Here is a 57671-nt window from a genome sequence, read left to right on the forward strand (position 1 = left end):
TTCCGCCCTTACGTGCGAACTCCTTCTCATGCATCTCCTCATGCACCACACCCGAAGCCGCCGTCATCCACTGTACGTCTCCCGGATAGATCACCCCCGAATTCCCCGCCGAGTCGCGGTGCTCCACCGAGCCCTGATACGCAATCGTCACTGTCTCAAAACCGCGGTGCGGATGCTGCCCCACTCCCGGGGTCTTGCCTGACGGCTTGAACTCGTTCGGTCCTGCATAATCGAGCATCAGGAAGGGATTGACCTCCGCCTCCAGCCCATTCGAGGGAAACAGGTTTCTCACCGGAAAACCGTCGCCAACCCAGTGGTTCGATCCCGGTCCATATACTCCAAGCACTTTTTTCTGCTCTGCCATCACTTACTCCTTCCGGCGTCCTCTGACGCCACTTGCTGTTCACTTACCTGAAAACTTGTCCTCAGCCAGCCGCCCCAGCCGTCGCAACGACTCGATCAGCGCCGCTCTCTCCTCCACCGGAAATCCGGCGACCGCCTCCTCCATCGCCTCGCGGTGTTCGGCAAATACTCTTTCGATCAACTCTCTTCCGGCATCGGTCAGGTGAATAATCCGCGATCGCCGGTCCTCCGCATCGTCCTGCCGAGTCACCAAACCGCGTGCCTCCAGCCTGTCGACCGCCGCCGTCATGGAGCCGCTGGTCAACAACACCTTGGCTCCAATCTGCTTTACGCTCAACGGCCCGCGATGCAGCAGCGCCTCAAGAACTCCAAAGTCGCTCTGCCCCATTCCGAAGCCGCCAATGTTCCGTTCGGCGTGGGCCTCCAGAGAGCGCATCGCCTTCCAGAGAACCAGCCAAAGATGAACCCCGCTGGTATCCGTCTCTCGTCCGTCTTTTTTCAGGTCATTCATATGTTGATATAAAGATGCTTGGTATCAAGATAAAGATTCACAGAAAGATTTCGAAGACATAGCAGCCGTCAGATATCAGGTACTTAGCCGCCAACCGATGGGCCGGGCTACCGTCTCATCCATCCCTGGGTATTCGCATGTAAAGACTTTCTTGACAATACTTTACGTTGCTTAACCAATCTTTATCGCATGGCCTTCTTCCCGGTGATGGAATCAGGATGCGGCGGTCGATCGGCAAGCCAAATCGACCGCCCCAGCCATCAAGGAGGGCTTATGAAACACATCACTTCAGTCATTGCAAAGGCGCTTTTCACGACCCTGATCGGCGGAGGAATGCTCGCAGCAACCGCCCAGGCGCAGTTTATGAACGGCGCAGAAGCCACGATCCCCTTTGAATTCTCGACTCGGAACCAAAATATGGCCGCAGGTAACTATGAGATCGAGCTGCTGCCTGACCAGTTCCTGTTAGCTATTCACAAAGCAGGAACCGGCCGGAATCTCATCTTTACCGTGCGCCAGGAAGAGAGCCGGACTGCTCCGACGCACGGATACCTAACCTTTCACCGCAATGGCGACCATCTTTATCTGTCAGAGATTCACTTCGCGGGCACCCAAACTTACAGTGTTGTGCTCCAGAAACGTCAACTGTCTACTAATGATGTAAAAGTTGCCTTCTCCGCTCCGGCAGAGGCCGTACGAAGATAGTTTAGCGTTCAACTATTTAGCAGTTCAACTATCTAATGGCTCAACTATTTGACAACGGACTGGAAGAGCGGCGAGCTGAGCAGACCGGCAAACTCACTATCGGAAGAAGAGTAGTCCACAGTAAGCGTTCCGGAGTTGGAATCGACTGTAGTCCGGTTCAGCGCCGCCTTCTCCATCGGAGAACCTGACGCTTCCTTCATGAGAACCATGCCCTTCATCAGCGTGGCACAGGTTGCCGCTGTCATCGTGTCCGACATTACGACGGCCATGTCGAACTTCACCCCGTTGTCGAAGTCCATGGTGTACCGCGAGCTCTTCATCCGGTTGCGGACCGTGTCATAGTCGGTCAACTGCGCGGCGTCACCCAGCACGCTGCGCATCATCGTCTGCGTCCCTTTAGCGTCGAGCAGACTCCAGATTGCGCGCTGGTCTACTGAACCCATCTCGTTGACCATGTCGCCATTGGTCAGGAAGTTGGGAATAATGCCGTCCCGCGCATCAACTGCGTCCTTGACCGCGGACTTGTCGCCAAAGACCATAGTGGTCTGATCCAGGAAGACGACACTCATCCCAGCCGAACCCATGGGATAGATGGTGTTGTTGCGGATCACAGTGGTCTTGGCCTTGCTCTTGGCAAAACCCGCCAGAATAGACTGCGTCTGGAACTGGCCCTGGGCGATGCCGACGATCCTGGTTCCCTGCCCGCTGGAGTCGCGGAACGATGCAAATGCGAGCACATCCGCGTCCTTGTCCACATTGAGCTTGGCATTCTTCAGCGCCGACTCCAACCGCTTCAACTCTGGCGGCAACACCCGCTCCTTGAGCGCCATGGCGGCGTTCGAGTTCTGCATAGCGCGATAGTCCACCACGATGATCTGTTGGACGTCTTTAGGAATCGCCGATTTGGCATCGCTCGATAACTCGGCCGCCTGAGAAAAGGTGGCTGATAGAGCGAGAACGGCAATGGGGAGAAGGTGACGGTACAGAATGCGCAATGAAGTAACTCCTTGACCGCGGTCTTTTGCGGCCCAACCTTTCTATTCTTCCGTGAAACACAGCGAGAAGCAAGCAAAAGAGTCTCCCACTTTGGACGTACCGTTGGAAAGAAGGTTGCGTGAAGTATTCAAAACAGGCATCTTCGCAGTGCCGGAGCCGCAAAAACGACCCCGGCACCCATTTTTATCCGGCACCCATTTTTATTTAGGTAAGCTCGGCACGTATCTCAACCGCCGCCTGGCAGAGATTGGTAAGCGCCTCAATCGTCTCCGGCCACGCCCGCGTCTTGAGACCGCAGTCCGGATTAACCCAGAGCTGCTCCGGTCGAAGCACGTCGAGAGCTAGTTGCAGCAGTCCGACCATCTCCTCCTTCGCTGGAACGCGTGGCGAGTGGATGTCATAGATGCCCGGCCCGATCTCGTTGGGATAGCCATGCCGCTTGAACGCATGCAGCATCTCCATACGCGACCGCGCCGTCTCCATTGAGATGACATCCGCGTCCAACGCCGCAATCGAAGGCAGAATGTCCTCGAACTGGCAGTAGCACATGTGCGTATGGATCTGCGTGCCGTCTGTGACGCTCGACGTGGCCAGCCGAAACGCCTTGACCGACCAGTCAAGATAAGCAGGCCACTCCGACCGCCGCAGCGGAAGCCCCTCGCGCAACGCAGGCTCGTCCACTTGAATCACGCGAATGCCAGCCGCTTCGAGGTCCTGTACCTCTTCGCGCAAGGCGAGCCCGATCTGCCAGGCAACATCGCGTTCGGGAATGTCGTTGCGAACGAACGACCATTGCAGAATGGTGATTGGGCCGGTAAGCATTCCTTTCATCGGCTTTGTGGTGAGCGAGCTGGCATAACTACTCCACTCGACCGTGATCGGACGGACACGCGAGACGTCGCCGTAGATGATGGGCGGCTTCACACAGCGCGAGCCGTAGCTCTGCACCCAGCCGTTCGACGTGAAGGTGAAACCGGCGAGATGCTCACCGAAGTACTCCACCATGTCGTTGCGCTCGAACTCGCCATGAACGAGAACGTCTAGTCCGATCTGCTCTTGTTCGCGAATGCACTCTTCCGTCTTCTGCTTCAGAAAGTCGTTATACTCCGCATCCGAGATCGTGCCTTTCTTATGTGCAGCGCGTTGCTTGCGAACCTCTTGCGTCTGCGGAAAAGAGCCGATCGTGGTTGTCGGCAGCAGAGGAAGACCAAGCTCCTCCCGCTGCACGGTGACGCGCTGCTGGTATGGAGACTTGCGACGAAAAGCTCCTTCAGACAGAGTGGCAAGCTGCTCGCGAACGTCCTTGTTAGTGCTGCTATCCGCCGCAAGACGATCTTCGTGGCGACGGCGATTGTCGGCAAAGGCAGTTGCAGCGACTTCAGGCCCCTGTGCAAGCTGCACAAGCTCTTCCACCTTCTGCTTTGCGAAGCTAAGCCAGCTAAGGACGCGTGGATCGAGCTTGTCTTCATCAGCGGTGTCATAAGGGACATGCAGCAACGAACAGGACGGCGCAAGCTGCAACCGCTCCGCTCCGATCTTCGCAGTAACCGACGTAACAACGCTCTGCAATGCGTTAAGGTCTGCAAGCCAGATATTGCGGCCATCGACGCAACCGAGGCTGAGTGTCTGCGTAGGCTGCAATTGCTTGACTACTTCAGCAACCTGCTTCGGCGCTCGCACCGCATCAATATGCAATCCGGCTGTGCCGAGTGAGCATGCCAGTTCGAGATTGTCGCCAAGCTCACCGAAGTAAGTCGTGAGCATCAGCTTGAGCGGAATGTTGGCAAGCTCGACGTAGGCAGAGCGAAACGCCGCTGCGTAGCCTTCCGGAAGGTCGGTTACGAGAACAGCCTCATCGATTTGAACCCACTCCGCACCAGCCGCCGCAAGCTCGCCAAGCACTGTGCGATAAGCCTTAAGCAGTCGAGGCAAAAGATCCAACGGATTGGTGCCATCAACCGCTTTGCCAAGCAGCAATAAGGTGACTGGGCCAATCAGAACGGGCCTGGTCGCGATACCGAGACTCTTTGCCTCAGCAAACTCCGCCAGCAACTTCGTCGTGTCAGGCGTGAACGCGAGATCGTCGCTCCATTCTGGAACCAAATAGTGATAGTTCGTATCGAACCACTTGGTCATCTCCATAGCGGTCTGCTCGTTGCTGTTGCGGGCCATCTGAAAGTAGCGAGTGAGCGTGACTGGGCCAGCACCGAAGCGCGACGGCGTTGCGCCGACGAGCACCAGAGCATCGAGCACCTGATCGTAGAACGAGAAGTCGTTGCTCGGGATGACATCGAGACCGGCGTCCTTTTGCAGTTGCCAGTTTCGTTGCCGCAAGGTCTTTGCGGTTGCCAGCAGATCGGCCTCGCTCAGGCGTCCGCGCCAGAACTCTTCAAGCGCGAACTTCAGCTCGCGATGGCGTCCGATACGTGGATATCCCAGATTTGCGGTGACAAGATTTGTAGTGGATTGTGAAGGCGATGACATCTTTGGGTTCCTCTCCTGAAAACGGCGGAACCACCTTATGCGCAGGCATCGTCGCTTCCGCTATAGCGGAGTCAACGGAACATTGGCAACCGATCCAGACTCGAGACCGGCGTCCTCAGCGCAGCCGCAGTGGGAGACGCAAGCGTCTCTTCCGCGGTGGTGGCGGCAGGCCGGTCTTCGGACTTTGGGCTACCTACTAAACGCCGCTTCCCATTCTTTTTCAAGAACAGTGCGTGGCCTTGGCCGTGCGTTGTTCGTTCCCATCACCGCTGCGAGTCAGCGCCGGAATCTCACCGGCTTCCCGTTTAACAAGACCGAGGTCTTGCACCTACACATCTTTCACTTTACATCAGACGGTGGGCCAGGCGAGCGGCTGCTCCAGACGTCGCTCCAGAATCTTCAGCGCCGGATCGAAGCCCGTGATCTGCTTGACCCAATCAGCACCTTCTTCATAAGCGTCTTCAGGAATAAGGCCGATAAGCTCCGCGTCGTCGATGAGAACACCATGACGCTGCGCGAGATGCTTGATGGTCGAGTGAATGTGCCGCATGGGAGTGATTTGAAATTCGGTGATATTCATGCTCACCTGCGCGCGGCCATTGGCGACGACACCGATGGCCTTCACACCATGCAAGCCACCGTTCGAGGCACGAATGTCGCGGGCGATGGCGCGGGCAGCAGAGATATCGGGTTGGTGCAGATGCACGTTGTAGGCGATCAGAAAATTACGCGCTCCAACGGCCGAGGCGCCTGCGGTCTCGTGAAGGCTCGGCCCTCCGATATCGGGGCAACGGGACGAATCGCGGCGCGTCGCTTCGCGGAGTCCTTCGAATTGTCCTTTGCGCACATCTTCCAACTGAACGCGATCCGGACGCGCGGCGGCAGCTCCGTAGAAGTAAACAGGGACACCATAGGTACGCCAGATCAACAAACCTGCCTGTCGCGCCAGCACAGCGCACTCTGCCATGGAGATGCCGCTGACGGGGATAAACGGAACGACGTCGGCAGCGCCGATACGAGGATGAACGCCCTTCTGTCTGGTAAGGTCGATGAGTTCCGCCGCCTTGCCGACTGACTTGACCGCTGCGGCGATCACAGCCGCCGGTGGCCCGGCGATGGTGACGACCGAACGATTGTGCGCCGTATCGAGCGACCAATCGAGCAGGCTCACGCTCTCAGTCTGCATGGCTGCAACAATCTTGCCTACAACTACAGGGTCCGTGCCTTCAGAGAAATTGGGGACACACTCGATGATTGCATCAGGGTTCATAGGGCCGTCTTACTTCCACCAGGTATAGCCGATTGTGAATTGGAGGCTTGCGTTCACTCCGGGGTTCTTGTCTCCGAGTGAAGCGGATGAGATATGCACTGCATTGGCGCTGAAATCGATAGACCGGCGCGGCCGGAAGAAGTAGTGAAAGCCAACGCCTCCCTGCGGCGTGAAGTTCCATACGCTGGCGTCGGTGTTGGGGCCGTCGTTGAAGAGGCTCAAAGGCTGCCCGCCGAATGCCGGATATTTGTGATTCGTCCAAAGAACTCCCCCCGCACCCTGTATCCAGGGTGAGATGCGCCGCGTGCCGGTAAAGTTCCAGCGCAGGATGATGGGGGTGATGGAGACGCCGCTGTAAGTTCCTCCGACTGTGTAAAGAGGCGAGCAGGAAAGGGTAGACGAGGTAGAGGCAGCACTACAGTTGGCGCGCTGGAACTTCGGCGTGTAGGACTGCCAGAAGGGGAAGACCTCGACGGCGTACTCGAAGTTGCCGCGCAGCGGACCGTGCAGATAATCGTCGGTGAGAACTTTTCCAGCGTGAACGCCGGCCATGAGGAACTTGAAGCTATTGCGGTTCTCTGTCAGGCCGACACCGCTTTGGACGAGCACGCCGAACTCTAAGGGGAGCTTGCCGGAGTTGGCGTGAAACGGGTTTGCATCGCCGGTCGCCGCAGCCTGCGCGAGCGCAGAGTGAACGGGAAGGATAGAAAGTGCAAGGGCCAGCGCCCCGATCAGTGGTCTTGCGATGCCGAGAAATCCCTTGGTCACTATGTCGCTCCGTCTGTTGCCTGTTGCAGAAGAAAGGCCGCCGATAAGCGGCGGCCTGGGGTGAATCGTTGACCGCTAGAGTTAAGCTACTGCTGCTTCGTCCATGTCGAAGTTGGAGTAGACATTTTGCGTGTCGTCCAGGTCTTCGAGCGTCTCCAGAAGGCGAATCATGGCATTTGCCTGAGAGCCTTCGAGCTTGGTGTAGGTCGAAGCAATCTTGGTGACCTCGGCGTGCTCGGGCGTAATCTTGGCAGCCTTGAGCGCGTCGGTAACCGCTTCAAAGTCCTTGGGATCACAGAGAATCTCCCAGCTTTCGCCTTCATCGTTCAGATCTTCAGCTCCGGCTTCGAGGACGATCTCGGTGAGCTTATCCTCGCCGGCTGCGTCCTTGGCGATGCTGATGACGCCTTTTTTCGTAAACATCCAGGCGACCGCACCCTCGGCACCGAGGTTGCCGCCGTTCTTCGAGAAGGCGTGGCGGATTTCGCTGACGGCGCGGTTCTTGTTGTCGGTGAGGACTTCGACGATCAGGGCCACACCGCCGGGGCCATAGCCCTCGTAGGTGATCTCCTCGTAGGAGACGCCTTCGAGCTCGCCGGTGCCGCGCTGGATGGCGCGCTTGATGTTGTCGGCGGGCATGTTCTCGGCCTTGGCCGCAGCGATGGCGGTGCGCAGGCGGGGATTGCCGTCCGGGTCGCCGCCGCCACCGGTTTTGGCGGCGATGGTGATTTCCTTGATGAGACGGGTGAAGATCTTGCCACGTTTGGCGTCAAGCGCGCCCTTTTTATGCTTGATTGTGGCCCATTTTGAATGGCCGGACATGTACTACCTCAATCATGGTTTTGTGTGGGGCTGCGAGGTTCCACGGGCTCTCACGACGTTCGATTTTAGCATGTTGAACGGTGCAAGTTCTGGCGGCCGGGAGATGGGAAGGGTGGACCTGATCGAAGTACCCCCCACTCCCCTACTTAAGTATCTAAAGTCTTCATTCCAGGGACTTTAAAATGTAAAGTCTTGATTTGATGATGGTTATCGGTAAATAACTGATTATAAAGGGGAAATAAACTTCTCCCTGCTTGAAGCCCTGTTTCCATTATAGCGAGTGGGCTATAACTGCTTTGCAACCACTATCTTGTTTATTTTCTGATTCTTACGCCTTCCAAGGACTTGACAGATATTTTGTCGGACGTTTTGAGAGCAGCTAGAGAATTTCAGGTGCCAGAAGGTCGCGCATGGTCTCGCGACGGCGGATGAGCGTGGTTTTGGCGTTGTCTATTAAGACTTCGGCTGGCCGGGGGCGGCTGTTGTAGTTGCTGGTGAGGCTCATGCCGTAGGCTCCGGCGTCGAGGATCAGGACCAGGTCGCCCGGCTTTACGGCGGCGAGGACACGGTCGCGGGCGAAGAAGTCTCCCGATTCGCAGACCGGACCTACGATGTCGGCGGTGAGCGATGGAGCTGCGGTGCGCGGCTGCTTGATGGGGAGTATCTCGTGGTGCGCGTGGTAGAGCGAGGGGCGGATGAGGTCGTTCATGCCGGCGTCGGTGATGACGAAGGTTTTGGAGCCGTTCTTTTTGACGAAGAGGACGCGGGTGAGCAGCGCTCCGGCCTGGGCCACGATGAAGCGGCCGGGCTCGATGATGAGGTGGGCTGATTCGGTGGCGAGGCCTTTGCGTAGGGCGGCGGCGTACTTCTGCACCTGTTGGGCTGGGTTGAAGGCGGTGGTGCCGTAGTCGATGCCGAGGCCGCCGCCAGCGTCGATGTAGCGGATATTGTGGCCGTCGCTTTTGAGGTCGGCGATGAGAGCGGTGACGCGAGCGGTGGCTGCGGCGAAGGGATCGACCTTGCGAATCTGAGAGCCGATGTGGACGCTGACTCCGGCGGCGCCGAGCCACTTCGATTTTGCCGCTTTGCGGTAGATCGCGCGGGCGGCCTTGATGTCGATGCCGAACTTGTGCTCACTGAGGCCGGTGGAGATGTACGGATGGGTGTCGGCGAAGACGTCGGGATTGACGCGGAGGGCGAAGCGGGCGCGGATGCGGAGGGCTTCGGCGCGGGCGGCGAGCAGGTGCAGCTCGGCTTCGGACTCGACGTTGAAGAGGAGGATGTTGGCCTTGAGGGCGGCGTCGATCTCCCATACCTGCTTGCCTACTCCGGAGAAGACGACCCGGGCCAGCGCGGGCTTGTGGGCCTTGCGGACGCGCTCGAGCTCGCCGCCGGAGACGATGTCGAAGCCTGCTCCCTGCTGCGCGAGCAGGCGCAGGATGGCCAGAGACGAGTTGGCTTTGACTGCGTAGCAGATGGTGTGCGGCTGGGCTTTGAAGGCTTCTTCAAAGAGCTGAAAGCGAGCGGAGATCTGCTGCGCCGAGTAGACGTAGAGCGGGGTGCCATGATCTTCGGCGAGGGTGGAGAGGTCGGCTCCATCGCAGTGCAAGGTGCGGTTGCGATAGGCGAAGGGGCGAGGGCTTGGCTGCGAGACGATTTTTCTGGGCAAACTAGGTGCTCTTTATCGGGAGTGCGTAGGGGGCTTCGGGGATGATGACCCAGGCGGCGATGTAGGCCAGGGCTCCGACGCCGGTGAGGATGATGAACAGCGCCGTAATGACGCGGACCAGGTTGAGGTCCCAGCCATAGTGCAGAGCAAAACCGGCACAGACACCGGCGATCATGCGGGAGTGGCGAGGACGGGTCAGCCGAGGCGTGGGCTGATAAGCGTTCTCCATAAAAGGAGCGGCGTTGACGGCGGCCCCACAGGACGTGCAGAAACGTGACGACGATTCGATTGGCTTTCCGCAATGACTACAGAACATGGGAGCCCTCCAAAGAACAACTAAATCGCAGCGAACTCTATTTTGTCATAATTACGCATCTTTAATGCATCTTGTTCCGTGGCATTTACTTGCCAGATTTCCCTGGGTTTTATTTACCGGCGTAAGGGGTCTTCAGGTACCTGCGCGCTGCGTCGGCCTGCGACTGGTCGCCGCCTCCGGCGCTGGCCTGCTCGTATTGTCTGATGGCTTCGGAACGGTTGTGGAGAAGATCGAACATCTCTCCTGCATTCAACTGGGCGCGACGACGAAGCCAGTCGCTGCAACTGGGCTGCGCGGCGGCCTCGAGGTAGTTCTTTGCAGCATCGGCGATGTCGTTCTGGCCGCGCTGCGTGTCGGCGAGGCCGAAGTAGGTCATGTGCAGCCGGGGATCGAAGAAGTATCCGGGGCTGGCGGCATCGACGAGGATCTTTTTATAGGCGGCGATGGCGGCAGGGCCATTGCCCTCGTCCTTGGTGATGTTGGCCACTTCTAACTGAAAGAGATAGTCGTGCGGATACTGCTCGGCGAGACCGCGCTCGACGACAAGTGCCTCGGGGTAACGGGCGTCGTGGCGGAGAAAGAGTGCAAGCGCGGTGCGCGACTCGACGGGCGTCACGACTCCCTGCGCTGCTGCTTCGCGCAACATCTGCAGGCCTTTTTCTTTATTGCCATTGACTCCGGCGATACCGACCATGATGCGCAGGAGGCGCGGCAGACTGGCCACGGCAAATTGCTGAATGCCTACTGCCATCTTGGCGTCGGCGTAGCCGGGATCGATCTTGAGTGCCTGCTCGCTGTCGTTGCGCGCGGCGAGTCCCTGGTGTGCCGCCGAGACGTAGCTGTGATCGACCAGCGTGATGAACGCAGCGTGCATTCCGCGAGCATAGCCGCGCGCGAAGTAGGCGTTCTTGTCGTTCGGATCTTCGTGAATGCGCTTGTCGCAGATATCGATGGCGCCATTGGTGAGGTCTTCGATGCGCTGGCGCGTGGACTCGGGGACGGGAACGTCGCGCTTGGAGCTGAGGAAGCTGTTGTGCGCGTAGTAGGTCGTGTCGAGCAGGTCTTGATGGTAGAGCTCGCGGAAGATGATCGTCGTGAGCACGTAGTCGATGGCCATGGGATTCTGCGGATTGGCCTTGAGTACGGTCTCGAAGCGAGCGAGCGCGCTGTCGTAGTCGAGGTTGTAGAAGTCGACGCGGGCCTCTTGAACGAGAGGGGTGAGATTGATGGGGTCGGTGTGGTCAGCCGGATTGTAAGGCTGCCCAACGGCCGATGCGGTCAGCGCAAGCAACAGCACAAGTGAACTTAGAATCGCTGGAGTAGGCGGCTTGAGTGTCATCGTTCCGGAACACCGATTCTGGGGTAAAGGTTGCGGAGGCGAGAGACGCCTCTGTGTATGTGTTGGACGGCTCTTCACCGTAAACTATACAGTTGGACGCCTGCACTAGAGACAGGTACCGTACGAGCTTCAGGATAAAACGGACTTTATGACACGGTTTCAACTGCTTCAACTATTGATTGGACAGGCCCGGGCCAATGGCTTCGAGTTTCGCAAGTGGTACACCAGCCATCTTGGGCTGCCGTGGCAGCACTCGCATCATGCGATCGAGATGCTGTCGGCCGAGAAACGCTACTACGTGCTGTTGTTCTCGCACGAGTTTGCGTCCTCGTTCTGGAAGGGCGGCGAGCTGATGACATTTCAGGTGCCATCGCAGACCTTTCAGCGGCGCATGGCCGACGGAACAGTTGGCACGGTGAAGCGCAAAGCGTACACGCGGCGCAATACGCGCGAAGACGCATGGCGCTACCATCTTCGCGAGATGGCCGTATCGGAGGAGCCGCTGCGCTACATGCGGCGATTTCTCCGAGTCGAGGATGAGCTCGAAGACGAGCCAAAGATTTCCGTCCCCAAACATGAGACCAAGGGCGCCGGGGACTAGTTTTGTACTCGACGCAGGGCTTGAGAAAATCCGGCCAACGAATGCGTTCGTCCCATCGCAAATCGGGAGGATTACAAAACTTGCGACATAACATTCCCTCGCGATAACCCGATGACCTAAACTAGAACTCAATGTCCATTCAAACGATCCGTCCCGCCCGCACCCTGCAAGGCTCTCTTACCTTGCCTGGAGACAAGTCGATCTCCCATCGCTATGCCATGCTCGCCGGTCTCGCCGAAGGCACCTCTATCCTCTCCAACTTCTCTACCGGTGCCGACCCTCACTCTTCGCTCGCCTGCATGGAGGCCCTTGGCGCCACCGTCGTCAAAAAGGACAAGACCATTGAGGTCACCGGCGTCGCCGGAGCGTTTCGCCAGCCGGAGCGCCCGCTCGACTGCGGCAACTCCGGCAGCACCATGCGCATGCTGGCTGGCCTGATTGCACCGCACCCACACACCTTTACCCTCATCGGCGACCACTCGCTGACCGTGCGCCCGATGGAGCGCATCCGCAAGCCGCTCTCGAAGATGGGCGCGGAGATTCACCTTACCGGAGGCGATGGGGCCGTGGGCGGACACGCTCCCATGACCATCGTCGGCGGCCCGCTTAACGCGATCGACTTTGACACGCCTATTCCGTCGGCCCAGGTCAAAACTGCCGTCCTCTTCGCCGGTCTTCAGGCCAACGGCACCACCAGCCTCAGCGAGTCTGTGCGCACGCGCGACCACTCCGAGCATGCACTCAAGGCGTTTGGTGCAGTTCTCAACCGCGAAGGCGACAAGCTGAGCATCCCCGGCGGCCAGAAGCTTAAGGCCATCGAAGCCACCGTTCCCGGCGATCTGTCGTCGGCGGCCTTCTTTCTTTGCGCGGCACTGCTCTTCCCTGACTCCAACCTTGTTCTCGATTCTCTGGGAATGAACCCCACTCGCGCTGCCCTGCTCGATGTCATCACTGAACTCGGCGGCAGGATCAAGGTGCTCCAGGTCGAGGAGCATCATGGCGAGCTGATCGGCACCATTCAGGTGAACACAACGCCGGGCGGACTCAAGGGCATTGCCATCTCTGGTGCGCTCTCTGCGCAGCTTATCGATGAACTGCCTGTCATTGCGGCTATTGCACCGTACACACGCGAAGGCATCACCATTCGCGATGCCAAGGAGCTGCGGGTGAAGGAGTCGGACCGCATTGCGCTGGTCGCCAAAAACCTCAAGGCCATGGGAGCGGAGTTCACCGAGCACGAAGATGGCCTCACCATCCCAGGTAACCAGCAGCTTCATGGCGCGCAGATCGACTCCGGCGACGACCACCGCATTGCAATGGCCTTCTCCATTGCTGCTCTCAGGGCCGTCGGCGATACGGAGATTCATGGAGCCGAGGCTGCGGCTATCTCTTTTCCGGAGTTCTTCTCCTACCTCGACATGCTGGCTCAGCGCTAAGAACGATGCGGCCCGCGGTTCTTTTACACAAAAGCCTCGCCAGAACGGCGAGGCTTTTTGTTGTACAGGTATAGCTGATTAGGAATTGCGTTTTGGATAGAGCGTCAGCAGATCCGCTAACGCCGATGTCACTTCGTCGACGCTGACTTCGTCGATGATGTAGTCAGCGGGCGGCGGCACGGGTATATCGGCGTTCTTGAAGATGCGGAACTTGTCGTTGCCCAATGGCAGCCATTCGATCGGCGGAGACCAGGCGGGGGCGATGATGACCATGGGAAGGCCGACGGCGCGGCCAAGATGCATTGGCCCCGTATCCAGCGTCAGGCCCACTGTGGCGAGGCTCATAAGAGCAGCCAGTTGGGGCAGTGTGGTTTTACCTGCCACGCTTGTTGAAGGAGCCGATAGAGTGCCGCGCAGTTCGTCGATGGCTGCGGACTCGGCGGTGGTGCCTACAAAAACGATATGAGCACCGTAGCGCGCTGTCAGAAATTCGGCGGCAGCTTTGAATCGCTCGGGACGCCAGCTCTTTCGTTGCGTAACGCTGGTCTGCGTGACAAAGACTGCGACAGGCTGGTCGCTTTGCACGCCTGCACGAGCGAGGGTCTCGCGAGCGAAGGCACGGTCTTCTTCACGATAGAAGATCTCCGGCTCGAAGTGGCTCGGAGTGTGCTCCAGCGCCTCCACGATGCGAAGGTTGTTGGCGATCTGGCTCAACGACCTGTTAAAGAACAGAGGGCGGCGATAGAGTTTTGGCACGACGGTAAAGCCGACACGAATCGACGCTCCACTGAGTAGCGCCTGCATCGCAATACGTGTTCTCTCATTGCCGGTGGAGGTCAGCGTCGCAAAGGCTGCTCCGTTAAACGGAAGCTCGCGGCGCAGCGTCTTTACAGAGCCGTTCAGATCTTTCAGGGGATTCGGGGTTTCGATCAACCGGTCGATGCCGGGGTTGTTGCGAAAGACGTCCAGAGCGAATCCGCTGGCTGCGACCACGATGCGGCATTGTGGAACGGCGTGACGCAAGGCCTGAATCAATGGGGTTGCGTGTATCGCTGTGCCGAGAGCAGAGGGATATTGCAACAGAAGAAAGTTGCTGATCTCTCGCAGGGGCCTGTTGCGCGGACCCCCTCCCGAGTTTGCAACACGTTCAACCGCGGCGACTCCGGCGAAGACTCCACCCTTCAGATTTTGGACAAGACTCAAGAGCGATCCTTATGAGAATAGTTGGAGGTTTAGAGAGAATGGCCAGCGATTTACATCTTGTAGCGGCCCATGTCGTCGTCGTTCAGATTTTCGAGCCACCGCCGCATCTCTTCGGCATTGATGGTCTGCGCTCCGCCGGCAGCCTGCTTTGAGTTTTCGAGCACCTGGCGATTGACATAGATTGGGCAGTCCCAGCGCAGGGCGAGTGCAATGGCATCCGATGGACGGGCATCCAAGGTTACCGTCTCGCCTGCGTGGTTCATCCAGATGACGGCGTAGAAGGTATCGTCGCGAAGCTCGGAGACGACCACTTTGTTGACCTGCGCGTTGAGGCCGCGAGCGAGATTTTGCAGCAGGTCGTGCGTCATGGGTCGCGGCGTTGCAGTCTTTTCGAGCTCGAGCGCGATGGCGTTGGCCTCGAAGATGCCCACCCAGATGGGCAGCACCATATCGCTGGCAACGTCTTTGAGCACCACGATCGGCATATTGGTAATGGGATCGGTCATGAGGCCGCGAATCTGCATCTCGACTTCGGATTCAGAGCCCGCGTCGGCAGGTTGGTGCACTTCGGCCTGATCGTGTGATTTCATCTCAGCTTGCCACCGCCTCGCCGAGGAGGCTGTTGGGGAAGGTCTGGGTAATGCGGACGGAAACGTAGCTTCCGGTCGCGGGGAGGATAGGCTGGTTAGTGGTGAAGTTGACGGTCTTGTTCTGGGTGCTGCGGCCTATAACCTGATTGCGCTGACGGTTGTGGCCTTCGACCATAAGCTCCATCACTTCACCAAGATGCCGCTCATAGTTAATGCGTTGGGTTTCGCGTTGGCGGTCGAGGAGGATTTGCAGGCGCTTCACTTTAACTTCTTCAGGGATAGAGTCAGCCATGGTGACGGCGGGGGTGTTAGGCCGGGGTGAATATTTGAAGGCAAAGATGGCGTCGTAACCGACTTCATCGAGCAGGGTTGCGGTCTGCTCGAGGTCTTCCTCGGTCTCGCCGGGGAAGCCGACGATGATGTCGGACGTGATGCTGATGTTGCGCTTCGCGGCCTTGATCCAGGAGATGCGCTCGAGGTACCAGTCGCGGGTGTACTCGCGGGCCATGGCGTGGAGGACGGCGGTGGAACCGCTCTGGACGGGGAGGTGCACGTGGTCGCAGAGGGTGGGCACGGCGTCGATGGCGTCCACGATGTCCTTGGTGAAGTCGCGCGGATGTGAGGTGGTAAAGCGAACGCGGCGGATGCCGGGGATGCTGCCGACGGCGGCGAGCAGCTCGGCGAAGGTCATCTTGGCCGAGGGGTCGTGGTAGGAGTTGACGTTCTGGCCAAGGAGCTGGATCTCGGTAAAGCCTGCGTCGGCCATGCGAATGGCTTCGTCGAGCACGGAGTTCGCGGTGCGGCTGCGCTCTTTGCCGCGCGTGTACGGGACGACGCAGTAGGCGCAGAACTTGTCGCAGCCTTCGATGATGGTGATGTAGCCACGATGAGGGTTGGTGCGGGCGACAAAGGGGGTCTCGAAGGTCTCGTCGGTCTGCCGGTCGTCGAGGCCGGTGATGCGCTGCTCCCCTGCCTCGAGGCGGGCGAGCATGTCGGGGAGATTGCGATAGGACGCGGAGCCGGAGACAAGCGAGACGTAGGGCGCCTTGTCAAAGATCTTTACGCCCTCCTGTTGGGCGACGCAGCCGAGGACGGCGAACTTTTTGCCCTCGCCTTGCAGCCGCTTGTACTCGTTGAGGCGGTGGAAGACTTTTTGCTCCGCTTTGTCGCGGATGGAACAGGTGTTGTAGAGGATCAGGCCGGCGTCGGCTTCGTCCTCGACGCGGGCATACCCCTGCTGCTCCAGAGTGCCGATGACTTTTTCGGAGTCATGGGCGTTCATCTGGCAGCCGAAGGTTTCGATATAGAAAGTCTTGCTCACTTAGACAGTATATCGCCCGTTGTTGAAGGTTAGATTTTGAGGGATTGGTAGCGCCAACGGGGATCGAACCCGTACTCTCAGCCTTGAAAGGGCCGCGTGTTAACCAGTTACACCATGGCGCCAAAAGCAGAACTTCACTGCTTCAACTATATGCTGTTCGCAGTTTCTACGCGAAAAACGATCAGAGGAAGGAAGCAGATTTGGTAGCGTTACCGGGGCTCGAACCCGGACTCTTCGCCTTGAGAGGGCGACGTGTTAACCAGTTACACCATAACGCCAGAACAGGAAAGTTCTTTGCTGCAATGTGTTGATTATATCAGATTTCGAGAGAGCCTTTGTGGAGAACGAACAACGACAAAAGCGAAATACGGGGGTCTCTCCACTCTGCTTCGCTCCGGTCGAGATGACGTGGATTTCGCGCGACAGGAAACGGACTACAGCCCGAGTTTTTTGACCTCGTCGTTGTAGTACTTGCGGTACAGGATGTCCCACTCCTGCGAGCCTTCCATGATGATCTTGCGCTGCGAGGCGATCTTCTGCCGGGCGGCTGCGTCGATCTTCATCTCTTCGAGGAGAAGTTTTTCAAGGGCCTTGCGGGCTTCCTGCCGGATGGTGTTGCGGTCTTCGAGAAAGTCGCACTCTGGAATCTCGGCGAGAGTGTCGGCAACGGTGTGGGCGAGCTTGTTGAGTTTGTCGCGGGAGATTCTCACAGCACCGCCTTATACTTGCGAGCCAATTCGTTCTTCACCTTTTTGAACATCTCAGGGTAGCTGGCTCCGGTCTTGAGCATATCGTCCTGAAAGGCTTCGAGGATGACGCGAACCTCATCGTTGATACGATCCTCAAGCGCAAGCTCTTCGACCATAGCTGCCGTGACCCGCTCCTCAAGTACGGCAGGCTTGGCGGTTTCGATCATCTTCTCGGCGACGAGGTGCTTGAGGGTCTGGCGCGCCAGATACCCGACGTAATCTTTAGAAAAAATCATTGACTTTCCCTCGAATATATCATGCGTGTCTATGACTTGCAGCCAGCTTCGGCCAGGCCGATGCCAGTTCCGGTTGAGGCGCTACTTATGCTTCGGAGCGGGTTTATGCGGGCAGTGCTCGGTATTGAGGCAGCTTTCGGGCAGTCGCAGACGTTCTACGGGACGGCCGTGGATGAGGTGCTCGGTGACGATCTCGTCCACGTCCTTGAGCTGGACAAAGCCATACCAGACGGCCTCGGGATAGACCACCACGACCGGGCCATGTTCACACTGATCAAGACATCCAGACTCGTTGGCACGGACAAGATGCTTCAGGCCCGCGTCTTTGATGGCATCTTTGAAGGCGGATTTGATCTTCTTCGTTCCGTGAGGAAGGCAGCTGGGACGAGGCGCGGATTCATCGCGCTCGTTGGTGCAAATAAAGAGATGGTGCTTGAATTCCGGCACGAAAGGGGGCTTCTTTCTTTGCCTCGTTTTGCAACGGCGGATCGTGCGGGCCGCGTGTCTTTCTGAGACAATATGAGATCGATGCAACCAGACAATCTTATCTCGCTTAAAGACGACATGATAGCGTTCATCGCCGGCCACGGTATGCGCCGACTGAATGCCTATGTCACGGAAGATGTTCCCTCTGTTCTGTTTGAAGAAGAAAATCCGGATGGATGGAAGGACTTTGTGGAACACGCGAAGGCGGCTGGCGCTCCCTTTGTGACGATGAGCGAGGTGGTGCTTGAAAAGTCCGACGTTGCGATGCTGCTTGATCAGATCCGCGAGCAGACCTTCCCCGACGATGAGGCCCAGGAGCTGGACGACGCCGAATATCTGGTGAACTACGTTGGAAAGATCGGCTATCTACAGCTTGGGTTTGCGCACCAGGGTGTGATGTTCGTCTTTGAAGTAGCCACGGACTGGTATGACCGTTTTCAGGACCTTCTGGAGACCGTGTCGGAGCTGGGCGGCATCGTGCTCGACGACCCAGAGAGCGACGAGTAGGCAAAATGATCTCCGCCCAGAGTGGGCTTCGACAGCAGTGGAACATCGTTTCGCCTGATGCCGACGCAGAGTCCGTGACGAGGCTTGCACGCGAGGTGGGATGTCCTGAAGCCATTGCCCTGCTGCTGATGTCGCGCGGCATTGTTGATGCGTCTACGGCAAAGACGTTTTTCAACCCCTCGCTCGACGACCTGATCGACCCGATGCTGATGCTCGGCATGCCGGAGGCTGTTGCGCGAATCCAGCAGGCGGTTCGCGGCGGAGAGCCTATCCTGATCTACGGCGACTATGACGTCGACGGCACGACTGCCACCGTATTGCTGAAGACGGCTATTGAACGTACGGCTGCGAAGGATCGTCCTGCGGTAGTGACCTATCATGTGCCGCATCGATTGCGCGAAGGATATGGGATGCAGACGGGCGTGCTGGGCACAGCGGCGGCGTCCGGGGTTCGGCTGGTGATCAGCGTCGATACCGGGATTCGAGCGTTTGCCGCAGCCGACGAGGCCAAAGCACTTGGGCTCGATCTGATCGTCACGGACCACCATCTCCCTGACGACGTGGTGGGAGTTCCGAACGCCATCGCGGTCATCAATCCAGCGCAGGAAGGGTGCGGCTATCCGTTCAAGTCGCTTTGCGGCGCAGGTGTCGCTTTTAAGCTGGCCCATGCAATTTTGTCTGCCGCCGCTGAGACTGAGGAAGAGCGCTCGAAGTTGCGCAACAGCCTGATTCCCTCTTTTTTAAAGCTGGTAGCCATTGCGACCATCGCGGATTCGGTGCCGCTGGAAGGTGAAAATCGGGTCATTGTAGCGCTTGGTCTGCGCGAGCTTCGCAATCCGGTGCAGCCCGGGCTGAGGGCTTTGATGCAGGTCGCCCAGATACCGGCGAATCGCCCTCCAACCGCGACCGAGGTCGGCTTTCGGCTGGCGCCGCGCATTAATGCCGCAGGCAGGATGGATATCGCGAGCGAGGTGGTTGAGCTATTTTTGACCAGGGATTCTGAGCGGGCTTCAACGCTGGCAGAAAAGCTGAATCGCTTGAACGATGACAGGAGAGCGACCGAAGCCAAAGCGCTTGAGGACATCGAGACGCGGCTGGTTTGCCTGCGAGGGGACGACGGTGTCTTTCCAGCCGAGTGCATCGTCTTCGATGACCCTGCCTGGCATCGCGGCGTATTAGGGATTCTGGCATCGCGAATTGTGGACCGAACCGGGCGACCGGCGCTGGTGTTGACCCATGAAGACGGCCATGCGCACGGTTCGGGCCGCTCCATCGACGGCTTTCACTTACTCGATGCGCTGACGGCCGTTCACACAGAGGGAGATGCTCTATTTACAAAGTTCGGCGGGCATGCCCATGCCGTCGGTTTTTCTTTGCCCTCGGGGAGCGTAGAGGCGCTCCAGACACGGATGCGTACCTACAGTTCTTCTTTGCTGAATGGTGCACTGCTTGCTCCACCGCTCGAGTGCGACGTCGAACTTTCGTTTCATGAGCTGACATCGGAGTTCTTCGATTGGCTGACGCGATGTGGGCCGTTTGGAGTCGGTAACCCCGAGCCTGTATTTGTAACCCGTAGAGTAACGTTGTCGGCGGACGTAAGACTGATCAAGGAAAGACATATCTGTTTGCAGCTATTCCGGGAGGACGAACCTGCACGGTTCAGCGCGCTGGGCTGGAGCCGTGCGACGGATTGGCCCTCGCGGTGTGCGGAGATGGGATTGCAAAGAGGCTCGGTGGTGGATATTGCCTATCGGCTGAAGTGCGCGACGAATCCTCAGTTCCCCGGCCTGGAACTTGAATTACTGGACATTAATCTGAGCTGAAGGCCCAATAGCTTTAAGTGAAAGATTTCGCACCCAACTGTGCACCTGTCCTGAAACACATTTTTTTCTGCTCCGTTTCGAGTGCAGGAGCGTCTTATATACTGAAAATTCGAGAGATGCCGACAACCGATACAAGACGCCTTAATCCCTTTGCGCTGTTGGGCATCCTGCTCGGAGTCATCCTTCTGGCTGTCGTGGTGTTTCGCTCCTTCACGCGCGACGTGGTCGAGGTTCGAGCAGCTGCAGTCACTTACCAGAATCTGGTCAAGTCCGTTCCTACCAATGGCAAGGTTGAGCCGATCAGCGACTTTCGTGCTCATGCGGAAGGGCCGGGCGTGATCTCGAAGATCTATGTCAAGGTTGGACAGAAGATAAAGTCCGGCGATCTGCTGATCCAGATCAACGACGCCGATGCCGTTGCCAAGCTGGCCACTGCGAAGGCGGCATTGAGCACGGCGCAGGCAAGCATGCACGACCTGCAGCAGGGCGGCTCTCAGGATGAGCGCATTGCTCTGCAGGGAGATCAGAGCCGAGCTAAGATTCAGCAGCAACAGGCAGAGAGTGATCTCGCCGCACTCAAGCAACTTCAGCAGAAGGGTGCAGCCTCGGCCAGCGAAGTGGCAGCGGCAGAGCAGCGGCTTCAGACTGCGAATAGCTCGCTGCAGAACGTAGAGATGCGCAGCACGCAGCGGTATAGCGTTCCTGATCGGAGACGCACTGAGGCGCAACTGAGCGATGCGCAGGCTGGTGTCATGGCCGCCGAGAAGGGCTATGCGAACGCAAACATCCGCTCGCCGTTATCGGGCACCGTCTACTCCATCCCAGTCTCGCAATACGATTTTGTGCAGGCCGGCGAAGATCTGGTAGACGTTGCCGACCTTAACAAAATTCAGATCCGCGCTTACTTCGACGAACCGGAGATCGGCAATCTGGCCGTAGGGCAACCTGTGACCATCGTCTGGGAGGGCAAGCAGGATCGAGTCTGGCATGGACACGTCACCCGGGTGCCGACGACTGTGATCGCCTACGGCACAAGAAGCGTCGGTGAGTGCATTATCGCTGTCGATGACGCGCAAGAAGACTTACTCCCCAATACCAATGTGACGGTCACCGTGACGACCCAGCAGCGGTTCAACGTCTTGAGCATTCCCCGTGAGGCGTTGCATACGGAACCGTCGGGACGCGACTTTGTCTACCGCATTGTCAATAACAAGCTTGTGGTTACCCAGGTCAAGGTTGGAGTTGTGAATCTCATGCGGGTCGAGATCACCAGCGGGCTGACCGATAAGGACACCGTTGCCTTGAGCGCAGCAAACAGCAACCGTGATCTCTCGAATGGGCTGCCCGTAAAAGTAGTCGACTAATCATGGTTTTCAAAACAAACCTGAACTACATCCGTATTGCATTTTTGCTGGTGCTCCTCTCCGGCGGCCGTCTGCTGGCCGATGATGCGCAGGCTAACGCGCTTCTGCAGCAGGGACGCGTTGATGAGGCACATACTCTTCTACAGACGATGCTCTCTGCCCAGCCCGGCAATGCCCTGGCCCATCAGTTGCTGTGCCGCGTCTATTATGCGCAGGAGATGGAAGATGCCGCGATTCAGGAGTGCGAGCTGGCGGCATCGCAAGACCCGAGCAATAGCAATACTCAGATGTGGCTTGGCCGCGCTTACGGGATGAAAGCCTCGCACGCCAATCCTCTGGTTGCCTTTGGGCTGGCACGTAAGGTCCGCTATGCCTTCGAGCGCGCGGTTCAGCTTGATCCGGAAAATGTTCAGGCAATGAATGACCTTGGTGAGTTCTACGTCGATGCACCGGCGATCGTTGGCGGAGGGCTCGATAAGGCTCGGGCACTGGCCAGCCGCATGCAGCCGCAGTTTTCATCGCAGTCGCATCGCCTGCTGGCCCTGATTGCCAGCGAGAACAAAGATATGACGACCGCGGAGGCGGAGTTTCAAAAAGCTGTTCTCGCCGGCAGGACTCCCTCGGCCTACATTGATCTCGGCCAGTTTTATCAAAGACAGAACCAGCCAGATAAAGCGCTCGAAGCGCTGAAGGCTGGCATCGACGCGGATCGAAGAAAAGACGCATCGCTGGTCGACGCGGCCAGCATTCTGACTGCAATGAACCGATCGCCGCAGACCGCCGAGAGCCTGCTGCGCGAATATCTCTCCTCGCCTGCCCGGTCGGATGACGCTCCGGCGTTCAAGGTCCACGTCCAGCTTGGCAACCTGCTGACGCATCAGGGCGACCCTGCTTCGGCGCACCGCGAGTATGCCGCCGCCGTTGCGCTGGCCTCAAACTATGCACCTGCCCGCAGATCGCTGCAGGGATCCTAACCGAAAGAGCGATACCATGGTATGCAGCCCATCTCGAAGGAATCTCTCAGGACGTATGACCCGTCTTCTTCGCCTCGCCATAGCATGTAGTGTGGTCGCCGCTGGCAGCCTTCCGGCTATGGCGCAGATCTCCTTCGCATCCGCAGTTGGACTGGCCCTTAAAAACAATCCCAAGGTTTTGATGGCGCAAGCCGATGTAGCCAAAGCCCAGGCTGCGCTCTCGGAGTCGAAAGACGTCTATGTTCCAAGTGTCGCCGGCGGTTCCGGGTTGGGCTATTCGTACGGTTTCCCGGTAGGGCAACCGTCCGTCTTCAATTTCACGACACATTCGCTTGTCTTCGACTTCTCGCAGGCGAACTATATCAAGGCATCGCGGTTCGCCTTAAAAGCGGCAAACCTGGCATTAAAGGACGCGCAGCAGGCCGTCGTTGAGGATGTGGCTGTCACTTATATCTCACTGGACCGCGACTCGCAACGCGAGATGGCCTTGGGTCAGCAGGAAGGATATGCAACGCGGCTGATCGAGATTATTCAGGAGCGCCTGAATGCCGGCCAGGATACGCCCATCAGCCTGACTACCGCCCAACTTTCGGCAGCGCAGATTCGCCTGGCAAAGCTTCGTACTGACGATGAAGCGACGGATGATCGGAACCATCTGGGCCGCCTCATCGGTCTCCCTGCGGAGGGGCTGGAGGTCATCAGCAGCAGCGTCCCTGCCTTCACCGCTCCGTCAGCCGGTCCGGTGAGCGGCTCGTCGACAGCACTCAGCCCGGCAGTTGCATCCGCCTACGCTACTGCAAGCTCCAAGCGGCAGATCGCATTGGGAGATACCCGGTATCTGTGGAGGCCACAGATCATGTTTGACGCGCAATATAACCGGTACGCGGAGTTCAACAACTACAACCTTTACTACTCCCACTTCCAGCACAACAACTTCGGCATAGGGATCCAGATCACGCTGCCGATCTTTGATGTAGGACAGAAAGCGAAGGCACGCGAATCGGCTGCCGACGCCTCTCATGCGGAACATGAGGCAGATCTGGCGAGAGACCAGTTTCTGGAGGGACGCCAGAAGGCGCTTCACGCTACAGCGGAACTGGCAGCGCGTGCCGAGGTCGCCAACCTGGACCAGCAGCTCGCGCAACAGCAGTTGGAGGTCATGCAGGTTCAGTTGAACGCCGGCAACGGAAGCTCGTCGAGCCCGCAGATGACGCCGAAGGATGAGCAGACCTCGCGAATCGCCGAACGAGAGAAATTTCTAACCGTACTCGATGCGAATTTCGAGATGCGGAAGGCAGAGATCAACCTGATGCGCCAGACCGACCAGCTCGAGGACTGGATTCAATCGGCCATGCAAACACCACCTTCGGCCACCCTTCAACCGAAATGATCTGATGTCTTTGTTCTTTCTTACCTGTTTTGATTGATTTACGGAGACCGAACCAAAGACGGAACTTCAGAAAAAACCCTCACCCACCTTATCTAAATGGTAAACTTGGATTATTATCATGCCCCTGAAGACACTCTTTCTGAACCCGCCCTCCTTCGAGAAGTTTGACGGTGGAGCCAGCTCCCGCTGGCCTGCCACCCGCGAGATCGAATCCTACTGGTACCCTGTGTGGCTCACCTATCCGGCGGGCATGCTCGAAGGGTCCCGTCTTCTCGACGCGCCACCGCACCATATCAAGTGGCAGGAAGTCGTCGAGATCCTGAAGGATTACGAGTTCCTCGTCCTCTTTACCAGCACCATGGGCTGGGACGGCGATCAGAAGATGGCCGAGGTCATCAAGCAGACCTACCCCACGATCAAGATCGCGTTCGTCGGCCCTCCGGTCACGACGTCGCCGGATAAGGCGCTCAACGAGTGCCCTGCGATCGACTTCATCTGCCGCCGCGAGTTCGACTTTTCTATCGTCGACTTTGCCAACGGCAAACCGCTGAATGAGATTCTCGGCGTCAGCTACAAGGACGCCTCGGGCAAGATCCAGCACAATCCTGACCGTCCGCAGGTTACCCCCGAGCAGCTCGACGAGATGCCCTGGGCCACGCAGATCTATAAGCGCGACCTCGACGTTACCAAATACAACGTACCGTTCCTGCTGCATCCCTACATCGCGCTCTACTCGACGCGCGGCTGCCCGGCACAGTGCACCTTTTGCTTGTGGCCACAGACGCTTAGCGGTCACGCCTGGCGCAAGCGGTCTACCGATGATGTAGCCGCCGAGATGAAGTGGGCCAAGGAGAACTTTCCTCACGTCAAGGAGTACTTCTTCGATGACGACACCTTCAATATTCAGAAGGCACGCACCATCGAGCTCTGCGAAAAGCTGAAGCCACTCGGCCTGACCTGGTCTTGCACCTCGCGCGTCACCACCGACTTCGACACGTTGAAGGCCATGAAGGAAGCAGGCTGCCGTCTGCTGATCGTCGGCTACGAGTCCGGCGATCCCCAAATCCTTAAGAACATCAAGAAGGGCGCTACGGTTGAGCGCGCGCTCGACTTTACCCGCGACTGCCATAAACTCGGCCTCGTCATTCATGGCGACTTCATTCTGGGCCTGCCCGGCGAGACCAAGGAGTCGATTCGCAACACCATCGAGTTCGCCAAGCAGCTCGACTGCGAGACCATTCAGGTCTCCATCGCTCATGCCTTCCCCGGCACGGAGTTCTTCGACTTCGCCAAGGAGAAAGGCTTCATCACCAATGAGGCCATGAACGACGATGGCGGCCACCAGATGGCTCACATCGAGTATCCGGGGTTGCCGGTCGAATACGTCATGGAGATGGTGCACAAGTTCTATGACGAATACTACTTCCGCCCCAAGGCAGCGTTCCGCGTGGTGTGGCAGGCCATCGTGAACCGCGACGTGCCTCGTCTTTACGAAGAGGCCAAGTCGTTCATGAAGCTGCGTTCGCAGCGCAACAAGGCGGTGCGAGCCGCCAAGGAAGCCAACGCCGCCAAGGCGCAGGAATCCGTCAGCATGAACGCGTAGTTGATCTCTATTCCGAGCGGTCAGCATTGGTAATGCTGACCGCTTTTTTCTGGATTGCAGACTGAATCAACGACTGGATCAATCCACTCCAATCTGGAGTGATCGTTTAGACCGATGAAGCACACCCTTACACCGCGACGTTATTTCATTCTGTTGGCTGTCATGCTCACCGCATCAGTGGGCGACACGCTGCTCTCGCGCGGCATGTCCCAGGTTGGCCCAGTCGATCTGCATCATCTCGGCCTGCTGCTGCACGCCCTTACCAACATCAACGTTATCGCCGGCATTCTTCTGCTTATCGGTTTCTTCGCCAGCTACACCACTGCTCTTTCGTGGGCCGACCTCACCTTTGTGATGCCTGCTACTGCGTTCGGCTATGTCGTCATTGCACTCCTCAGCCGCTTCTGGCTGCACGAGTACCTGAGCCCTTACCGATGGGCGGGTATCGTCCTTATCGTCTGCGCCGTCGGCTTTGTAGCTAACGGCCCTTCGCGCACGGAGCATCCTTCGAACCACCCCGACCTTGATCTGATGGACAGCGGAGTTGGCCGATGACCACAGCGCACGTCTTCCATCAGTGGTCCGCCATCCTCTTTGTGGTGGTCCTTGCCATTACCGGCGAGTGTCTCATCGCTGCCGGGATGCGCGGCCTTGGCGATCTTGACCGCCTCCGCACACGCCCCGGCCTTCTCGGCTACCTTGGTCCGGTGCGCGCTGTCCTCGCTAATCCCCTTTTTCTTATCGGGGCACTCTGCATGGCGCTCAATTTCTTCGCCATGCTTTACACGCTCTCCATCGCCCAACTCTCGCTCGCTGCTCCTGCCATCGCCTCCCTCACCTACATCGGCAACACCGTCGCTGCGAAGCTCTTTCTGCACGAAAATGTAGACCGGCGTCGATGGTTGGCGGCTCTCTTTGTCTGCGCCGGGGTGGTCTTACTTTCGAAGTAGGAAGTCGAAGCTAGCGATCCAGTCCCGCCAATTCCCTTGCGCGGAGAAAGATGCGGGTGAACATGGGGCCATTCAGACGGCCAGTGTTTGTGTTGCGCAATGAAGGGTGATATGTGGCGAGAAGATGTATGCCGTTGGGAAGGACATACTCCGCACCATGAGCAAACCGGTACGCCGATTTACGGTCAATGACTCCCATCTGCAAAAGATGGGCGAGGTAGCCATCGAAAGCGATTTTGCCCAGACATACGACGACGCGAACGCGAGGCAGGGCTTCAATCTCGTCGGCAAGATGAGTGGCGCAGTTGCGAACCTCCTGGGGCAGAGGCTTATCTCCCGGAGGCGCACAGCGAACGACAGAGGCTATCCACGCATGACGCAGCTTGAGGCCATCGTCGCGAGAGACGCCGTTTGGCTGGCTGGCCAGTCCCAGCTCGTGCAGGATCGGATACATGAAGGCGCCCGAGCCGTCGCCGGTAAAAGGGCGGCCGGTTCGATTAGCGCCGTGGGCTCCCGGAGCGAGGCCCAGGATCAGGATGCGAGCGCGTGGATCTCCGAATCCGGGCACGGGCCGCGACCAGTAGGTCTGGTCCTGATAGGCGCGACGCCTGGTTTCGCCGATGCCGCGGCAATAGTCTCGAAGACGCGGACAACGGTCGCACTGGACGATGGAATCGTAGACTTGCTGCAAAATCGGCGAGAGCGGCTGAACTTTAGAACGGATCACTGCATCCCATGATAGTTGCAGAAACCATCAATCGATCATGTGGTCTTTTGCAGTAATAGCTACGTAAGATGATCGCTGGATAAAAACGTGAATTGGAGGTTCATTGGAAGACCCTAGACTCAGCAGAATGTATGCAAAGTTGTGGAGACATCAACTCGCCGAACGGTGGCACCACATCAAGCAGACGGCAGTGAAGCGCTCAGGTCTGCTGGTCACCGTCGCTGTAACTCTTGTGTTGTTGCTGATAGCCGTAGGGTTGAAGGAGCGTGGCCGGGGCAAGCTGACAAGGCTGAAGACCGAGTTGGGAGTTCAGCACACAGTGCTACAGCAAGCGGTGGTCATACGTCCCGGCGGTCAGGACCCAGTGGTTCTGGAGCGTGCGGAGATGGCGGACATGGGAGGGCCGGAGCTGATCTCGGCGACGCTGCTGCCCGGGCGCGGAATGAATTTGCTCCAGCTTCGGGCTTATATTCCACAAAAAGGGACCGTAAACCTGCTGGCTTCGCCGTCTGTTGAGGACGCCGCTAAGCAGATGACAGGAGAGGGAGAGGACGCCAACGGGCTTGCGAGCTTGGCGATGGGAGCGCCCATCGAGGCTCCCTGGGCAAACCGCATCTGGGGTTCTCCGCTGGACAGCGATACCATCACGACCTGGCGGGGGCACAGCCTGCATCTGCCCGGCAAGGATGGAGAGAGCAAGGGCGGGCTGCTGCTGGACCGGCAGGCTGACTCCGTGAAAACAAACGTGATGCCCGATGGGGGGCAGACCCAGGCGACCTACGATGCAGGAGACTTTAACGGCCACTGGATATCACACACTGTGGTTACGACGAGCGTTCAATTGAATAGCCGCACCCTGGAGATGAGCATCTCTGCCCACAACACTGGAGATCAGGCAGAGCCAGTCGGGATAGGCTGGCAACCTCGATTCGCCATTTTGAGCGGAGACCGCGGCCAAGCGACATTGAAGCTTCCCACCGCGCTGCATGTCGAAGGCGCAAACCACGGCGACGGAATTCCCACCGGCAGATTACTGCCGGTCACTGGAACGCCTTACGACTTTACCGCACATGATGGCGTTAGACTGGGCACGATGAACCTGAACGATAGCTTTGTCCATCTGCAGCCGGGGTTGATGGATAGCGGCCCCATCGCCGAGCTTCGGGATCCGAAGAGCGGTTATGGCATAAGAATCACGATCATGAGCCCTTCTATCAAGGCAATCCATATCAACGCTCCGGCGGACGCCTCGTATGTTTCCATCAGTCCCCAGTTTAACTATGACGATCCCTTTGGCCGGGAGTGGCCAAAGAGTGAGGACACCGGCATGGCTATTCTGGAGCCGGGGCAGACGACGCAATGGAGGATCCGGCTCGAGATCTTTGCCCTGAAGAGTAACGGATCCCAACAGATGTAGGCCTGGGAGCACTGGGAAGGCCAACGACAAGAAACCGCTGGATCGTAGAGGTTTGACCCTCCACAATGAAGGCTCGTACAGTAGTAAAGAGGCGTGTTCCCTGCGGTCAGCTTTTTGACCGCACAAACCCGTACATACAAGCACCCCCCGGAAGGCATGGATTTGACCCCGACTGAGATGACAGAGACGAATGAGACTGCCGAACAGCAGTCTGAATTGGCGCACACCCACAACCACGACCACGATCATGACCACACTCACGATCACGACCATCAGCCCGCCCCTTCGCTGAATCCGGAATTGACGCGAGAGATCGAAGTGGAAGTCGGAGCGGATGAGGTGTCCAAGGCCTTTAAAAAGGTCGTGAAGCGCTATCAGAAGCTGGCGCGTATCCCCGGTTTCCGCGCGGGCAAGGTGCCGGAGTCGCTGATTCGGTCGAAGTTTGCCAAAGAGGTCCGGCAGGAGGTTCTGGAGAGCCTCGTATCTGAACCTTTCCGCAAGGCGATCGACGATCAGAAGCTGCGCCCGGTTTCGGAGCCGCAGTTGCTCGATATGCAGCTTTTTGAAGGGCAGCCGTTGAAGTTCAAGGCTGCATTCGAGGTTGCTCCTGAGTTCGAGATCGCCGGCTACGAGAGCGTTCGCGTCGCGAAGCCTGAGGTTGCACTTACCAATGACGAGTTCGATGCAGAGCTTGGCCGGGTGTTGGATGCTCATGCAACCGTTGAACCGGTGGATGAAGAGCGTGCACTGGTCGATGGCGACTGGGCTGAGATTCAGTTCCGCGGCGAAGTGAAGGACCTGGCGCAGACCGTAACCGAGGATGGCGTTACGAACGCTTCGCAAAGTGCACCCATCACCGGCGAGGATGTACTGATCGAGGTTGGCGGAAAGAACACCCTGGCGGCATTCAACGATGCGCTCCGCGGTGCGAAGCCGGGGCAGGAACTGAAGTTCGAGGTCGATTATCCGGCAGACTTTGGCGATAACCGGCTTGCCGGCCAGACGGTCAGCTATGACGTGACCGTGAAGAGCATCAAGCGCAAGACCTATCCGGAGCGCGATGCAGAGTTTGCTAAGCAGCTTGGAAACTACGAGAGCTGGGACGACTTTGAAGGGAAGCTGCGCGAGCACGCGGCAGGCCGCAAAAAGGATGCGCTTGAGAACGGCGCCAAGGACAAGATGCTTGAAGAGCTGATCGGAAAGTATCAGTTCCCTGTTCCCGAGTCGTTTGTGCAGCAGCAGGTAGATGCACGGCTCGATCGCGGTCTCCGTGCGCTTGCTCAGCAAGGCATGAAGGCCGAGGACATGCGTAAGCTGGACTTTGGCCGTCTGCGCGCTGCCCAGCGTGATCAGGCTGTGAACGAGGTAAAGGTTTCGATGATCCTCGATAAGATCGCTGAGGCCGAAGGCGTGGTCGTAAGCGATGAGGATCTGGATCGCGAACTGCTGATGATCTCCATGCAGTCGCGCGAACCGTTGGAGACTCTCCGAGAGCGGCTGACAAAGGATGGCAGCCTGGAACGAATTCGCGAACAGATGCGTCGCGAGAAGACCGGAAGCGTGCTCTACGAGAAGCTGGCTTCGTAGATAGAAAACATAAACCAGAATTTTCAGTTAACTGAATTTATAGATTTTTTTGCTTACGGATTTATAGAAAGAGAGCGCTATGGGATTAGTACCGATGGTGATTGAGCAGACGAGCCGGGGCGAACGCGCCTACGATATTTACAGCCGTCTGCTGCGCGACAACATCATTTTTCTGGGCACGCCAATCGACGACAATATTGCGAATGTCATCATCGCCCAGATGCTGTTTCTGAGCGGTGAAGACCCGGAGAAGGACATTCAGCTCTACATCAACTCTCCAGGCGGATCGATCACGGCAGGACTCGCCATTTACGACACGATGCAGTACATCAAGAACGATGTGGTGACGTTCTGCATCGGTCAGGCTGCCAGCATGGGCGCTTTTCTGCTGATGGCCGGGAAAAAAGGCAAGCGATTTGCCCTGCCGAACTCGCGTATCCTGATTCACCAGCCGTCGATGGGCGGACTGAGCGGACAGGCCACCGATATCGACATTCATGCTCGGGAGATTCTGCGGATTCGCGAGATTACGAACAAGCTCATGAGCGCCAGCACGGGTCAGACGCTGGAACGGATCGAGCGCGACGTTGAGCGTGACTTTATCATGACAGCTGCGCAGTCGAAGGAATATGGGATTATCGACGATATCATCGACAGACCCCGAACGTAATCAAAAGTAACGCACAGAAGCCCGGGCCGATTGGCCCGGGCTTCTGTGCGTTATCACCAATTCGATGTATAGCGGCAGGCACCTCTCTGCGGCTTGCAAGATGAAACGGGTGTAAACTGCTGTTTACACCATTGCACGGATTACCCGGGAGTTGCCGTACTTATGAAAACGCCACGAGGCACAGACGAATCTCTTCGCTGCTCGTTCTGCCACAAGTCGCAAGACGCGGTCGCGAAGCTCATCTCTTCTCCATCGGACTATCCGAGAGCGTATATCTGCGACGAGTGTGTTGCAGTGTGCAACTCCATCCTCGAAGACGACCGCACCGAAGCGCAACCCGGCGCAGCGCCTGCTCACCTGCCTAAGCCGCAAGAGGTCAAGGCGTTTCTAGACGAATATGTTATCGGCCAGGACCAGACGAAAAAGAAGCTGGCTGTGGCGGTCTATAACCACTACAAGCGAATTCAGATGAACAAGACTCGCGGCAACGATGTCGAGCTGGCGAAGTCGAACATCCTGCTGGTGGGACCTACCGGATCGGGTAAGACGCTTTTGGCGCACACGCTCGCGAAGATGCTCGACGTTCCCTTCGCAATCGTTGATGCAACCACGCTGACCGAAGCTGGATACGTCGGCGAAGATGTCGAAAATATTATTTTGAAGCTGTTGCAGGCGGCGGATGGCGATGTGGCGCGCGCTCAGAGCGGCATCATCTATATCGATGAGATCGACAAGATCGGACGCAAGGATGAAAACCCGTCCATTACGCGCGATGTCTCGGGCGAAGGCGTTCAGCAGGCATTGCTGAAGATTCTCGAAGGAACGGTCGCCAATGTTCCGCCCCAGGGTGGACGTAAGCATCCGCACCAGGAGTTTACAGCTGTCGATACCACGAACATTCTTTTCATCTGCGGCGGAGCTTTTGTCGGCCTCGAAAAAGTAGTGGGCCGACGCGTCGGCAAGAAAGCTCTGGGCTTTAAAGCGGTCGTTGCTCCAGAGGCAAAAGAGGACGAGGTAACACCGATTCGCGCTCAGCGAGATGCCGAGCTGCTGCGCCAGGCAGAGCCTCAGGACCTGTTGAAGTATGGCCTGATTCCTGAGTTCGTCGGACGCTTACCGGTGATGGGAATCCTCGACGAACTGGATGAGGCTGCGTTGATCGAGATTTTGACCAAGCCACGCAACGCCATCCTGAAGCAATATACGAAGCTCTTCGACTTCGAGGGCGTCAAGGTCATCTTCACAGATGAAGCAGCACGAGAGATTGCGCGCGAGGCGCTACAGCGTAAGGTAGGCGCTCGCGGTCTGCGGATGATTCTGGAAGAGTTGATGCTCGACCTGATGTATTTCGTCCCAGGTAATAAGAAAGTCAAGGAGTTGTCCATCACAGCAGAGATGGTCAAGAAACACAGTCTGACGTTGCCGATGTTGCTGGAAAAAGCCGGGTAGGATCGGTATGCAGGATTGAAAGATGTTCTGCACATGAGGTTGTTGTTTGTTTTTGGGAAAGCTGGACAGTGCTTAACCTTTCAGCTTTTCGAAACGCTCAAACATCCTGTTCGTAGCCGTTTACAATCACCGTGAGCCCTTCAAGCGCTTGCACCGTTGAGCGCGGGCGGACGTCTAATAGGGAGCATGATGACTAATCCAACCAAAGAGACGTTGACCGGCGAAGTACGCAAGCTGCCCATGATGCCCATTCGCGACATGGTCATCTTTCCTCACATGATGACTCCATTTGTCGTGGGTCGCGAATCGAGCGTGCGCGCTCTGGAAGAAGCTCTGTCGGGAGATCGGAAGATCTTTCTGGCGACTCAGCACGATGCCTCGGTCGACGAGCCGAGTATCGACGATATCTATGAAACGGGCACCATCGGCAATATCGTGCAGAGCGTCAAGATGCCGGATGGAAATATCAAGGTGCTTGTCGAAGGAATCGAGCGGGCGCGAGCGACGGCAATCAACGACATCGATGGATTTTTTGTTGCGACCGTACGAACAGGACAGACACACCTCGAGCTGACCCCTCAGGTTGAGCAGTTGATGCAGCGGGTTCATACTCTGTTCGAGCAGTATGTAAAGCTGCAGCAGTCTTTGAACTACGAGACCATGGCCGCAAGCGTCCGTGCGGATGAGCCGGCGAAGCTTGCGGACACAATCGCTGCCAATCTGCAACTGTCGATCGAAGAGAAACAACAGTTGCTGGAGGTCTTCGATCCGGAGATGCGTCTGTCGCGGGTCGCAGACGTTCTCGATGTTGCTATCGAAAAGTTGAATATGGACCGCACCATCCAGTCTCGCGTGAAGCGTCAGATGGAGAAGGCGCAGAAAGAGTACTACCTCAACGAGAAGATCAAGGCGATCCAGAAAGAGCTAGGGCGCGGAGAAAAGTCTGAGTTCGATGAGCTGAAGAAGAAGATCGAAGCAGCAGGAATGCCGAAGGATGTGCAGGAAAAATCGCTGCTTGAGCTGAAGAAGCTTGAGGCGATGCCGCCGATGTCGGCTGAGTCTACCGTCTCTCGTAACTATCTTGACTGGTTGCTTGCTGTGCCGTGGAAGAAGCGCTCCAAGGAGATTCGCTCGATCGAGCACGCCGAGCAGATACTGAACGAAGACCACTATGGGTTAGAGAAGATCAAGGAGCGCATCCTCGAGTTTCTGGCTGTGCGGCAGTTGGTAAAGAATCCGAAGGGCTCGATTCTGTGCTTCGTCGGACCTCCGGGTGTGGGTAAGACCTCTCTCGGCATGTCGATTGCCAAGGCTACGGGACGCAAGTTTGTACGCATGTCGCTGGGCGGCGTTCGGGACGAAGCTGAGATTCGTGGCCATCGGCGGACCTACATTGGTGCTTTGCCAGGCCAGATTATTCAGTCGATGAAGAAAGCCGGCACGAAAAATCCCGTCTTCATGCTGGATGAGATCGACAAGATGGCTTCGGATTTCCGCGGCGATCCGGCCAGTGCCCTGCTTGAAGTTTTGGACCCTGAGCAGAATACTTCGTTTCAGGACCACTATCTCGATGTGGAGTACGACCTGTCGCAGGTGCTCTTTGTTGCGACGGCAAATGTGTTGCACACGATTCCCGGCCCCTTGCAGGACCGCATGGAGATCCTGCGGCTGCATGGCTACACCGAACTTGAAAAGCTTGAGATCGCCAAGCAATATCTGGTGAAGAAGCAGCGCGAAGGAACGGGGTTATCGGAGAATCAGGCCATCTTTGAAGATGAAGCGTTGCGACAAATCATACGTGGATACACGCGTGAAGCCGGCGTAAGAAATCTTGAGCGCGAGATCGGTAATGTGTGCCGCAAGATCGCCCGTCGGGTCGTAAAAAATGGCACCAAGCATCAGGAGACCGTAACCGCGGAGAATCTCGGCGAGATTCTGGGCGTGGCGAAGTTCCGCGACTCTCAGGTCCATGAAAAGAGCGAGGTAGGTCTGGTAACGGGCCTTGCCTGGACGGAGATGGGTGGCACGATTCTGCAGACCGAGGTACAGGTACTGGACGGCAAGGGCAAGATGACCGCTACCGGACAGCTTGGCGATGTGATGCAAGAGTCGGCGCAAGCTGCCTTGAGCTACATAAGATCTCGGGCAAATCATCTTGGATTAGCGAAGGACTTCTATCGGAACGTCGATATTCACGTCCATGTGCCGGAGGGCGCTATTCCCAAGGATGGCCCATCGGCAGGCATCACACTTGCTACCGGGCTTGCCAGCGCGCTGACCAAGATCAAAGTGCGGCGTGATATCGCGATGACTGGCGAGATTACATTGCGCGGCAAGGTGCTTCCGATTGGCGGCCTCAAGGAGAAGCTATTGGCTGCTCATAGAGCAGGCATCTTTGAAGCTATTCTTCCGGAGGACAATCGCAAAGATCTGGCGGAGCTGCCGGAGTTGCTGAAGACCTCCATGAAGCTCCACTTCGTGGAAGAGATGGATCAGGTACTTCAAATCGCTCTTGAAGAGAAACTGCCTGAGCTACAGGAAGAGACTCCCAGCGGCTTGAGTTCTGTGCTGCCACCGAGCATCGATGCTCCGCAGCCAACAGCACATCAATAAATCCGACAATAGCACCGAAGAAAAACGACGGCCGAACTTGATAGGTTCGGCCGTCGTTTTGCAATAGAATAGCTCGTTCAGGCCGATCGCTTTCCGGTGACAAAGTGCATAATAATCGAGATGATCGCGAAGATAATCAGCAGGTGAATCAGGAAACTGCTGATGTGCAGGACCAGAAATCCGCCCAACCATAGAATGATCAGCACCACGGCCAATATAAGAAACATTTGAGTCCTTCTTTCTTCTTCGATGTATCGCGTCAAGCGCGAAGGTTACAGGTGATAAGAGCCGCGAAGAAGCCTATCCGTTGTATCTACAGCAAATAATGTGAAGTGTCCCGCTTTGACCATTGGACAAAGAGAAAAGCGGCCAAGTCTCTGGCCGCCTTTCTCTTTCTATTGCTAGCTCTGAATCGTGACTTGTTAGAAGCTGCCTCCAGCGATTGAAGGAATCAACATCACCTCATCGCCATCCTGAAACGCATATGTTTCGCCGCCAAGGAAGCGAATGTCTTCATCGTTCACATAGATGTTGATGAAGCGGCGCAGCTTGCCGTCCTCGCCTTTGATCTGGGTGCCGAGCGCGGGAAAAGTCTGGTCGATATCTGCAATCAGACCGGGCAGATTCTCCGCAGCGGAGTCGAACTGTTTGCGGCCATCGGTATGGCGGGTGAAAGCAGCGGGAAGAGTTACTTTAATTGCCATGCGTACCTCCAACGGCAGCCAGTTCGGGTTCGGCAGCGCCATCCAGCTCCCGCAGATAGGCATCAAAGTCAGCCAGACGGGGACGAACGGCGCGCTCTTCCCGATAATGTCCGGTCAGCGCGTCAGTTGTTTTAAGACCGTTGCCGGTGATGCAGGCAACAGTGATTTCGTCAGGGGAGATCCGTCCGTGAGCGTAAAGACGAGCAGTTACGGCGGTCGTTACGCCTCCGGCAGTCTCCGTGAAGATGCCTTCGGTCTCTGCAAGCTCCTGCATGCCGGATACGATCTCCACGTCGGAGACGTCTTCAGCCCAGCCGCCCGTTGCACGGATCATCTGCGACGCTGCTGGACCATCGGCAGGGTTGCCGATAGCAAGTGAGCGGGCGATAGTATTGGGCCGCTGCGGCTCAATGAAGTCGTTGCCCAGCTTGACGGCCTGCGAAATGGGCGAGCATCCGGTGGCCTGAGCACCGAAGAAGCGGACATGCTTCTCCTCCACAAGGCCAAGGTAGATCAATTCCTGGAAAGCCTTGCGGATCTTGCGAATGAGCGAGCCGCCGGCCATGGGCACGACCACATTGTCTGGGAGCCGCCAGCCCAGCTTCTCGGCAATCTCGTAGCCCACGGTCTTAGAGCCCTCAGCGTAGTAGGGGCGAAGATTGACGTTGACGAAGCCCCAGTTGTACTCGTCGGCGATCTGGCTGCAGAGACGGTTGACGTGGTCGTAGTTGCCGTCGATGCGGACCAGACGGGCGCCATAGACCTGCGTGTTGAGAATCTTGGCAGCCTCAAGTTCAGCCGGAACGAGGATGCAGGCCTTGATGCCAAGACGCGCAGCCTGTGCGGCGACCGAGTTGGCCAAATTCCCGGTAGAGGAGCAGCCGACCGTATCGAAGCCGAAACGCTGGGCGTTGGCCAGGGCTACAGAGACGACACGATCTTTAAAGCTGAGGGTCGGAAAGCAGACGGCGTCGTTCTTGACGTAGAGGTTAGTTGCCCCGATGCGCTTACCCAGGTTATTGGCCTTGATGAGCGGTGTGAAGCCTACCGGAAGGTCAGGCTGGTAGCCTGCCGGAATGGGCAGGAGAGCGGCGTAGCGCCAGATGCTGGGCGGACCTGCTGCGATAGCTTCGCGGGTAAAGACACCGCGTACTGCATCCAGATCGTAGGCCACTTCAAGCGGGGCCAGGCAATCGGGGCATGCGGACAGAGGCTGGTTGCCAAACCGCTTTCCGCAATCATTGCACTTCAGCTCATACGCCGTACAGGAATAGTTCATTACGCTCTCTCCGAGAGGAGGAGTTTTGAACTTGCGACATACTCTCTTTTAGGGGATGCCGCGAACGGCCAGGAAGGTGAAATGGGGTGCAACCTAAAATTTTGGTTGCGTGCTCCTAATCTCATGTTCCCTGTTTCCAGGAGAGAGTTGACACCGGTACGCCTTTGTTCTGTCCGGTTGTCGTGGTGTCACAGGGCTCGTCCCTCAACCACTCTGCATGAAATTCAAATTTGCCCGAAAGCAAACTGGAATAGTTAACTTTTAGCACAACACTAACGCTGCTGCAAGTATATCTGCTGGTAAGTAGATGCATGCCATTATGTTCAGGCTGCACTTTCTTATGCACTCACGATGCTCGCCTTAGCAATATTTGGGAATGATATCGCGGACACCTTCGACAAAGGCTGCGGGATCGAACTCTGTGCGCACAATCTCGTCGGGACAGTCGGTGAGAATGGCGACGCGCCAGTTGCAGACAAAGGCAATCAATTGTCCCGGCTGAGCCGTCTTGATCTCAGAGCATAGATGCTCGGCTGCGCTGATTCCCGTCTCCCCTTCAACGTCGATCAGGACAAGATCATAAGGTCGTGCCCAAAACATAGACATCCCCTCGGCATGGCTGAGAGTCGATTCAACATCGAAACCCGAAAGACGAAGAATCTGATCGCGCAACGGACGTAGCATCTCGCGGGAACAGATATGCAGAATAGTTTGTTTATTGCCTGTTAGCGGTTCCATGATTGCGTTAGCTAGTCTCGCCCCTGCCGATATTGTAAATGCCGGTTTCTTCTTCGAAATTTCACCCGTAACGCTGTGTTAGGCATTGGCAACGCATTTTGATTCAATAACTTGAGCTCCAAGCCGCGTTTAAATACTCAATACTAAAACGCTTAAAAAGCCGTCGTTTACAAAGAATCAGGCCCAACGATATCGTTGGGCCTTTTGACTTTTCTCTACACCGATTGCAGCTCTTTCAGACTGTCTAGGCGAGCATCTCGGCTTTATCTTTATCAGAACGGACAGCGTCGGGAAGCTTTTGCGTGGGGACGAGCAGATCCTCTTTGCGCATGACGAGATTGGTGGCGTTGAGGCTGGCAAGCTCAAAGCCGTGGCCGTGCGTGATGGCATCCGTCGGGCAAGCCTCGACACAATAGCCGCAGAAGATGCAGCGGTTGTAGTCGATGTTGTAGACCTTGGCGTAGCGCTCCGCAGAAGAGATACGGGTGGACTCGGTGTTCTCGGCCGCTTCAATATAGATGCAGTTTGACGGACAGGCTGCCGCGCAAAGAAAACAGGCGACACATTTTTCGAGGCCGTTCTCATCGCGCTGCAGTTGGTGCTTGCCGCGGAAACGCTCCTGAAATTTGGCCCCTCGCATCGGGCCTTTGCCGTCGGGGTAGTTTTCAACTTCGGTCGGCTGGAACATCTCCTTGAGGGTGATGCTCATCCCCTTGGCTATGGCTGCGGCTGCGCGTACTTTAGACATACTTTCAGTATAACGTGTGTGTCAGAAGAGTGTTGCCTAGAGGCAAACCAACTACTTGAAATAAAAATCTTATCTACTGCCTTATGCATGTCTGAAGTCGCCGGTTACACAAGATAGGATGTGGTTATGAAGCCAATTCGATTTGCTGGCTATTTAGCAATCGCGGTGATTTTGGGCGGCAGCCTCTGTGTGATTCCCGCACGCGGCCAGGGAATGACAGAGCATGCTCACACCGAGGCTGCGCTATCGACGAGCCTTACCCTCGTCATAGACGGCAAAGCGACGACTCTCTCCGTGACTGAGCTGCAGGCAATGCCGCAGAAGACGATTACCGTCCATAACCCGCATACGAAGATGGATGAGAGCTATACCGGCGTGGAGTTGAGCGATCTGCTCGCAAAGTATGGTGTGGCTCTGGACAAGACAACGCAGCGGAAAATCCTGCGTAGCTATCTGCGCGTCGAAGGGGCGGATCACTATTTTGTGCTCTATTCCGCAGCAGAGGTTGAAGGCGAGATACACAACGGCGACGTTATTGTAGCTACCGGAATGAATGGCGGTGGGCTGGGCGAAGACGGTGCAATCAAGCTGGTGGCCAGCCAGGACAAAAAGCCCATGCGATGGGTGCGAAACGTTACGAAGATCACGCTGGTAACGGTGGATTAGGGGGTGTCCTCATGGACTTTGAACAACTGAAGACGTTCGTCGAGGTACAGCGGCAGAAGAGCTTTTCCAAGGCAGCCGAGAAACTACGCATTACGCAGCCCGCAGTCTCAGCTCAGATTCGCTCGCTGGAGCGCGAGATCGGAGAGACGCTGTTCGACCGTAAAGGAGGCAAGGTCACCTTTACCGCTGCCGGTCGTGTCTTTGAGCCGTTTGCCGAACATGCTCTGGATTGCCAGCGGCACATGATGATGATGGTGGCAGAGCAGCTGCGATCTCCGCGGGGAGAGGTTGGCATCAGCGCGCAGGAGTCCACCAGCCTGTATGTCTTGCCGGATGTATTTGTGGAGTTCAAAAAATATTATCCGAAGGTTGCGCTGAAGATTATTCGCTCCGAGAGGGCACGCACGCTCGAGCTGCTGGCAAACCGCGAGATCGATTTCGGAGTCGTCTCTCTTCCTGTAAAAGATTCGCGCTTTACGGTAGAGACCATTCATCGCGATGAGCTGGTGCTTACGGTTCCCAAGGATCATCCACTGTCCTCGGCGAAAAATATCGGGGTGAAGGATATTGTGCAGTTTCCCTTTCTGCTGCCCAAACAGGGGCGGCAGCGGGAGCTGATTCTCAACATCTTTGGAATGCAGGATGTTCAGCCTAAGACCGTGATGGAGGTCGAGAGCGGCGAGCTTATGAAGCGCTTCATCCTGTCCGGCCTCGGTATCGGGTTTCTGCCAAGCGCCAACATCGCAGACGAGGTCAAACGCGGCGCGTTGGAGATTGTGAAGGTTGAATCGCTACGCCTCACCCGCGACCTGGGAATCGTCTATCTCAAGGAAAAATCAATGACGCGGGCAACAAAGGCGTTTCTGGAGATTGCCACACGTGATGTGGGCGGGCCGGGGTCTGCAGGGCTGCCGACTGAATGACGCTGTTCCAAGTGGAAATATAAAAAAGCCCGCCGAGCTCTCACTCGATGCGGGCTTTTCCATATCGGATGCGAACCCGTTATAAGGCCCGCTCTCCGCGTTCCTGGTTTCTTATACGGATCGCGTCTTCGGCTTTGAAGAGGAAGATCTTTCCATCGCCGATCTCGCCGGTCGCACCGTGCTTCACAATCGCTTCGATGATTGGCTCGACACGCTCGTCGGAGACGACAATTTCGACTCGCAGTTTGGGAATCAGGCTAACCTCGTACTCCCGGCCACGATACGTCTCCGTGTGCCCCTTCTGCCTGCCGTGACCGCGAACCTCTCCTACTGTCATGCCCTCGACTCCAAGCTCTGAGAGTGCTTCCTTGATCGCGTCAAATCTGTTCGGTCTTACAATCGCCTCTATTTTTGTCATGCTGTCCTCGCATCGATTTATCGGGTTGAATAGTGAGCTTCAGTAACTAGCAAAGAAATAGATAGTAAGACACAGGGGATGGCCGAAGCCCGGCCATCCCCGCAGACTATTTTTCTGCATGCACCATGCCGGTAGGAGTCCCCAAAGTAGTGATGACATACTCTGGATAGGCAGAGATTCCATGCTCGTGCAGATCGAGACCATAGAGCTCGCCCTCTCTCGAAACACGCAACGTACCTGTCAGGTTCACCAGCCACATGACCAGCATCGCTACTGCGAATGTGGAGAGGGTGATGATCGCGCTACCGATGAACTGCGCCTTGAAGAGTGCCAACCCGCCGCCATAGAAGAGGCCCTTGAGAGGAGCACTATTGTCGGGGGCCAGCGGACCGGTTGCACCGTACTTCCCTACCGCAAACAAGCCGAGCGACAGCGTACCCCATATACCGCAGATACCATGGACCGGCACTGCGCCGATGGGATCGTCAATGCGAAGCCACTCGAGCAATTCAACTCCGAAGACAACGATAACGCCAGCAACGCCGCCAAGGATGATGGCTCCGGTGGGGCTTACCCAGTAGCAAGGGCAGGTAATCGCCACCAGGCCTGCAAGGAAGCCATTCACCGTGAAGCTAATGTCCCACTTCTTACTCATGAAGTAGGCCACCATCATGGCAGTCAGGCCAGCGGCACAAGCTGCAAGCGTGGTGTTTGCCGAGATTCGGCCGATGCCCTCAAAGTCCATGGCAGAGAGCGTGCTGCCCGGGTTGAAGCCATACCAGCCAAACCACAGGAGCAAGCCGCCTGATGCAGCAATCGTGAGATCGTGCGGCAACATGGGCCCGCCACCATCACGCTTGAACTTGCGTCCAAGTCGTGGTCCCAGAACGATCGAGCCCGCGAGAGCGACCATGCCGCCAATCGTATGAACGACGGTTGAGCCGGCGAAGTCGTGGAAGCTCTGGCCAAGCGTGGGAAGGAAGAAGCCCGTGCTTCCCATTGTTGCGAGAAAGCCGTCAGGACCCCATGCCCAGTGGCCGATGATGGGATAGATGAAACCGGAGACAGCAAGGCTGTAGAGCAGATCGCCGACGAAGCCTGTGCGTCCGATCATAGCTCCGGAGGTGATGGTGGAGCAGGTATCTGCAAAGGCAAACTGGAAGATCCAGAAGGCCAGGAAGCTGACGCCGGTGGACTCGTAAGTCGCCGGAATGTCTTTCAGAAAGAACCAGTGATAGCCAATGAAGCCGTTGCCATGGCTAAACATGAACGAGAAGCCGATGGCATAAAAGAGCAAGCCGCAAAGACAGGTGTCGACGACGCACTCCATCAGCACGTTGACCGTCTCGCGCGAGCGACAGAAGCCGGCCTCAAGCATGGTGAAGCCGACCTGCATTCCGAAGACAAGGAAGGCAGCAATCAGCGTCCACGCCGTGTTGACTGGGTTGACAATATCGGCTGCCTTGACCGGCGAATCGGCGGCCAACACGTTGGTAAAGCAGAGCTCGGTGATAAAAGTGGCGACCAGCATAACAGCCGCAACGCCAAGCACCTTGCCGGTGAGTAGAACCATGCCGTAACGACGCCACTGAGCATCGTGCAGGCGTTCGCCCAGTCGGCTGATCTTCTGCGGGAACGATAGTCTTACTGCCTGGTTCACTGTTGGTGACATTCAGAGAACTCCTTTGCTGGAAAGTAAATGACGCTATTGAGACACGTATCGCTAAGACCTGGAAGACGTCTGGAGCCCAACTGCCTGATTTTGCGATCCCTGGCTACGTTGCGGTAGCTGTACCGTACACAGCCCGTTCGCGAGCATCAAGACCTCATTCGCAGAAAAACTTTTTTCTATAGAGAGCATTACTTTTTACAACGACACCGAGACAAAAACGGAATATTCCGCGCAGCACAATAATTTTTTTTGATATGCCATATCGAATGCGTTGATTTGCGAATAATGCCGAAATCTGCGTGCTATACCCAACTTACGCACACTGAACAACCTGCTCAGACTCATTCCTGGCAGGAACGGGCCATTAAATATCACTGAAATCTGCCGCATCCTTATGACTTCTTAACGGTTTCTATACGGACTTCCTATCACTTTGCGCTCTACGATCACAACACCTCATAAGAGAAAGGACACTGAAAACGATGGCTCAATCAAAGAGGAAGACGGCACTTACGAGAACCATGATCGCAACCTTGGCATGTTGCGCCGGAGCGCTTCTCATCACACAAAACACCCAGGCACAGGACGCATCGCCACCCGCAGCGCCGTCCACCACAACGCCGGCTGCAGCACCTGCTGCGGCACCTGCTGCGGCACCAGCCGCCGCACCGTCAGTCTGGAGCGTCGGAGGAATCGACTTCAGCGGCCTTGTCGATGGCTACTATAACTTCAATGCAAATCACCCGCCCGATAGCACCAACGGAAACCAGCTTCGCAACTTTGACTATGACGCCAATACCTTCAGCTTAAATATGGCCAAGTTGACGATGTCTCATGATCCCGATCCCGTGGGGTTCCGAATCGATCTTGGGTTTGGCAAAGCGTTCAACCAGATCCTCAGCACCGAGCCTAACTTCAAGCATCTTGAGCAGGCTTTCGTTAGCTGGAAACCCACTAAAGCCAAGGGGTTCGAGGCAGACTTCGGCGAGTTTGTGACGTCTGCTGGCGCAGAAGTCATTGAGACGAAAGATAACTGGAACTACTCACGTTCTCTGCTCTTCTCGCTGGCAATTCCTTATTACCATGTCGGACTTCGCACCTCCATGCCAGTGACTAAGAGCTTTACTGCCGGTGTCCAGGTTGTAAACGGCTGGAATAACTTCAGCGACAACAACAGCGGCAAAACAATTGGACTTACCGGTGTCTACACCAAGCCGAAATACACGTTGAGCGCAAACTATTATGTCGGCCCCGAGAACAACAAGACGAACAAGGGATATCGCAACCTTATCGACACCACCTTGTTGCTGACACCGACTCCAAAGGTCAGTGCGTATATCAACTATGACTATGGTCAGAACCGTAATGCGGCCGTCATTGACAGCACTGCTGCAATACCGCAGTACGAGACGACGAATCTGTCTCATTGGCAGGGTATCGCCGCTGCGCTGCACTATCAGGCCACCGGCAAAGTTTCCTTTTCCCCGCGCTTTGAATATTTCAAGGATGAGTCCGGGTTCTCGACTGGAACAGTGCAAAACGTCAACGAATTCACCATGACGGGCGAATACAAGATGCCGGAAGGACTTCTGGCGCGGCTTGAATTCCGTCGCGACGACTCCGATCAACCCTACTTTGTAAAAGGCAGCCGCACGGTGAATGCGCAGTCAACCCTGGAGGTTGGTGTAGTCGCTTTCTTTGGGCCGAAGAGATAGGCGATCCCGGCAAGAGAACCCAGTTGCACTCGTTTGACCTGATTCAACGATCTTTACTTATATGAAGGAGCATTATGTCGACTGTACTTCGAAATTTTCTTGAGCTTTCCTATTCGGAGCTGGAGGATCTCAATCTTGAGGCGAAAGAGCAACGACGCAACCGCGTAGATGCCGGTGTGATTCAGGAAGCCAGGCTCAAATACCTGACGGATACCCCCGGCATCAAGGCCGTAACCGTTCTGTTCAGCGATCTCGAGGGCCGGCTGCACATGCTGGACTACGACAAAAAATTCCTGCTCAAGAGCTGGGACAACCTGACCTTCGACGGTTCCTCGATTCGTGGTTTTACAGCCCAGCGAGAGAGCGATCTGCGTCTGGCCCTGGACTGGAGCGCATTTTACTGGACTCCCTCCGATGTCTTCGGCGCAGGCAAAGTGCTCGTCTTCGGCGAAGTCATCGACAAGGGTGGCGCTCCCTACAGTGCAGACATCCGCGGACTCTTGAAGCAGTTCTCGAATAAATTGCACAAAGAGCACGGCTACACCTTGAATGCTGCAAACGAGATCGAAGGCTTCTTATTTGAAGGAGCCGACGCGGAACGTATCTTCCACGATACGGGTGAGTTTAAATACGTCAACACTGGCGGCTACTATCACTCGCTTCCCGGCGATCCCTTACGCACATTTATCGACACCTCGGCCGAGGTACAACGCGCGATGGGCTTTGAAAATGAAAAGGACCATCCCGAGGTTGCACCGTCACAGTTTGAGATCAACTACAGCTACGGAGAGGTCGTCGCAGCAGCCGATCAGATTCAGCTTTACAAGCTGATCTGCCGACAGATTGCGACGCAGATGGGAATGACTGCGAGCTTCCTGCCCAAGCCTGTCGTCGGAGTCAACGGCAGCGGCATGCACACGAACATCTCCATCACCAAAAACAAGAAGAACCTCTTCTGGGATGCGAATGGCGAGGAAAAAATCTCGAAGTTTGCATGGCAATTTGTCGATCGCATTCTCACGCATGGGAATGACATCTGCCTGCTGCTGAATGCGAGCGTCAACTCTTATCGCCGTCTCGATCCACACTTCGAAGCGCCCAACCAGATCAAAGCTTCGGCGACGGATCGCGGCTCCATGGTGCGCATCCCTATCGGCAATGAGAAGAGCGCACGCGTCGAGGTGCGTTCCGTCGGGCCGGATGCGAACCCTTATATGGTGCTGTATTCCATCTTCAAGAGCGGACTCGATGGTGATACCGCGAAGATCAAAAATCTGCGGCAGGCCGAACGCTACCTGCCCGATAACATCTATACCGCGCTCGACGACTTCCGCAGCTCCAAGTGGACGACCGAGTTGCTGGGCGAAGATGTCAAAGCCCGCTACGCGGATCTGAAGCAGGCATCCGCTGACCGATGCCCCCGCCTGCTGGGAACGATCGTGAAGGTGCCCGAGGTGCAGTTTCATCACGATGTCTATAACCAGCTTCTTTGGGGCCAGTTCTAATCGAGGCCGTAACCTGGTTTTATGCTGGTTGCGCAATAGCCGACTCTCCGGGGAGTCGGCTATTCTTTTGCAAATGACGTAAAATAACCAGGAGATTGAAATCAGGTATCTTCGATCTCCAAGGCTTTTGGCAATGTGATTTTGCCAGGATCTGCACTCTTGTAGGAGGCGGAATCCACGGAAGGATTTACCAGAATGCCGCGTATCGTCCGCTGTTCACTGATTCAGGCCGCAAGCACACCTCTTGAACAAAGATCGTTGGCCGAGATCAAACAGGCCATGATCGACAAGCATGTTCCCCTCATTCGGCAGGCCGCCGCTGAAGGCTCGCAGATCGTTTGCCTTCAGGAGCTCTTCTACGGGCCGTACTTCTGCGCAGAGCAATCTATTCGCTGGTACGACATGGCTGAGGCTGTGCCCAATGGCCCAACGGTAAAGCTCATGCAGGATCTGGCGAAGGAGCTACACGTCGCCCTTGTCGTGCCGATCTACGAGATGGAAGGTACCGGCGTGTACTACAACACGGCGGCAGTGATCGACAATCAGGGCAACTATCTCGGAAAGTATCGCAAGTCTCATCTTCCGCATCTCGAACCGGGTTTCTGGGAGAAGTTTTACTTTCGCCCCGGTAATCTCGGATTCCCCGTCTTCGATCTTGGCTTCTGCAAGATCGGCGTCTATCTCTGCTACGACCGCCACTTCCCTGAAGGCGCACGCGCATTGGGCTTAAATGGTGCTGATATCGTCTTCAATCCTTCTGCGACCGTTGCCGGGTTGAGTGAATATCTGTGGAAGCTGGAGCAGCCTGCACATGCGGCGGCCAATGGATACTTCGTTGGCGCTATCAATCGCGTAGGCACAGAGGCTCCATGGAACATCGGCGAGTTCTTCGGGCAAAGCTACTTCTGCGATCCACGCGGCCAGATATTCTCTGAGGCATCACGCAATCAGGATGAGGTGCTTACCGCCGATCTCGATCTGGACAAAGTTGCCGAAGTACGGAAGACATGGCAGTTCTACCGCGATCGCAGACCGGAGATGTATGGCGATCTGGTCAAGCCGTAGCTCGCTTCTCTCTTGTCCTTGAAGACGATTTTGTTTATCCCGAGGTAAGTAATGATGCAGGAGTTACTCCAACAGAAGCCAGAGATCGCAGAGAGGTTCGGGGACCTGCATCCGCCATTCGCGGCGCAAGCTGCAGTGGTTGAGTCGAACCGCTGCCTGAATTGTTTTGACGCTCCCTGTACCAGCGCCTGCCCAACCCATATCGATGTGCCAAAGTTTATTAAGAAGATCGCCAGCGGCAATCTCCACAGCGCAGCGCTTGGCATTCTCGATGCAAATGTTCTTGGAGCGAGTTGCGCTCGTGTGTGCCCAGTTGAAGTTCTCTGCGAAGGAGCCTGCGTTATGCATGGCTTCAACGAACAGCCGATTGAGATTGGACGGCTCCAGCGATTTGCCATGGATCATTTCCATGCGCAGGGAGGCAGGCTGCCGCGAAAGTCGGATGAGAAGCGGCCTGAGAAGATTGCCTGCATTGGCGCTGGCCCTGCGTCCTTGGCCGCAGCAGCAGAGCTGCGGCAGCAAGGTTTTCAGGTAACCATCTTCGACAAGCGATCTCTGCCCGGCGGTCTGAATACCTATGGAATCGCGGAATACAAGCTGCCACTTACAGATAGCCTTCGCGAGATTGAGCTGATCAAAGACTTAGGCGTCCAGTTCCGATTGGGTGTCGAGATTTGTGGCGAAAACTCACTCGCTGAACTCGAAGCTGAGTTCGACGTCATCTTCATCGGCGCAGGTCTTGGAGCAATGCATCGGTTGGCGATTCCGGGCGAATCTCATTCTGGAGTCATCGACGCTCTGCAATTTATCGAAGACTACAAGACGGGAAAGACCACTCAGATCGCGGGCGATGTAATTGTCGTGGGAGCGGGCAATACTGCTATCGATGCAGCCAATGCGGCAAAGCGGCTTGGAGCACGAAGTGTTTCGATTCTATATCGACGCACCAGAGAACATATCTCAGCATTTGACTTTGAATATCGACAAGCCTTGCAGGAAGGTGTTCGCTTTCTCTGGTTGACGCAACTGATGGCGATTCACTCCTCTGCTATCGGCATTACATCCGTCGAATGTCTGTGCACGGAGATTGATTCCGATGGATCACTTAAACCCATCGACGATTCAACCTTCCATCTGGAATGCAACCTGGTGATTCCTGCGATTGGCCAGTCACCTCTGCTTGAGCTTCTGACTCAATGCCGCGATGTGCAGCTGGAACAAGGGCGAGTCGTAGTCGATCGCGCAACGGGTCAGACATCGAATCCGAAGTATTTTGCTGGTGGCGATTGTGTCAATGGCGGACGCGAAGTGGTAGACGCGGTGGCAGACGGCAAGCGCGCAGGTATCGCTATCGCTCGTCTTCTGGAGGTGGCATATGTCTAAGTACAGCGTGAAACCAAATCTCTCTGTAAACTTTGCCGGCATCGAGTCACCGAATCCGTTCTGGCTGGCTTCCGCACCGCCGACCAATACCGGCGAACAGATTATGCGGGCGTTCGATGCTGGATGGGGCGGCGCCGTGTGGAAGACGATGGGTGCGCAGGTGACGAATACTTCTTCGCGCTATTCGTCGATCAACTGGAATGGGCGCCGAATGATGGGCTTCAGCAACATTGAGCTGATCAGCGACCGTCCGCTTGAAGTGAATCTGCGCGAGCTTGCTGAGGTGAAGAAGCGTTATCCGAAGCAGGCGCTCATCGCATCGCTAATGATCGAATCTACGCGCGAGGCTTGGCACAACGTTGTGCAGCAGGCAGAGGATGCTGGCGCCGATGGGCTGGAGTTGAACTTCGGTTGTCCTCATGGCATGAGCGAGCGTGGCATGGGATCGGCGGTCGGTCAGGTGCCGGAATATGCGGAGATGATTACGGCCTGGGTGAAGGAGAAGGCTCGAACTCCGGTCATCGTAAAGCTGACACCGAATATCACCGACATTCGCGAGGTGGCGCGAGCAGCGAAGCGCGGCGGAGCGGATGCGCTTGCCGCTATCAATACCATCAACTCCATCACCAGCATCGATCTCGATACGTTGATGCCGCAGCCGAATGTCGATGGCAGATCTTCGCATGGCGGTTACAGCGGGCCTGCGGTGAAACCTATCGCGCTGAATATGGTGCAGCAGGTGATGAGCGATCCGGAGGCGATGTTGCCGATCTCTGGAATTGGCGGCATCGCTACGTGGAGAGATGCCGCGGAGTTTATTCTGCTCGGTTCAGGCAGCGTGCAGGTTTGTACAGCGGTGATGCAGCAGGGTTATCGCATCGTCGAGGACATGATTGACGGCCTTGAGAACTGGATGTGCGAGAAGGGCTTTCAGTCTATCGAAGACTTTCGCGGACTCAGCCTGCCGAAGGTGACGGAATGGAAGGACCTAAACCTGAACTACAAGGTCGTCGCACACATCGATGAGGCGAAGTGCATTGGCTGCGGCCTTTGCTACACAGCGTGTTGGGACGGAGCGCATCAGTGTATTCACGTCGATCGCGTGAGCGGGCAAATCGATGGGCCAATCGAGCTACATGCGAAACCTGTTGAAGTGGAAGCGGCCAGTCGAAGCAGCATTACAGTCACTCCGATTCCGAAGCTGGATGGCGAGAAGGCGCGTCAAGGTTATACAACTCCGCTTGCTCGCGTTCCTCGCGTGGACGAGACAGAGTGCGTTGGCTGCAATCTGTGTTCGCTGGTTTGTCCTGTCGATGCATGCATCACGATGGTTGAAGTGAAGACACATCTTCCTGCGGAGACGTGGGAAGAACGCTCTGCTGCTTGCCTGACAGGAGAGAGTTGCTGATGGGCTTGCTGATTCAGAATGGAACGGTTGTTACCGCTGAAAAAACCTTTGCCGCCGACGTGCTGGTGGAAGGCGAAGTCATCAAAGAAGTGCGCGCAGGGATCTCAGCCAGCGGCCATTCCGTTGTCGATGCGGCGGGAATGCTGGTGCTTCCGGGCGGAATCGATGCACATACTCATCTCGATATGCCGTTCGGCGGCACGATGTCGAGCGATGACTTCGAGACCGGAACTCGTGCTGCGGCGATTGGCGGAACGACTACGATTGTCGACTTTGCTATTCAAGCCAAAGGGACGAAGATGCGCGATGCACTCGACCTTTGGTGGAAGAAGGCCGAGGGTAAGGCTTGCATCGACTACGGTCTGCATATGATCGTCACCGATCTGGGCAGCGATGCTGGCAAGGCTGGTCTCGACGACATGGACAGCATGGTGCGCGAGGGCGTGGCCAGTTTCAAGCTCTTCATGGCTTATCCGAATGTGCTGATGGCTGATGACGCGACCATCTTCAAGGCGCTGCGGCAGACGGCGAAGAACGGTGCGCTGGTCTGCATGCATGCCGAGAACGGCAGCGTGATTGATGTCATCGTGCAGCAGGCGCTGGCCGAGGGAAAAACTGCGCCGATCTATCATGCGCTTACGCGGCCTACGCTTGCGGAGGCAGAAGCAGTACAGCGGGCGATTGCCATGGCGGAGATTGCGGGTGCGCCGGTTTACATTGTGCATCTCTCTTCCGAGGATGCTTTGAATCAGGTTCGCGAGGCGCGCGACCGCGGCGTTCCTGCGTTTGCCGAGACCTGTCCGCAGTATCTACTGCTGTCGATTGAAGACAATATGAATACCGGCTCGTTCGAGGATGCCAAGTATGTCTTCACACCTCCGCTAAGGGAGAAGAAAAATCAGGCCAAACTTTGGGACGGCCTGAAGCATGACCATCTGCAGGTGGTTTCGACCGACCACTGCCCTTTCTGTTTTGCCGACCAGAAGGTGCTGGGGATCGACGACTTTACGAAGATTCCGAACGGTGGCCCGGGCATCGAAAACCGGATGCAGTTGATCCATCACCATGGCGTCAACTCGGGCAAGCTGTCGCTGAACCGGTTTGTCGAGATTACGGCTACCGCTCCGGCGCGAATCTTCGGGATGTATCCGAAGAAGGGGACGATTGCGCCGGGCAGCGATGCGGACATCGTGATCTGGGACCCGAAGGCCGAGCTTACGATCAGCGCCGCGACCCACAACATGCGCTGCGACTACTCGATGTTTGAAGGGTATCGGGTGAAGGGTAATGCCCGGCAGGTGTTCTCGGCAGGCGAGTTGATCGTTGAGGGCGGCAAGTTTCTGGGCAAGGCTGGGAGAGGCAAATATCTGAAGCGTGAGCCGCGTGGTGGCGCGTGGCGCTGAGGTACCCTCCCCCCTGTACTAGACTCGCAAAGTCTTCATTACAAAAGGTTTATTTTATAAAGTCTTCATTTCAGATACTTTACAGGTAAAGTATTGCTTATAAAGGATTTAGATTTCAGCAATTGCGTGCCGCGCCCTCATCCCCTTTTGATCCACTGCTTTTAGTTTAGCAATTGGATGGAAACTGATCTGCAATGTTTATGTCTTTTATTTTGTATGAGTTATGTGAGCTTTGGGCTTGACAGTATCTTTCGCTAGTTGTTAAGGAGATTAGAAGTGGAACGCACTTGGCGTACCTAGAAGCAAGTGCAAAGACAAATACAGGGGTCTCTCCACTTCGCTGCGCTTCGGTCGAGATGACGTGGATTGGGGGTTAAGAGGTTCTTTCCTCCAGATGTAGTTTGGGGATTCGAGCAAGACGCAGATTTCCTTCGGGAATGACAAACAAAAGGAACTTACAGTATCAGGCGGCTAGAGGCTAGAAGGTGAAGGCTAGGCCGGCTTGGAGTGCCCTTGGGGATTGGGCGAGGAAGAGAGTTTTGCCGTCGGCGGAGAGGAAAGGACGGTAGCCCTGGGCGAGCAGGTTGGTAACGTCGACCGTGGCTTCGAGGCCGGGAGGCAGCATGTCGCCTAACTTGATCGCCTGCCGGAGATAGCAGCTGAGATAGGCCTGATCGCTGAAGGCGGCGTAGGGGTTGACCGCTGTCACCATGCGGGCGGGTTGCCAGCGATAGGCGGCACGGACGCTGGTTCCGCTGCGAAGCACTCTTCCCTTGATGGCGAGCGTTGCCGTCTGCGACGTCATCGGCTTGAGCGCGGTAGGCATGTCCTCCATGGTGAGAACATCTTCGTCCTTGGCCGTGAGCGCCGCGCCGGTGCTGTATTCGAGAGCCACCCACATGTTCGTGGTAAGCGGCTCAGAGAGCATGAGGTTCATGCCCTGGGTCTTATAACCAGCATTGAGGAGGCGGAAGCTGCCGGTGGTCTGGTCGGCGAGGACGCCGCCGATGGGCGATTCGTCGACCTCGGCGATGTCGGAGGGGCTGAGGGAGCCGCCGCCTTCGACCATGACCTGATTGAGCGAGTCGAGATAGTAGGAGATCTGGACCAGGCCGGGGCCGAGTTTGCGGCCGATAGCGAACTCATGGTGCAGGCCGCTCTCGGTGCGCATGCGTCCCTGTGAGGTGACCGCGACCGGCATCTCCTGCTGCACGGTGTTGAGCCCGGCGTAGGATTGCAGGTCTCGCGAGGTTGCCATGCGATAGCCGATGGTCCACGACTCTGACGGATGAGTGGTCACCTTGAGGAAGGGCCGCGAGGCGATGAGATAGCCTGCGGTGTGGATGGCATAGAGGACTCCGCCCGCTTCGATATCGGCGAAGTCACCGATCTGCATCTTCTCGGCGCTGGCGAGCTGGAGAGTCTGAAGTCCGGGTGTGTTCTGCGAGCCGACCATCTCGGGATGGGACTGATAGCTTGCCACAAGGCGGGTGGAACCGGCAAAGCCGTGCTTTCGCTCGAAGCCCGAGGCGAGGTTCATAGAAGGCAGTCCCATCGACGGCCCGAGACCGGTGCCGATATCGCCGCGAAGAACCATGCCGGAGCCGTCGTCGAGGACACGATCGACCGTGATGACGTTGTGGATGCCTCCATTGGCGAAGCCGCCGTCGCCACTGCTGACAGCGGCACGAACGCGAGAGGATGGCTTGCTGGACTCTTCGGTCACGCTGGAGGAGACGGTCATCACATTGCCGTCATCGGAGGCCATTCGGAGGATAGGACGGTTGACGGCGGAACGTAGCGTCCACTTCCAGTCGTCTCCCGGCTCGTCGGCCTTGCGGCGCTCGGCGGGGAGCCATGTGGTGGCGTCGAAGATGGTATTGAGGGTTAGGTTAACGACAGCCTGAGCGCCGGGACGAAGGCGGAGGTCGCCTCGCGTGGTGGGCATAAAGAGCGCAGCCGAGGCGCGAACCTGATATTTGCCGGGGATGAGCCGGGTGATGATGTAGCGGCCGTTAAGATCGGTAAAGGCGGTTTCGACAAGGGCGGAGTCTGTTGCCAGCACCTGAACCAGAGCGCCCATCTGGGCAACGCCATCGGCATCGCGAACGACTCCTGTGACTGTGGCCCCAGGGCCAACAGCAAGGCACACCGATGCTGTGGACAGCATCAGAGCCAGAAGCGCGATCTTCACCTGGGATCGTTGCACAGCGTTTTGCATCCTGCGCGTCGACGGCTACTCCATATGGTGATTGCACCCGGTGAAAAGGGAGGGTGCTGTTTTACAGCCTGCCCGGCTATTGCCTATCGCCTGTTGCATCCGCGTAGGCATGGAGCCTGATGGTGCAGACTGCGCTAATCGACTACAAACGGTGCAGACTCTGCGATCTGCTGCTTGGTGATGCCATCGTCGACTTTGATGGTCACCTTATATTTGCCGGGCGCAAGGCTGGCGAGCGGCATGCTCTTTTCCAGTGTCACCTGATCCGCATTCGGATTCGTCTTCGAGGTGAGTTCCTGCGTCTGCAACACGGTCTGGTTCGTAGCCGTGTTCACAATCTGGTACTCGATGGTAGCGTCGTTGTGCTTGCTCTTCTCGTCGATACCAAGGTTATAGACCTGCATCCAGAAGTTCAAATTCTGGGCGCGGTGGAAGGTGACCGGAACGCTCATCTCGCTGGGGACGCGGGGGCGGATGCGCGTATCGCCGATGACGAAGTTGCCTGCGCCGATATCGCGCGAGGGGACGTGCTCCATCTGGTCGGCCAGGATCAGCGAAGAGGAAGCGAGGTGGTCGTCGTCGTACTTGGGAACATTGATGCTGCGCTTCCAGCGACCGATGTGGTCGGGGCTGTTGACGTCCTTGATCGCGATATCGACCTTATACAAGCCGGGACGCAGCGGGAGCGCCTTCCAATAGACCGAGACGTTGTTCTGGGTGCGGGCGAGCAGTTCGCTGGGGACCTGAACGTTGACCGTATCCTCGAAGGTCTGGATGGGGCGGTCGTTGAGGTTGGAGACGCGGCCGAGGATGTTGACGGTGCCGGTGGCTACGCCGTCCTTGTTGCTGAAGGTGATGTCGCCGTTACGGATTTGCAGGGTCAGGGGAACGAGGACGGTGTCGTTGGTGATCTTGACGTAGTCGGTGCGGACGCTGAAGAGGAAGGGCGGACCGGTCAGGATCTTGGAGGTCGCCATGAACGATTCGAGGTCCTTGAACTTGATGACGGGGGGAGCCATCAGCTTGGCGTACTGATCGAGACGGTCAAACTCCTTGCTCTGGTTCTGCGAGGACATGGGGCCGGTGCCGAGCTGCTCGAGGCCGCCGCCGGAGAAGCGGTCCGCCTTCTTGGCCTGTCCCTGCTCTTCGTAGAGGGTCAGACCGGCGCCGGGAACGTGCTTGAGCGCGTCCTTCTCGGAGCGGTCGAGGGTCATGTGGTAGTCACCGCACATGCAGGTGTCTACGAATTCGATGTCGATGTTGTCGCCGATTCCGGCGAGGTAGCGGTAGTGCCAGACCTCAAAGGGGAAGGTCGAGGTCTCGCCGCCGCCCTCATCCATGGGGCGCTCGTAGTTGCCGCCGCTGGGGTGGGAGTCGATGCTGTCGGGCTTGCCGTAGGCGATGTAGATGTGGCCGCGGTCGGTCTTCCAGCCGGGCATGCCGGCAGCGAAGTGCTCGTTCGCATAGGCGATGCGGGCGTAGTGCTCTTCTTTGTATTCGTTCTCGGGAGAATCAGGATTGGGGTTGCGGCGGAGCCAGAAGTTCTCGATGAAGGAGTCGCGCTCTTCGTCGTTGCTCAGGTTCTCGAACGCTTTGCGCTCCTGATCGGTGATGATCCAGCGAACGTCTTCGTCGAGCCACTTCTTATAGACGCCGTGCAACTCACCGCGAAGGGCCTTCTGCTGAGCGCGCTTCTCTTTGTCGGTCAACTGCCGCTTCAGCGGGTCAGGCTTTTCCACATTAGCAGGATTGGTTGTGGTTCCATCGACCGCCGGGAGAGGACTCGCATCCTGGGCCGGCAAAGCACTTACCCCCGCCATAGTCAAGAACAGAAAAGCTGTGACCGAAACAAGGCGTCGAGACGTATTCATAAATAGGGCAGTGCTCCTGTTAACCAATCTGTATTGTAGAGCGGTTACTTCGCCGGTACAAGGGGTAGAATCCGCCTTGTACCCTGCTATTATTTTCGGTGATCAACACACGACACAAAACACTTCCTGTTCTTTTGGGATAACTGCTACTCTTCTCTCTGCCTGATTTAGCCGCGTGGCTGCGCAGGGAAAGTTCGACGGAACTGCTTATACCTCCTTTTCGTATGTTTCTCTGACAGGCCATTTTCCAAGTGCGCGTAGCCGGGGTTTGCCTGGTTTGCGAAAGAAAGCAGCAATGAGCGCGAAAAAGATTGTTTTGATCGTCGTCGGCGTCCTGGTACTGGCAGGCATCGTCGTAGGCACTATTCTTCATGGGCAGGCCAATGTAACCAAGGTTGCGACGGGCAAAGCGGTGCGCCAGGACCTCGTCTCGATCGTCAATGGCACCGGGCAGATCAAGCCGAAGACCTATGTCAACGTAGGCGCCACCTCCTTTGGGCGCATCACCCATCTGAACGTGAAGGAAGGTGACCACGTCAAGAAGGGCACCGTGCTCGCCACGGTCGAGAACGTGCAGCCCGAGGCGACTGTGGCCGCTCAGCAGGCGACCATTGCGTCGAGCCGCACCGACGTCAGCAGCTATATTGCTGCCGAAAAGACAGCCAGCGCGAACATCGAAGAGGCCAAGGCCGATCTGGAACAGAAGCAACTGGATTATGGCCGCGCCAAGGCGTTGTATCAGGACAAGCTGATCGCCAAGCAGGACTATGACAGCAAGAAGGCGGCCTACGATATGGCCGTGGCGACGCTGGCGCAGCGGCAGGCGGCGTATGCTCAGGCTTTGGCGCAGACGCAATCGCAACGCGCCCATGTGAATCAGGCGATCGCCAGCCAGCGCTCCAACTATGACGCGCTGGACAAGACGATCAGCCGCGCCCCGTTCGATGGCCTTGTGACCAACGTTCCGGTGCGCGAAGGCGAGACGGTCGTCGTCGGTATTCAGAACGCCGAAGGCTCGACGCTGATGACGCTGGCCGATATGTCGGTCATCACTGCCGAGGTGAAGGTCGATGAGACAGACATCGTCAATGTAGCGATGGGACAACCGGTCGATGTGACCGTCGATGCCCTGCCGGGACGGGTCTTCAAGGGTCATGTGACGCAGGTCGGCGACCAGGCACTGCTGCGTACTACGGGTATCGCCACCAGCCAAAGCACGACCGGAACGGAAGAGGCCAAGGACTTCAAGGTGGTGGTCACGCTCGACCATCCCTCCGACGATCTCCGCCCCGGACTTTCGGCCACGGCAAAGATCACCACGGCCAACAAGCCGAACGCGCTGACTATTCCGATTCAGGCGCTGGTGGAGCGTAACCCCGCCGAGGAGAAAGCTCTGGCGGCCAATGCAGGTAAGCCTGCAAAGACGGTTGCTGCCGCGACGGTAACTGCGCCTGGCGACACCAAGCTGGTTCAGGGCGTGTATGTGTTGCGACCGGAGCGCAAGAAGCTTCGCGTCGTCTTTGTGCCGGTCAAGACGGGCATCACCGGAGCGACCGACATTGAGGTACTCGACGGGCTGAAGGCCGGGGACGAGATCGTGACCGGGCGCTACAAGGTTCTGAGGACGCTGAAGAGCGGTACAGTCGTCAAACGGGACAACACTCCCGAGACAGTAACCCCGACCGACCAGTCGTAGCCTCGAGCTGACGCGGAGCCGTTCTTTCCAGAAAAGGAACTACCGCGTCGGCGCAAACGTACTATCCTGAAACATGCAGGAACCGGAGAACCGGATGGCCATCGAAACAGCAGTCGATACAACCCTGAGTAACGCCTCCGGCCCACGCCCCGGCGACGTGATTGTGACGGACAATCTCTGGAAGACCTACGAGATGGGCGATCAGCAGGTGAACGCCCTGCGCGGGGTCAACCTGCGTATTCGGCACAATGAGTATGTCGCCATCATGGGGCCTTCCGGCTCAGGAAAGTCGACGCTGATGAACCTGATCGGCTGCCTCGATTCGCCATCGCAGGGCAAGTACTGGCTCAATGGCCACGACGTCTCCGAGCTGAATGACGACGAGCTGGCACGCATTCGTAACAAGGAGATCGGCTTCGTCTTCCAGACGTTCAACCTGCTGGCGCGCGCCACTTCCCTGCACAACGTCGAGCTGCCACTGATCTACAACGGCACTCCGGCGGCAGAACGTATCGAACGGGCCAGATCCGTACTGGAGTCGGTCGGTCTCAGCGAGCGCATGATGCACAAGCCCAACGAGCTCTCCGGCGGTCAGCGTCAGCGCGTCGCCATCGCCCGTGCGCTGGTGAACAAGCCGTCGATCATCCTCGCCGACGAGCCTACGGGCAACCTCGATTCCAAGACGGGCGACGAGATCATGGCGCTGTTCGACGATCTGCATGCAAGAGGCAACACCATTGTGCTGGTCACCCACGAGCCGGACATCGCGGAGTTCGCCCATCGTGTGGTCACGATTCGTGACGGAGTTATTGCCAGCGACCATATCTCCTCCCGTATCAGTAACAAGAGTAGCTAATCCGCCAATATCGCCTCCTGTTTGCATCCATTAGAGCTACTTCGGCAGTCTAAAATGGAATGATGGCAAAGTTTCGGCCCTTCAGTACTCTTGGAGCTTTTGTAGCACTGCTTCTTGCCTGCCCCATACTGTCCGCACAGGCAGCGCGCTTTGACCTGACCGGCCCTAAGCTGGAGATTCACGTCACCCGCGATGGGAAGACATTGCCCATTGCATCGGTGCCCAATCTCCAGGCGGGCGATAAGATCTGGCTTCATCCTGATCTGCCGACTACCCAGTCCGTTCACTACCTGCTGGTGGTCTGCTTTCTTCGCGGCACCACCAACCCTCCGCCGGACGACTGGTTTATCAAGATTCAGACCTGGAACCAGAAGGTACGTGAGGAAGGCGTGAGCGTCTACGTTCCCGACGAGGCGCAGCAGGTGGTGCTCTTCCTTGCGCCGGAGACAGGCGGAGACTTC

Annotated in this window: 53 protein-coding genes, 2 tRNA genes and 2 riboswitches (2 of these 57 running past the window's edge); of the genes, 27 read left to right on the forward strand and 28 right to left on the reverse strand. The window is 56.9% G+C overall.

Features of this window, described 5'->3' with window-relative positions; genetic code table 11:
- Both IEW09_RS07785 and IEW09_RS07790 read right to left on the reverse strand, forming a co-directional pair.
- Positions 1-364 carry the beginning of a pirin family protein gene (locus IEW09_RS07785; RefSeq protein WP_188553612.1) on the reverse strand. It extends 509 nt beyond the left edge of the window, so 364 of the gene's 873 nt are visible here — the first part of the coding sequence; it begins with the start codon at positions 362-364; the stop codon falls past the left edge of the window.
- A gap of 39 nt (positions 365-403) precedes the next feature.
- Positions 404-874, reverse strand: a complete 471-nt coding sequence (locus IEW09_RS07790) for a MarR family winged helix-turn-helix transcriptional regulator (RefSeq protein ID WP_188553613.1) — start codon at positions 872-874, stop codon at positions 404-406.
- Positions 875-1147: 273 nt separating this feature from the next.
- Between IEW09_RS07790 and IEW09_RS07795 the strand changes: the two genes are divergently transcribed.
- Positions 1148-1579 (forward strand): hypothetical protein, encoded by a 432-nt coding sequence (locus IEW09_RS07795; RefSeq protein ID WP_188553614.1) that lies wholly within the window; start codon positions 1148-1150, stop codon positions 1577-1579.
- Between the two features lie 44 nt (positions 1580-1623).
- Here the strand turns inward: IEW09_RS07795 and IEW09_RS07800 are convergent, their stop codons facing one another.
- The 8 genes from IEW09_RS07800 to IEW09_RS07835 form a co-directional block, all read right to left on the reverse strand.
- Positions 1624-2574 (reverse strand): hypothetical protein, encoded by a 951-nt coding sequence (locus IEW09_RS07800; RefSeq protein ID WP_188553615.1) that lies wholly within the window; start codon positions 2572-2574, stop codon positions 1624-1626.
- A 205-nt stretch (positions 2575-2779) separates the two neighbouring features.
- Positions 2780-5059: a 5-methyltetrahydropteroyltriglutamate--homocysteine S-methyltransferase gene (metE, locus tag IEW09_RS07805; RefSeq protein ID WP_188553616.1), complete on the reverse strand. Its 2280-nt coding sequence runs from the start codon at positions 5057-5059 to the stop codon at positions 2780-2782.
- Between the two features lie 151 nt (positions 5060-5210).
- Positions 5211-5404, reverse strand: a riboswitch (cobalamin riboswitch).
- Positions 5405-5408: 4 nt separating this feature from the next.
- The gene (gene ftcD / locus IEW09_RS07810) at positions 5409-6329 is read right to left on the reverse strand and encodes a glutamate formimidoyltransferase (protein WP_188553617.1); all 921 of its coding nucleotides are present in this window, start codon (positions 6327-6329) and stop codon (positions 5409-5411) included.
- A gap of 9 nt (positions 6330-6338) precedes the next feature.
- A complete protein-coding gene (locus IEW09_RS07815) occupies positions 6339-7097 on the reverse strand; it encodes an acyloxyacyl hydrolase (RefSeq protein ID WP_229739178.1) in 759 nt (252 codons plus the stop codon).
- Positions 7098-7178: 81 nt separating this feature from the next.
- Positions 7179-7919, reverse strand: coding sequence for a YebC/PmpR family DNA-binding transcriptional regulator (locus IEW09_RS07820; RefSeq protein ID WP_188553618.1), 741 nt, complete (start codon positions 7917-7919; stop codon positions 7179-7181).
- 379 nt (positions 7920-8298) lie between these two features.
- Positions 8299-9588 carry a diaminopimelate decarboxylase gene (gene lysA, locus IEW09_RS07825; RefSeq protein WP_188553619.1) on the reverse strand — a complete coding sequence of 430 codons (1290 nt, stop codon included), beginning with the start codon at positions 9586-9588 and terminating at the stop codon, positions 8299-8301.
- Position 9589: 1 nt separating this feature from the next.
- Complete coding sequence (locus IEW09_RS07830; protein WP_188553620.1) at positions 9590-9904, reverse strand: PspC domain-containing protein; 315 nt, start codon at positions 9902-9904, stop codon at positions 9590-9592.
- 109 nt (positions 9905-10013) lie between these two features.
- Positions 10014-11243 (reverse strand): tetratricopeptide repeat protein, encoded by a 1230-nt coding sequence (locus IEW09_RS07835; protein WP_229739179.1) that lies wholly within the window; start codon positions 11241-11243, stop codon positions 10014-10016.
- Positions 11244-11391: 148 nt separating this feature from the next.
- Here IEW09_RS07835 and IEW09_RS07840 point away from each other — a divergent pair, with 148 nt between their 5' ends.
- Positions 11392-11844 (forward strand): hypothetical protein, encoded by a 453-nt coding sequence (locus IEW09_RS07840; protein WP_188553621.1) that lies wholly within the window; start codon positions 11392-11394, stop codon positions 11842-11844.
- A 131-nt stretch (positions 11845-11975) separates the two neighbouring features.
- Positions 11976-13280: a 3-phosphoshikimate 1-carboxyvinyltransferase gene (gene aroA, locus IEW09_RS07845; RefSeq protein WP_188553622.1), complete on the forward strand. Its 1305-nt coding sequence runs from the start codon at positions 11976-11978 to the stop codon at positions 13278-13280.
- A gap of 78 nt (positions 13281-13358) precedes the next feature.
- Here aroA and IEW09_RS07850 read toward each other — a convergent pair whose 3' ends face one another.
- The 8 genes from IEW09_RS07850 to IEW09_RS07885 all read right to left on the reverse strand — a co-directional run bounded on the left by IEW09_RS07850 (position 13359) and on the right by IEW09_RS07885 (position 17826).
- Positions 13359-14483: a glycosyltransferase family 9 protein gene (locus IEW09_RS07850; protein ID WP_188553623.1), complete on the reverse strand. Its 1125-nt coding sequence runs from the start codon at positions 14481-14483 to the stop codon at positions 13359-13361.
- 50 nt (positions 14484-14533) lie between these two features.
- Positions 14534-15073, reverse strand: coding sequence for a bifunctional nuclease family protein (locus IEW09_RS07855; protein WP_188553624.1), 540 nt, complete (start codon positions 15071-15073; stop codon positions 14534-14536).
- 1 nt (position 15074) lies between these two features.
- A complete protein-coding gene (gene miaB, locus IEW09_RS07860) occupies positions 15075-16394 on the reverse strand; it encodes a tRNA (N6-isopentenyl adenosine(37)-C2)-methylthiotransferase MiaB (RefSeq protein WP_188553625.1) in 1320 nt (439 codons plus the stop codon).
- A gap of 45 nt (positions 16395-16439) precedes the next feature.
- Positions 16440-16516: transfer RNA gene (locus IEW09_RS07865), tRNA-Glu, on the reverse strand.
- A gap of 79 nt (positions 16517-16595) precedes the next feature.
- Positions 16596-16672: transfer RNA gene (locus IEW09_RS07870), tRNA-Glu, on the reverse strand.
- Positions 16673-16828: 156 nt separating this feature from the next.
- Positions 16829-17104, reverse strand: coding sequence for a DUF507 family protein (locus tag IEW09_RS18780; RefSeq protein ID WP_188553626.1), 276 nt, complete (start codon positions 17102-17104; stop codon positions 16829-16831).
- Positions 17101-17379 (reverse strand): DUF507 family protein, encoded by a 279-nt coding sequence (locus tag IEW09_RS18785; protein ID WP_188553627.1) that lies wholly within the window; start codon positions 17377-17379, stop codon positions 17101-17103. Before IEW09_RS18785 ends, IEW09_RS18780 begins: the two co-directional genes overlap by 4 nt.
- Before the next feature lie 81 nt (positions 17380-17460).
- Positions 17461-17826 carry a (2Fe-2S) ferredoxin domain-containing protein gene (locus IEW09_RS07885; protein ID WP_188553628.1) on the reverse strand — a complete coding sequence of 122 codons (366 nt, stop codon included), beginning with the start codon at positions 17824-17826 and terminating at the stop codon, positions 17461-17463.
- Between the two features lie 81 nt (positions 17827-17907).
- Between IEW09_RS07885 and IEW09_RS07890 the strand changes: the two genes are divergently transcribed.
- The 8 genes from IEW09_RS07890 (at position 17908) to IEW09_RS07925 (ending at position 26476) form a co-directional block, all read left to right on the forward strand.
- Positions 17908-18372 carry a hypothetical protein gene (locus IEW09_RS07890; RefSeq protein ID WP_188553629.1) on the forward strand — a complete coding sequence of 155 codons (465 nt, stop codon included), beginning with the start codon at positions 17908-17910 and terminating at the stop codon, positions 18370-18372.
- Positions 18373-18377: 5 nt separating this feature from the next.
- On the forward strand, positions 18378-20195 hold the full coding sequence (gene recJ, locus IEW09_RS07895) for a single-stranded-DNA-specific exonuclease RecJ (protein WP_188553630.1): 1818 nt from the start codon (positions 18378-18380) through the stop codon (positions 20193-20195).
- A gap of 116 nt (positions 20196-20311) precedes the next feature.
- Positions 20312-21559 carry an efflux RND transporter periplasmic adaptor subunit gene (locus IEW09_RS07900; protein ID WP_188553631.1) on the forward strand — a complete coding sequence of 416 codons (1248 nt, stop codon included), beginning with the start codon at positions 20312-20314 and terminating at the stop codon, positions 21557-21559.
- Positions 21560-21561: 2 nt separating this feature from the next.
- On the forward strand, positions 21562-22533 hold the full coding sequence (locus tag IEW09_RS07905) for a tetratricopeptide repeat protein (protein WP_188553632.1): 972 nt from the start codon (positions 21562-21564) through the stop codon (positions 22531-22533).
- 55 nt (positions 22534-22588) lie between these two features.
- The gene (locus tag IEW09_RS07910) at positions 22589-23923 is read left to right on the forward strand and encodes a TolC family protein (RefSeq protein WP_188553633.1); all 1335 of its coding nucleotides are present in this window, start codon (positions 22589-22591) and stop codon (positions 23921-23923) included.
- A 118-nt stretch (positions 23924-24041) separates the two neighbouring features.
- Positions 24042-25526 (forward strand): hopanoid biosynthesis associated radical SAM protein HpnJ, encoded by a 1485-nt coding sequence (gene hpnJ, locus IEW09_RS07915; protein WP_188553634.1) that lies wholly within the window; start codon positions 24042-24044, stop codon positions 25524-25526.
- A gap of 114 nt (positions 25527-25640) precedes the next feature.
- Positions 25641-26081: a DMT family transporter gene (locus IEW09_RS07920; RefSeq protein WP_188553635.1), complete on the forward strand. Its 441-nt coding sequence runs from the start codon at positions 25641-25643 to the stop codon at positions 26079-26081.
- Complete coding sequence (locus IEW09_RS07925) at positions 26078-26476, forward strand: EamA family transporter (RefSeq protein WP_188553636.1); 399 nt, start codon at positions 26078-26080, stop codon at positions 26474-26476. The genes IEW09_RS07920 and IEW09_RS07925 overlap by 4 nt, the downstream gene beginning before the upstream one ends.
- Before the next feature lie 10 nt (positions 26477-26486).
- Here the strand turns inward: IEW09_RS07925 and IEW09_RS07930 are convergent, their stop codons facing one another.
- Positions 26487-27200, reverse strand: coding sequence for a uracil-DNA glycosylase (locus IEW09_RS07930; RefSeq protein ID WP_373282813.1), 714 nt, complete (start codon positions 27198-27200; stop codon positions 26487-26489).
- 130 nt (positions 27201-27330) lie between these two features.
- Here IEW09_RS07930 and IEW09_RS07935 point away from each other — a divergent pair, with 130 nt between their 5' ends.
- From IEW09_RS07935 to lon, 5 genes are all read left to right on the forward strand, one after another.
- Entirely contained in the window at positions 27331-28620 is a 1290-nt protein-coding gene (locus IEW09_RS07935) for an aldose epimerase family protein (protein WP_188553637.1), read from the forward strand.
- A 156-nt stretch (positions 28621-28776) separates the two neighbouring features.
- Entirely contained in the window at positions 28777-30207 is a 1431-nt protein-coding gene (tig, locus tag IEW09_RS07940) for a trigger factor (RefSeq protein WP_229739181.1), read from the forward strand.
- A 79-nt stretch (positions 30208-30286) separates the two neighbouring features.
- A complete protein-coding gene (clpP, locus tag IEW09_RS07945; RefSeq protein WP_026336315.1) occupies positions 30287-30877 on the forward strand; it encodes an ATP-dependent Clp endopeptidase proteolytic subunit ClpP in 591 nt (196 codons plus the stop codon).
- 162 nt (positions 30878-31039) lie between these two features.
- Positions 31040-32326 carry an ATP-dependent Clp protease ATP-binding subunit ClpX gene (clpX, locus tag IEW09_RS07950; RefSeq protein ID WP_188553638.1) on the forward strand — a complete coding sequence of 429 codons (1287 nt, stop codon included), beginning with the start codon at positions 31040-31042 and terminating at the stop codon, positions 32324-32326.
- Positions 32327-32515: 189 nt separating this feature from the next.
- Positions 32516-34939, forward strand: a complete 2424-nt coding sequence (gene lon / locus IEW09_RS07955; RefSeq protein WP_188554365.1) for an endopeptidase La — start codon at positions 32516-32518, stop codon at positions 34937-34939.
- Positions 34940-35016: 77 nt separating this feature from the next.
- On the opposite strand, the gene IEW09_RS07960 is transcribed toward lon, so the two are convergent.
- The 5 genes from IEW09_RS07960 to nuoI form a co-directional block, all read right to left on the reverse strand.
- On the reverse strand, positions 35017-35166 hold the full coding sequence (locus IEW09_RS07960; RefSeq protein WP_188553639.1) for a lmo0937 family membrane protein: 150 nt from the start codon (positions 35164-35166) through the stop codon (positions 35017-35019).
- Positions 35167-35361: 195 nt separating this feature from the next.
- On the reverse strand, positions 35362-35643 hold the full coding sequence (locus IEW09_RS07965; RefSeq protein ID WP_188553640.1) for a MoaD/ThiS family protein: 282 nt from the start codon (positions 35641-35643) through the stop codon (positions 35362-35364).
- Positions 35633-36922 carry a threonine synthase gene (gene thrC, locus IEW09_RS07970; RefSeq protein WP_188553641.1) on the reverse strand — a complete coding sequence of 430 codons (1290 nt, stop codon included), beginning with the start codon at positions 36920-36922 and terminating at the stop codon, positions 35633-35635. The genes IEW09_RS07965 and thrC overlap by 11 nt, the downstream gene beginning before the upstream one ends.
- Positions 36923-37040: 118 nt before the next feature.
- Positions 37041-37146, reverse strand: a riboswitch (SAM riboswitch).
- Positions 37147-37282: 136 nt separating this feature from the next.
- Positions 37283-37660, reverse strand: a complete 378-nt coding sequence (locus tag IEW09_RS07975; RefSeq protein WP_188553642.1) for a response regulator — start codon at positions 37658-37660, stop codon at positions 37283-37285.
- A 244-nt stretch (positions 37661-37904) separates the two neighbouring features.
- Entirely contained in the window at positions 37905-38408 is a 504-nt protein-coding gene (nuoI, locus tag IEW09_RS07980; RefSeq protein ID WP_188553643.1) for an NADH-quinone oxidoreductase subunit NuoI, read from the reverse strand.
- 126 nt (positions 38409-38534) lie between these two features.
- Here nuoI and IEW09_RS07985 point away from each other — a divergent pair, with 126 nt between their 5' ends.
- Both IEW09_RS07985 and IEW09_RS07990 read left to right on the forward strand, forming a co-directional pair.
- A complete protein-coding gene (locus IEW09_RS07985; RefSeq protein ID WP_188553644.1) occupies positions 38535-39074 on the forward strand; it encodes a molybdopterin-dependent oxidoreductase in 540 nt (179 codons plus the stop codon).
- An 11-nt stretch (positions 39075-39085) separates the two neighbouring features.
- The gene (locus IEW09_RS07990) at positions 39086-39997 is read left to right on the forward strand and encodes a LysR family transcriptional regulator (protein ID WP_188553645.1); all 912 of its coding nucleotides are present in this window, start codon (positions 39086-39088) and stop codon (positions 39995-39997) included.
- A 79-nt stretch (positions 39998-40076) separates the two neighbouring features.
- On the opposite strand, the gene IEW09_RS07995 is transcribed toward IEW09_RS07990, so the two are convergent.
- Together IEW09_RS07995 and IEW09_RS08000 are read right to left on the reverse strand one after the other, a co-directional pair.
- Positions 40077-40415, reverse strand: a complete 339-nt coding sequence (locus IEW09_RS07995; RefSeq protein WP_188553646.1) for a P-II family nitrogen regulator — start codon at positions 40413-40415, stop codon at positions 40077-40079.
- A gap of 106 nt (positions 40416-40521) precedes the next feature.
- A complete protein-coding gene (locus IEW09_RS08000; RefSeq protein WP_188553647.1) occupies positions 40522-42087 on the reverse strand; it encodes an ammonium transporter in 1566 nt (521 codons plus the stop codon).
- A 482-nt stretch (positions 42088-42569) separates the two neighbouring features.
- Here IEW09_RS08000 and IEW09_RS08005 point away from each other — a divergent pair, with 482 nt between their 5' ends.
- The 6 genes from IEW09_RS08005 to hydA all read left to right on the forward strand — a co-directional run bounded on the left by IEW09_RS08005 (position 42570) and on the right by hydA (position 50566).
- Positions 42570-43802, forward strand: coding sequence for a porin (locus IEW09_RS08005; protein ID WP_229739182.1), 1233 nt, complete (start codon positions 42570-42572; stop codon positions 43800-43802).
- A 74-nt stretch (positions 43803-43876) separates the two neighbouring features.
- On the forward strand, positions 43877-45307 hold the full coding sequence (locus IEW09_RS08010; protein ID WP_188553648.1) for a glutamine synthetase family protein: 1431 nt from the start codon (positions 43877-43879) through the stop codon (positions 45305-45307).
- 195 nt (positions 45308-45502) lie between these two features.
- Positions 45503-46372: a nitrilase-related carbon-nitrogen hydrolase gene (locus IEW09_RS08015; RefSeq protein ID WP_188553649.1), complete on the forward strand. Its 870-nt coding sequence runs from the start codon at positions 45503-45505 to the stop codon at positions 46370-46372.
- Positions 46373-46426: 54 nt separating this feature from the next.
- Complete coding sequence (locus tag IEW09_RS08020) at positions 46427-47755, forward strand: FAD-dependent oxidoreductase (RefSeq protein ID WP_229739183.1); 1329 nt, start codon at positions 46427-46429, stop codon at positions 47753-47755.
- The gene (gene preA, locus IEW09_RS08025) at positions 47748-49163 is read left to right on the forward strand and encodes an NAD-dependent dihydropyrimidine dehydrogenase subunit PreA (RefSeq protein WP_188553651.1); all 1416 of its coding nucleotides are present in this window, start codon (positions 47748-47750) and stop codon (positions 49161-49163) included. Before IEW09_RS08020 ends, preA begins: the two co-directional genes overlap by 8 nt.
- Positions 49163-50566, forward strand: a complete 1404-nt coding sequence (gene hydA, locus IEW09_RS08030; RefSeq protein ID WP_188553652.1) for a dihydropyrimidinase — start codon at positions 49163-49165, stop codon at positions 50564-50566. Before preA ends, hydA begins: the two co-directional genes overlap by 1 nt.
- A gap of 478 nt (positions 50567-51044) precedes the next feature.
- On the opposite strand, the gene IEW09_RS08035 is transcribed toward hydA, so the two are convergent.
- Positions 51045-52775 (reverse strand): carboxypeptidase-like regulatory domain-containing protein, encoded by a 1731-nt coding sequence (locus IEW09_RS08035; RefSeq protein ID WP_188553653.1) that lies wholly within the window; start codon positions 52773-52775, stop codon positions 51045-51047.
- A gap of 146 nt (positions 52776-52921) precedes the next feature.
- The gene (locus IEW09_RS08040) at positions 52922-54658 is read right to left on the reverse strand and encodes a GWxTD domain-containing protein (protein WP_188553654.1); all 1737 of its coding nucleotides are present in this window, start codon (positions 54656-54658) and stop codon (positions 52922-52924) included.
- 295 nt (positions 54659-54953) lie between these two features.
- Between IEW09_RS08040 and IEW09_RS08045 the strand changes: the two genes are divergently transcribed.
- The 3 genes from IEW09_RS08045 to IEW09_RS08055 all read left to right on the forward strand — a co-directional run.
- Positions 54954-56354 (forward strand): efflux RND transporter periplasmic adaptor subunit, encoded by a 1401-nt coding sequence (locus IEW09_RS08045; RefSeq protein ID WP_188553655.1) that lies wholly within the window; start codon positions 54954-54956, stop codon positions 56352-56354.
- Positions 56355-56448: 94 nt separating this feature from the next.
- A complete protein-coding gene (locus IEW09_RS08050; protein WP_308420539.1) occupies positions 56449-57210 on the forward strand; it encodes an ABC transporter ATP-binding protein in 762 nt (253 codons plus the stop codon).
- 62 nt (positions 57211-57272) lie between these two features.
- Positions 57273-57671, forward strand: the 5' portion of a protein-coding gene (locus tag IEW09_RS08055; protein WP_188553656.1) for a hypothetical protein. The gene runs 2349 nt beyond the window's last position; the window shows 399 of its 2748 coding nt (coding positions 1-399); the start codon lies at positions 57273-57275; its stop codon lies off the right edge, out of view.

This window comes from Edaphobacter dinghuensis (genome assembly GCF_014640335.1).
Classification (GTDB): Bacteria; Acidobacteriota; Terriglobia; order Terriglobales; family Acidobacteriaceae; genus Edaphobacter; species Edaphobacter dinghuensis.

Excerpts from the sequence above, each read along its gene's own strand:
- IEW09_RS07790 (WP_188553613.1), bottom strand. The coding sequence starts at position 874 with ATGAATGACCTGAAAAAAGACGGACGAGAGACGGATACCAGCGGGGTT.
- IEW09_RS07795 (WP_188553614.1), top strand. The coding sequence starts at position 1,148 with ATGAAACACATCACTTCAGTCATTGCAAAGGCGCTTTTCACGACCCTG.
- metE (WP_188553616.1), bottom strand. The coding sequence starts at position 5,059 with ATGTCATCGCCTTCACAATCCACTACAAATCTTGTCACCGCAAATCTG.
- ftcD (WP_188553617.1), bottom strand. The coding sequence starts at position 6,329 with ATGAACCCTGATGCAATCATCGAGTGTGTCCCCAATTTCTCTGAAGGC.
- IEW09_RS07820 (WP_188553618.1), bottom strand. The coding sequence starts at position 7,919 with ATGTCCGGCCATTCAAAATGGGCCACAATCAAGCATAAAAAGGGCGCG.
- IEW09_RS07830 (WP_188553620.1), bottom strand. The coding sequence starts at position 9,904 with ATGTTCTGTAGTCATTGCGGAAAGCCAATCGAATCGTCGTCACGTTTC.
- IEW09_RS07835 (WP_229739179.1), bottom strand. The coding sequence starts at position 11,243 with ATGACACTCAAGCCGCCTACTCCAGCGATTCTAAGTTCACTTGTGCTG.
- IEW09_RS07840 (WP_188553621.1), top strand. The coding sequence starts at position 11,392 with ATGACACGGTTTCAACTGCTTCAACTATTGATTGGACAGGCCCGGGCC.
- aroA (WP_188553622.1), top strand. The coding sequence starts at position 11,976 with ATGTCCATTCAAACGATCCGTCCCGCCCGCACCCTGCAAGGCTCTCTT.
- IEW09_RS07855 (WP_188553624.1), bottom strand. The coding sequence starts at position 15,073 with ATGAAATCACACGATCAGGCCGAAGTGCACCAACCTGCCGACGCGGGC.
- IEW09_RS18785 (WP_188553627.1), bottom strand. The coding sequence starts at position 17,379 with ATGATTTTTTCTAAAGATTACGTCGGGTATCTGGCGCGCCAGACCCTC.
- IEW09_RS07890 (WP_188553629.1), top strand. The coding sequence starts at position 17,908 with ATGCAACCAGACAATCTTATCTCGCTTAAAGACGACATGATAGCGTTC.
- recJ (WP_188553630.1), top strand. The coding sequence starts at position 18,378 with ATGATCTCCGCCCAGAGTGGGCTTCGACAGCAGTGGAACATCGTTTCG.
- IEW09_RS07900 (WP_188553631.1), top strand. The coding sequence starts at position 20,312 with ATGCCGACAACCGATACAAGACGCCTTAATCCCTTTGCGCTGTTGGGC.
- IEW09_RS07905 (WP_188553632.1), top strand. The coding sequence starts at position 21,562 with ATGGTTTTCAAAACAAACCTGAACTACATCCGTATTGCATTTTTGCTG.
- IEW09_RS07910 (WP_188553633.1), top strand. The coding sequence starts at position 22,589 with ATGACCCGTCTTCTTCGCCTCGCCATAGCATGTAGTGTGGTCGCCGCT.
- hpnJ (WP_188553634.1), top strand. The coding sequence starts at position 24,042 with ATGCCCCTGAAGACACTCTTTCTGAACCCGCCCTCCTTCGAGAAGTTT.
- IEW09_RS07920 (WP_188553635.1), top strand. The coding sequence starts at position 25,641 with ATGAAGCACACCCTTACACCGCGACGTTATTTCATTCTGTTGGCTGTC.
- IEW09_RS07925 (WP_188553636.1), top strand. The coding sequence starts at position 26,078 with ATGACCACAGCGCACGTCTTCCATCAGTGGTCCGCCATCCTCTTTGTG.
- IEW09_RS07935 (WP_188553637.1), top strand. The coding sequence starts at position 27,331 with ATGTATGCAAAGTTGTGGAGACATCAACTCGCCGAACGGTGGCACCAC.
- tig (WP_229739181.1), top strand. The coding sequence starts at position 28,777 with ATGGATTTGACCCCGACTGAGATGACAGAGACGAATGAGACTGCCGAA.
- clpP (WP_026336315.1), top strand. The coding sequence starts at position 30,287 with ATGGGATTAGTACCGATGGTGATTGAGCAGACGAGCCGGGGCGAACGC.
- clpX (WP_188553638.1), top strand. The coding sequence starts at position 31,040 with ATGAAAACGCCACGAGGCACAGACGAATCTCTTCGCTGCTCGTTCTGC.
- lon (WP_188554365.1), top strand. The coding sequence starts at position 32,516 with ATGACTAATCCAACCAAAGAGACGTTGACCGGCGAAGTACGCAAGCTG.
- IEW09_RS07960 (WP_188553639.1), bottom strand. The coding sequence starts at position 35,166 with ATGTTTCTTATATTGGCCGTGGTGCTGATCATTCTATGGTTGGGCGGA.
- IEW09_RS07965 (WP_188553640.1), bottom strand. The coding sequence starts at position 35,643 with ATGGCAATTAAAGTAACTCTTCCCGCTGCTTTCACCCGCCATACCGAT.
- thrC (WP_188553641.1), bottom strand. The coding sequence starts at position 36,922 with ATGAACTATTCCTGTACGGCGTATGAGCTGAAGTGCAATGATTGCGGA.
- IEW09_RS07975 (WP_188553642.1), bottom strand. The coding sequence starts at position 37,660 with ATGGAACCGCTAACAGGCAATAAACAAACTATTCTGCATATCTGTTCC.
- nuoI (WP_188553643.1), bottom strand. The coding sequence starts at position 38,408 with ATGTCTAAAGTACGCGCAGCCGCAGCCATAGCCAAGGGGATGAGCATC.
- IEW09_RS07985 (WP_188553644.1), top strand. The coding sequence starts at position 38,535 with ATGAAGCCAATTCGATTTGCTGGCTATTTAGCAATCGCGGTGATTTTG.
- IEW09_RS07990 (WP_188553645.1), top strand. The coding sequence starts at position 39,086 with ATGGACTTTGAACAACTGAAGACGTTCGTCGAGGTACAGCGGCAGAAG.
- IEW09_RS07995 (WP_188553646.1), bottom strand. The coding sequence starts at position 40,415 with ATGACAAAAATAGAGGCGATTGTAAGACCGAACAGATTTGACGCGATC.
- IEW09_RS08000 (WP_188553647.1), bottom strand. The coding sequence starts at position 42,087 with ATGTCACCAACAGTGAACCAGGCAGTAAGACTATCGTTCCCGCAGAAG.
- IEW09_RS08005 (WP_229739182.1), top strand. The coding sequence starts at position 42,570 with ATGGCTCAATCAAAGAGGAAGACGGCACTTACGAGAACCATGATCGCA.
- IEW09_RS08010 (WP_188553648.1), top strand. The coding sequence starts at position 43,877 with ATGTCGACTGTACTTCGAAATTTTCTTGAGCTTTCCTATTCGGAGCTG.
- IEW09_RS08015 (WP_188553649.1), top strand. The coding sequence starts at position 45,503 with ATGCCGCGTATCGTCCGCTGTTCACTGATTCAGGCCGCAAGCACACCT.
- IEW09_RS08020 (WP_229739183.1), top strand. The coding sequence starts at position 46,427 with ATGCAGGAGTTACTCCAACAGAAGCCAGAGATCGCAGAGAGGTTCGGG.
- preA (WP_188553651.1), top strand. The coding sequence starts at position 47,748 with ATGTCTAAGTACAGCGTGAAACCAAATCTCTCTGTAAACTTTGCCGGC.
- hydA (WP_188553652.1), top strand. The coding sequence starts at position 49,163 with ATGGGCTTGCTGATTCAGAATGGAACGGTTGTTACCGCTGAAAAAACC.
- IEW09_RS08040 (WP_188553654.1), bottom strand. The coding sequence starts at position 54,658 with ATGAATACGTCTCGACGCCTTGTTTCGGTCACAGCTTTTCTGTTCTTG.
- IEW09_RS08045 (WP_188553655.1), top strand. The coding sequence starts at position 54,954 with ATGAGCGCGAAAAAGATTGTTTTGATCGTCGTCGGCGTCCTGGTACTG.
- IEW09_RS08050 (WP_308420539.1), top strand. The coding sequence starts at position 56,449 with ATGGCCATCGAAACAGCAGTCGATACAACCCTGAGTAACGCCTCCGGC.